Annotated in this window: 49 protein-coding genes, 4 tRNA genes and 1 riboswitch (1 of these 54 cut by a window edge); of the genes, 31 read left to right on the plus strand and 22 right to left on the minus strand. The window is 73.2% G+C overall.

Features of this window, described 5'->3' with window-relative positions:
- Positions 1 to 543 precede the first annotated feature (543 nt).
- Both DDQ41_RS07640 and DDQ41_RS07645 read left to right on the plus strand, forming a co-directional pair.
- On the plus strand, positions 544 to 1212 hold the full coding sequence (locus DDQ41_RS07640) for a bifunctional DNA primase/polymerase (RefSeq protein WP_109293801.1): 669 nt from the start codon (positions 544 to 546) through the stop codon (positions 1210 to 1212).
- Positions 1203 to 1276: transfer RNA gene (locus DDQ41_RS07645), tRNA-Lys, on the plus strand. The genes DDQ41_RS07640 and DDQ41_RS07645 overlap by 10 nt, the downstream gene beginning before the upstream one ends.
- A gap of 71 nt (positions 1277 to 1347) precedes the next feature.
- Here DDQ41_RS07645 and DDQ41_RS07650 read toward each other — a convergent pair.
- Positions 1348 to 2634 (minus strand): M6 family metalloprotease domain-containing protein, encoded by a 1287-nt coding sequence (locus DDQ41_RS07650; protein ID WP_172607607.1) that lies wholly within the window; start codon positions 2632 to 2634, stop codon positions 1348 to 1350.
- A gap of 285 nt (positions 2635 to 2919) precedes the next feature.
- Here DDQ41_RS07650 and DDQ41_RS07655 point away from each other — a divergent pair, with 285 nt between their 5' ends.
- Positions 2920 to 4806: a putative bifunctional diguanylate cyclase/phosphodiesterase gene (locus DDQ41_RS07655; RefSeq protein ID WP_109293803.1), complete on the plus strand. Its 1887-nt coding sequence runs from the start codon at positions 2920 to 2922 to the stop codon at positions 4804 to 4806.
- A gap of 614 nt (positions 4807 to 5420) precedes the next feature.
- On the opposite strand, the gene DDQ41_RS07660 is transcribed toward DDQ41_RS07655, so the two are convergent.
- From DDQ41_RS07660 to DDQ41_RS07670, 3 genes are read right to left on the minus strand one after another with little or no spacing between them, the layout of a single operon-like run.
- Positions 5421 to 6581: an LLM class flavin-dependent oxidoreductase gene (locus tag DDQ41_RS07660; RefSeq protein ID WP_394342130.1), complete on the minus strand. Its 1161-nt coding sequence runs from the start codon at positions 6579 to 6581 to the stop codon at positions 5421 to 5423.
- 59 nt (positions 6582 to 6640) lie between these two features.
- Entirely contained in the window at positions 6641 to 7408 is a 768-nt protein-coding gene (locus tag DDQ41_RS07665) for a maleate cis-trans isomerase family protein (RefSeq protein ID WP_167450308.1), read from the minus strand.
- Positions 7405 to 8247 (minus strand): maleate cis-trans isomerase family protein, encoded by an 843-nt coding sequence (locus tag DDQ41_RS07670; protein ID WP_109293805.1) that lies wholly within the window; start codon positions 8245 to 8247, stop codon positions 7405 to 7407. Before DDQ41_RS07670 ends, DDQ41_RS07665 begins: the two co-directional genes overlap by 4 nt.
- A 99-nt stretch (positions 8248 to 8346) precedes the next feature.
- Here DDQ41_RS07670 and DDQ41_RS07675 point away from each other — a divergent pair, with 99 nt between their 5' ends.
- Together DDQ41_RS07675 and DDQ41_RS07680 are read left to right on the plus strand one after the other, a co-directional pair.
- Positions 8347 to 9300 carry a D-2-hydroxyacid dehydrogenase gene (locus DDQ41_RS07675; RefSeq protein ID WP_109293806.1) on the plus strand — a complete coding sequence of 318 codons (954 nt, stop codon included), beginning with the start codon at positions 8347 to 8349 and terminating at the stop codon, positions 9298 to 9300.
- On the plus strand, positions 9290 to 10705 hold the full coding sequence (locus tag DDQ41_RS07680; RefSeq protein WP_109293807.1) for an amidase: 1416 nt from the start codon (positions 9290 to 9292) through the stop codon (positions 10703 to 10705). The genes DDQ41_RS07675 and DDQ41_RS07680 overlap by 11 nt, the downstream gene beginning before the upstream one ends.
- A 253-nt stretch (positions 10706 to 10958) precedes the next feature.
- Here DDQ41_RS07680 and DDQ41_RS07685 read toward each other — a convergent pair whose 3' ends face one another.
- Complete coding sequence (locus tag DDQ41_RS07685; RefSeq protein ID WP_109293808.1) at positions 10959 to 11450, minus strand: DUF3830 family protein; 492 nt, start codon at positions 11448 to 11450, stop codon at positions 10959 to 10961.
- A 42-nt stretch (positions 11451 to 11492) separates the two neighbouring features.
- On the opposite strand from DDQ41_RS07685, the gene ehuB reads away from it, so the two are divergent.
- The 6 genes from ehuB to DDQ41_RS07715 all read left to right on the plus strand — a co-directional run bounded on the left by ehuB (position 11493) and on the right by DDQ41_RS07715 (position 15748).
- Complete coding sequence (gene ehuB, locus DDQ41_RS07690; protein WP_162602634.1) at positions 11493 to 12386, plus strand: ectoine/hydroxyectoine ABC transporter substrate-binding protein EhuB; 894 nt, start codon at positions 11493 to 11495, stop codon at positions 12384 to 12386.
- A complete protein-coding gene (gene ehuC / locus DDQ41_RS07695; RefSeq protein WP_109293809.1) occupies positions 12383 to 13042 on the plus strand; it encodes an ectoine/hydroxyectoine ABC transporter permease subunit EhuC in 660 nt (219 codons plus the stop codon). The genes ehuB and ehuC overlap by 4 nt, the downstream gene beginning before the upstream one ends.
- Positions 13039 to 13689: an ectoine/hydroxyectoine ABC transporter permease subunit EhuD gene (ehuD, locus tag DDQ41_RS07700; protein ID WP_109293810.1), complete on the plus strand. Its 651-nt coding sequence runs from the start codon at positions 13039 to 13041 to the stop codon at positions 13687 to 13689. The genes ehuC and ehuD overlap by 4 nt, the downstream gene beginning before the upstream one ends.
- On the plus strand, positions 13679 to 14446 hold the full coding sequence (locus DDQ41_RS07705; protein ID WP_109293811.1) for an amino acid ABC transporter ATP-binding protein: 768 nt from the start codon (positions 13679 to 13681) through the stop codon (positions 14444 to 14446). The genes ehuD and DDQ41_RS07705 overlap by 11 nt, the downstream gene beginning before the upstream one ends.
- A gap of 167 nt (positions 14447 to 14613) precedes the next feature.
- Entirely contained in the window at positions 14614 to 15372 is a 759-nt protein-coding gene (locus tag DDQ41_RS07710; protein ID WP_109293812.1) for an IclR family transcriptional regulator, read from the plus strand.
- A gap of 302 nt (positions 15373 to 15674) precedes the next feature.
- Positions 15675 to 15748, plus strand: a tRNA-Lys gene (locus DDQ41_RS07715).
- Between the two features lie 174 nt (positions 15749 to 15922).
- On the opposite strand, the gene DDQ41_RS07720 is transcribed toward DDQ41_RS07715, so the two are convergent.
- Together DDQ41_RS07720 and DDQ41_RS07725 are read right to left on the minus strand one after the other, a co-directional pair.
- On the minus strand, positions 15923 to 18223 hold the full coding sequence (locus tag DDQ41_RS07720) for an SPFH domain-containing protein (RefSeq protein ID WP_109293813.1): 2301 nt from the start codon (positions 18221 to 18223) through the stop codon (positions 15923 to 15925).
- A complete protein-coding gene (locus DDQ41_RS07725; RefSeq protein WP_262508384.1) occupies positions 18220 to 19551 on the minus strand; it encodes a peptidoglycan-binding protein in 1332 nt (443 codons plus the stop codon). Before DDQ41_RS07725 ends, DDQ41_RS07720 begins: the two co-directional genes overlap by 4 nt.
- Before the next feature lie 648 nt (positions 19552 to 20199).
- Here DDQ41_RS07725 and DDQ41_RS07730 point away from each other — a divergent pair.
- The 3 genes from DDQ41_RS07730 (at position 20200) to DDQ41_RS07745 (ending at position 24852) form a co-directional block, all read left to right on the plus strand.
- Positions 20200 to 20276, plus strand: a tRNA-Lys gene (locus DDQ41_RS07730).
- Positions 20277 to 20959: 683 nt separating this feature from the next.
- Positions 20960 to 22903, plus strand: a complete 1944-nt coding sequence (locus DDQ41_RS07740) for a glycosyltransferase family 2 protein (RefSeq protein ID WP_109293815.1) — start codon at positions 20960 to 20962, stop codon at positions 22901 to 22903.
- Complete coding sequence (locus DDQ41_RS07745) at positions 22900 to 24852, plus strand: radical copper oxidase GlxA (protein WP_109293816.1); 1953 nt, start codon at positions 22900 to 22902, stop codon at positions 24850 to 24852. The genes DDQ41_RS07740 and DDQ41_RS07745 overlap by 4 nt, the downstream gene beginning before the upstream one ends.
- 253 nt (positions 24853 to 25105) lie before the next feature.
- Here the strand turns inward: DDQ41_RS07745 and DDQ41_RS07750 are convergent, their stop codons facing one another.
- The 3 genes from DDQ41_RS07750 to DDQ41_RS07760 all read right to left on the minus strand — a co-directional run bounded on the left by DDQ41_RS07750 (position 25106) and on the right by DDQ41_RS07760 (position 27675).
- A complete protein-coding gene (locus tag DDQ41_RS07750) occupies positions 25106 to 26110 on the minus strand; it encodes a glycoside hydrolase family 6 protein (RefSeq protein WP_109293817.1) in 1005 nt (334 codons plus the stop codon).
- Positions 26111 to 26248: 138 nt separating this feature from the next.
- Positions 26249 to 26926 (minus strand): class F sortase, encoded by a 678-nt coding sequence (locus DDQ41_RS07755; RefSeq protein WP_109293818.1) that lies wholly within the window; start codon positions 26924 to 26926, stop codon positions 26249 to 26251.
- Positions 26927 to 26931: 5 nt separating this feature from the next.
- Positions 26932 to 27675, minus strand: coding sequence for a hypothetical protein (locus DDQ41_RS07760; protein WP_262508385.1), 744 nt, complete (start codon positions 27673 to 27675; stop codon positions 26932 to 26934).
- A gap of 532 nt (positions 27676 to 28207) precedes the next feature.
- On the opposite strand from DDQ41_RS07760, the gene DDQ41_RS07765 reads away from it, so the two are divergent.
- On the plus strand, positions 28208 to 28987 hold the full coding sequence (locus DDQ41_RS07765) for an HAD-IIA family hydrolase (protein ID WP_109293820.1): 780 nt from the start codon (positions 28208 to 28210) through the stop codon (positions 28985 to 28987).
- 323 nt (positions 28988 to 29310) lie between these two features.
- Here DDQ41_RS07765 and DDQ41_RS32315 read toward each other — a convergent pair whose 3' ends face one another.
- Complete coding sequence (locus tag DDQ41_RS32315) at positions 29311 to 30450, minus strand: hypothetical protein (protein WP_262508386.1); 1140 nt, start codon at positions 30448 to 30450, stop codon at positions 29311 to 29313.
- Positions 30451 to 30558: 108 nt separating this feature from the next.
- On the minus strand, positions 30559 to 31806 hold the full coding sequence (locus DDQ41_RS07775; RefSeq protein ID WP_245990926.1) for an ROK family protein: 1248 nt from the start codon (positions 31804 to 31806) through the stop codon (positions 30559 to 30561).
- 55 nt (positions 31807 to 31861) lie between these two features.
- Between DDQ41_RS07775 and DDQ41_RS07780 the strand changes: the two genes are divergently transcribed.
- Together DDQ41_RS07780 and DDQ41_RS07785 are read left to right on the plus strand one after the other, a co-directional pair.
- Complete coding sequence (locus DDQ41_RS07780) at positions 31862 to 32986, plus strand: Gfo/Idh/MocA family oxidoreductase (protein ID WP_109293822.1); 1125 nt, start codon at positions 31862 to 31864, stop codon at positions 32984 to 32986.
- Entirely contained in the window at positions 32983 to 33468 is a 486-nt protein-coding gene (locus DDQ41_RS07785; RefSeq protein WP_109293823.1) for a heme-degrading domain-containing protein, read from the plus strand. The genes DDQ41_RS07780 and DDQ41_RS07785 overlap by 4 nt, the downstream gene beginning before the upstream one ends.
- Positions 33469 to 33771: 303 nt before the next feature.
- Here DDQ41_RS07785 and DDQ41_RS07790 read toward each other — a convergent pair whose 3' ends face one another.
- From DDQ41_RS07790 to DDQ41_RS07800, 3 genes are all read right to left on the minus strand, one after another.
- A complete protein-coding gene (locus DDQ41_RS07790) occupies positions 33772 to 34632 on the minus strand; it encodes a fumarylacetoacetate hydrolase family protein (RefSeq protein ID WP_109293824.1) in 861 nt (286 codons plus the stop codon).
- Between the two features lie 147 nt (positions 34633 to 34779).
- Entirely contained in the window at positions 34780 to 35535 is a 756-nt protein-coding gene (locus tag DDQ41_RS07795; protein ID WP_109293825.1) for a YidC/Oxa1 family membrane protein insertase, read from the minus strand.
- A 117-nt stretch (positions 35536 to 35652) separates the two neighbouring features.
- Positions 35653 to 35964 carry a DUF6412 domain-containing protein gene (locus DDQ41_RS07800; RefSeq protein ID WP_109293826.1) on the minus strand — a complete coding sequence of 104 codons (312 nt, stop codon included), beginning with the start codon at positions 35962 to 35964 and terminating at the stop codon, positions 35653 to 35655.
- Positions 35965 to 36745: 781 nt separating this feature from the next.
- Between DDQ41_RS07800 and DDQ41_RS07810 the strand changes: the two genes are divergently transcribed.
- The 3 genes from DDQ41_RS07810 (at position 36746) to DDQ41_RS07820 (ending at position 38998) form a co-directional block, all read left to right on the plus strand.
- Positions 36746 to 37750 (plus strand): SEC-C metal-binding domain-containing protein, encoded by a 1005-nt coding sequence (locus DDQ41_RS07810; protein ID WP_109293828.1) that lies wholly within the window; start codon positions 36746 to 36748, stop codon positions 37748 to 37750.
- Positions 37751 to 38089: 339 nt separating this feature from the next.
- The gene (locus tag DDQ41_RS07815) at positions 38090 to 38542 is read left to right on the plus strand and encodes a hypothetical protein (RefSeq protein WP_262508387.1); all 453 of its coding nucleotides are present in this window, start codon (positions 38090 to 38092) and stop codon (positions 38540 to 38542) included.
- A gap of 174 nt (positions 38543 to 38716) precedes the next feature.
- Positions 38717 to 38998 (plus strand): acylphosphatase, encoded by a 282-nt coding sequence (locus tag DDQ41_RS07820; RefSeq protein WP_174720268.1) that lies wholly within the window; start codon positions 38717 to 38719, stop codon positions 38996 to 38998.
- A 393-nt stretch (positions 38999 to 39391) separates the two neighbouring features.
- Here DDQ41_RS07820 and DDQ41_RS07825 read toward each other — a convergent pair whose 3' ends face one another.
- The 3 genes from DDQ41_RS07825 to DDQ41_RS07840 all read right to left on the minus strand — a co-directional run bounded on the left by DDQ41_RS07825 (position 39392) and on the right by DDQ41_RS07840 (position 42268).
- Complete coding sequence (locus DDQ41_RS07825) at positions 39392 to 39658, minus strand: DUF1876 domain-containing protein (RefSeq protein ID WP_109293830.1); 267 nt, start codon at positions 39656 to 39658, stop codon at positions 39392 to 39394.
- 59 nt (positions 39659 to 39717) lie between these two features.
- On the minus strand, positions 39718 to 40161 hold the full coding sequence (locus DDQ41_RS07830; protein WP_109293831.1) for an SRPBCC family protein: 444 nt from the start codon (positions 40159 to 40161) through the stop codon (positions 39718 to 39720).
- 499 nt (positions 40162 to 40660) lie between these two features.
- Positions 40661 to 42268 carry a DUF445 domain-containing protein gene (locus DDQ41_RS07840; RefSeq protein ID WP_394342131.1) on the minus strand — a complete coding sequence of 536 codons (1608 nt, stop codon included), beginning with the start codon at positions 42266 to 42268 and terminating at the stop codon, positions 40661 to 40663.
- Between the two features lie 118 nt (positions 42269 to 42386).
- On the opposite strand from DDQ41_RS07840, the gene DDQ41_RS07845 reads away from it, so the two are divergent.
- A complete protein-coding gene (locus tag DDQ41_RS07845; protein ID WP_109293832.1) occupies positions 42387 to 43691 on the plus strand; it encodes an SGNH/GDSL hydrolase family protein in 1305 nt (434 codons plus the stop codon).
- A gap of 402 nt (positions 43692 to 44093) precedes the next feature.
- On the opposite strand, the gene bcp is transcribed toward DDQ41_RS07845, so the two are convergent.
- Positions 44094 to 44561, minus strand: coding sequence for a thioredoxin-dependent thiol peroxidase (gene bcp / locus DDQ41_RS07850; RefSeq protein ID WP_109293833.1), 468 nt, complete (start codon positions 44559 to 44561; stop codon positions 44094 to 44096).
- 129 nt (positions 44562 to 44690) lie between these two features.
- Between bcp and DDQ41_RS07855 the strand changes: the two genes are divergently transcribed.
- The 3 genes from DDQ41_RS07855 (at position 44691) to DDQ41_RS07865 (ending at position 46015) form a co-directional block, all read left to right on the plus strand.
- Positions 44691 to 45011: a DUF3618 domain-containing protein gene (locus DDQ41_RS07855; protein ID WP_109293834.1), complete on the plus strand. Its 321-nt coding sequence runs from the start codon at positions 44691 to 44693 to the stop codon at positions 45009 to 45011.
- Between the two features lie 100 nt (positions 45012 to 45111).
- Positions 45112 to 45414, plus strand: a complete 303-nt coding sequence (locus DDQ41_RS07860; protein ID WP_212765466.1) for a GroES family chaperonin — start codon at positions 45112 to 45114, stop codon at positions 45412 to 45414.
- Between the two features lie 183 nt (positions 45415 to 45597).
- Positions 45598 to 45662, plus strand: a riboswitch (guanidine-III (ykkC-III) riboswitch).
- Between the two features lie 32 nt (positions 45663 to 45694).
- Positions 45695 to 46015 carry a DMT family transporter gene (locus tag DDQ41_RS07865; protein ID WP_018891623.1) on the plus strand — a complete coding sequence of 107 codons (321 nt, stop codon included), beginning with the start codon at positions 45695 to 45697 and terminating at the stop codon, positions 46013 to 46015.
- 22 nt (positions 46016 to 46037) lie between these two features.
- On the opposite strand, the gene DDQ41_RS07870 is transcribed toward DDQ41_RS07865, so the two are convergent.
- On the minus strand, positions 46038 to 48482 hold the full coding sequence (locus DDQ41_RS07870; RefSeq protein ID WP_109297607.1) for a transglycosylase domain-containing protein: 2445 nt from the start codon (positions 48480 to 48482) through the stop codon (positions 46038 to 46040).
- Positions 48483 to 49186: 704 nt separating this feature from the next.
- Here DDQ41_RS07870 and DDQ41_RS07875 point away from each other — a divergent pair.
- From DDQ41_RS07875 to DDQ41_RS07905, 7 genes are all read left to right on the plus strand, one after another.
- Positions 49187 to 49987, plus strand: coding sequence for an ABC transporter permease (locus tag DDQ41_RS07875; protein WP_109297608.1), 801 nt, complete (start codon positions 49187 to 49189; stop codon positions 49985 to 49987).
- 313 nt (positions 49988 to 50300) lie between these two features.
- Positions 50301 to 51113, plus strand: coding sequence for an ABC transporter permease (locus DDQ41_RS07880; RefSeq protein ID WP_245991000.1), 813 nt, complete (start codon positions 50301 to 50303; stop codon positions 51111 to 51113).
- 3 nt (positions 51114 to 51116) lie between these two features.
- Entirely contained in the window at positions 51117 to 52121 is a 1005-nt protein-coding gene (locus tag DDQ41_RS07885) for an ABC transporter ATP-binding protein (protein ID WP_109293836.1), read from the plus strand.
- Between the two features lie 461 nt (positions 52122 to 52582).
- Entirely contained in the window at positions 52583 to 53284 is a 702-nt protein-coding gene (locus DDQ41_RS07890) for a DUF1707 SHOCT-like domain-containing protein (protein ID WP_109293837.1), read from the plus strand.
- A 110-nt stretch (positions 53285 to 53394) separates the two neighbouring features.
- Positions 53395 to 54057, plus strand: coding sequence for an HNH endonuclease signature motif containing protein (locus tag DDQ41_RS07895; protein WP_109293838.1), 663 nt, complete (start codon positions 53395 to 53397; stop codon positions 54055 to 54057).
- Positions 54054 to 54563 carry an HNH endonuclease gene (locus DDQ41_RS07900; RefSeq protein WP_262508388.1) on the plus strand — a complete coding sequence of 170 codons (510 nt, stop codon included), beginning with the start codon at positions 54054 to 54056 and terminating at the stop codon, positions 54561 to 54563. Before DDQ41_RS07895 ends, DDQ41_RS07900 begins: the two co-directional genes overlap by 4 nt.
- 61 nt (positions 54564 to 54624) lie before the next feature.
- Positions 54625 to 54708: transfer RNA gene (locus DDQ41_RS07905), tRNA-Leu, on the plus strand.
- Between the two features lie 61 nt (positions 54709 to 54769).
- On the opposite strand, the gene rdgB is transcribed toward DDQ41_RS07905, so the two are convergent.
- Together rdgB and DDQ41_RS07915 are read right to left on the minus strand one after the other, a co-directional pair.
- Positions 54770 to 55372, minus strand: coding sequence for an RdgB/HAM1 family non-canonical purine NTP pyrophosphatase (gene rdgB, locus DDQ41_RS07910; RefSeq protein ID WP_109293839.1), 603 nt, complete (start codon positions 55370 to 55372; stop codon positions 54770 to 54772).
- Positions 55373 to 55518: 146 nt separating this feature from the next.
- Positions 55519 to 55851, minus strand: the 3' portion of a protein-coding gene (locus DDQ41_RS07915) for a hypothetical protein (protein ID WP_109293840.1). It continues 45 nt past the right edge of the window; the window shows 333 of its 378 coding nt (coding positions 46-378); its start codon lies off the right edge, out of view; its stop codon occupies positions 55519 to 55521.

Consider the following 55851-nt stretch of genomic DNA (forward strand, 5'->3'; position numbering starts at 1 on the left):
CTTCGCGGCCGGGAGGGACTCTCACCACACGCCCCGCCCCAGCGCCACACGGCGGCGGCAGGCGCGGGGCGCGAGTCCTCGATCGGACCGGTGCGGGACTCTCACACGGGAGGACGCGCGCCTCGGCACCATGCCCCTGCACCGGGACACCAGACCTCCGAAACCGCGGAACTACGGGACCCGGCCCCCGGACTCCCGGGACACCGGAACTGCGGGACACAGCACCCCCGCCGGAACACCGGGACGCAGGGACACAGCACCCCCGGGGGGACACCGGGACACAGCACCCCCGCCGGGACACCGGGACACCGGAACTGCGGGACGCCGGAACCGCGGGCATCCTCCGGTGCCGCGGGGGCGCGCCGGCGGTGCCGTGAGGTCCGCCATGGGAGGTGGGGGAAGGTGGGGGCCGACGACCCCTCCGTCATGCCGCTCGCATATGACCGGGGGAAGCCGGGGCAAGATACCCCTCCAGCGGCCCGCTGTCCCCGATTTCGACAACTCACGGAAACCGGCCCATAACTACGCGTACACGTAGTCGTCATGAGCAATCGGCCGCGAGACGACATCAGCGCCGCACCGTGCAGTCCCGACCGCCACGACGAGCGGCGGCGGGAGATCTTCGCCTTCCTGAGGGAGGACGAACGGCACCGCACCGCCCGGATCACCGCGCCCGGTGCGGACTGGCTGGCGTCCGCCACCGCACATCCGCGGTCCGTGCTGGCCCTGTGGGAGTCGCGGCCGTCCGCACCGTTGGCCGTGCCCTGCGGCGGGGGCGTCTTCGACGTGGTGAACGTACCCGCGATGTTCGGGCGCCGGATGCTGGACCGGCTGTGGTCGGAGGGGCCGGGGTCGGGGCCGGCCGCCTACCACCGGGGCCGGATGCTGCTGTTCGCGGCCCCCGGCACGGCCCAGCGGCTGCCGAGCCTGCTGGAGTGGGAGGAGTGGGGCAGTGCCGTACCGCCCCTGCTCTGTCACGGCACCGGCGACGCGATCACCGTTCCGCCGCTCGCCCCCGCCCCCGCGGGCGGCGCCGGCCCGCGGTGGATCGTCGCGCCCGACACCCGGCACCCGTGGCTCCCGGGGCCCGAGATCCTGCTCTGGGCCTGCGTGCGGGCGGCCCGCGGCACCTCCGCCGCGACGGTCCGGATATCGATTTTTCCTCCCGCCGATCAGGATGCTAAGGTCTACGACGTCAGCAGGCGCCGCTAGCTCAGTTGGTTAGAGCAGCTGACTCTTAATCAGCGGGTCCGGGGTTCGAGTCCCTGGCGGCGCACAGACGGAGAAGGCCTCTCGCGCAAGCGGGGGGCCTTCTCGCCGTCCGTCGACAGGTCCGCGCGTCGCCGTTCACGGCACTGTCGTGATCTTGACCGTCCATGCTCCCGCCCGGGTGCGGTCCGCCACCTCGACTCGCACCCGGTCACCCGGGACGGTGAAGGACTCCCCCACGCCGAGCGGGGCGTCCGCCAGCTGCGGGTAGACCGAGCGGTCCCAGCAGGCCCCGCTCCCGGGATGGGTGTCGATCACCTCGACGGGGCCGGCGCCGGACGCCTCCTCGTTCCTCACCCGGTAGAGCAGCACGCCCTCCCTGCAGGTGTCCCGGTCGTTGCCCGTGGCGCCGCGCGCCTCGATGGCCAGCGCGCTGTTCCGCCCGGTCCTGACGACCGCGAGTCTGGTGCCCTCGGGGCGCCCCGGGGCCCGGGCGGCCGCCAGCGGCTCCAGTTCGAGCACCCGGTCGGCGGGGCCGGTGACGCACCGGACCTGGCTCTCGTCCAGCCATCCCAGCTTCCACTTGTGCCAGCCGAGGAGTTCCGGGGCGAGCCCGAACTGGCTGCCCATCACGTCCCAGTCCCCCACATGGGTGTCCCAGTCGCCCTTGCCGTCGGTGGGCCGGTGGTAGAGGTCCGGCAGGTCGAAGACGTGCCCGGTCTCGTGTGCCAGGACATGGCGGTCGGGTGGGTGGCGTTCGAAGACCGTGACGGCGCGCTTCAGCTCGACACCGTCCGCCTTCGTCTCCTGCTCGAAATTGACCACCTTCGTCGCGTCGGAGTCCACCCCGGGGGCGTCCGGGTCGGCGACCAGATAGACGACGTCGTAGCGGGAGAAGTCCACGGCGGGGTCGGCGACGGAGACCGCGTCCCGCAGGTACGCGGCCCGGCGCCCGGCGTCCCAGTCCCGCTTTATGCGGTACTCGGTCGACGCCCTCGGCATCCGGATCCACCGGCGCACGGGGTGCGGGCGGAGCAGGAACCTCCCGTACGAGGCGTTGCGGAAGAAGTCGCTGGTCGCGGGGAAGTGGTCGGCGAACAGGTCGTCCGGCGCCGTCAGGGGGGCGGAGTCCGGGAAGGACAGGAAGACCATGACGGCGTCGACGGCCCGGTCGGGCCGCGGGTAGGCGGAGTTCCAGCTGTCCAGCCCCAGCGAGTGGTGCGCCTCGGTCCGGGGCAGTGCGCAGCCGCGGGGTGAGGGGTCGGCGGAGGCGGGGCCCGCGGCGAGGGTGGTCGCGGCCAGGGCCACCAGGGAGGTGAACACCGCTGCGCCGGCGCGCAGGCTCGGCCGCTCCACTCCTTTGGGTGAATCCTCCAGCGTCTGCTGACCCTCCACGTGGACCTCCGGCTGCGGAATGCGGGGCATCCAACCCAGCTTGTGCGTTTTTATGATGATTCGCACTGTTCCGCTGCACCGGTCGGGTGAGCAGCCTCCGACACCCCGGTGATCGGCAGAAAGTCACAACCGGTCACGAGAGTCCCGGCCCGGTCTCCGCCCGCGCAGAAACGATCGGGCTGGACCTTCCGGCACCTCTGACCGCCGCCCGGACGCTGGAACGGCCACCCGGCCAGCCTCTATGATCGGCACACTTTCCCGGATTTCCGGCCCTGGACCGGGCCGAACGACACGACTGCACTGCGGGAGCGAGCGGTGAGCGCACACACGGAAGGACGGGGCCCCGCGACCGTCGCGGCACCCGGGGGCGCCCATCCACCGGTCACGGACAGTCAGCAACCGGCGGCCCCGTCCGGCCCCGCGGAGTCCGGCCGATCCCACCGCCGGGCCGACCGGACTCCGCGGGGCCGGACGGCCGGGAAGCAACTCGCCGACTACCGCGCCGCGTTCAACGCCTCGCAACTCGCCATGGCCCTCGTCGACCACGAGGGCCTCGTCGTATCCGCGAACGACGCTCTCGCCGCACTCCTCGGCGCCGAACCGGACGCCCTCCGCTCGCGGCCCGCCGCCGACCTCGTCGACCTCGCCGCGGACGGCCGCTCCCTGCTCGCCTACGGCGAGGTGCTGAACGGGCGGAGTCCGCGCCTCAGCTGCACCCGGCGCCTCGAACACGCGGACGGGCACCCCGTCTGGGCCGAGGTGACGGTCGCTCCCGTCCCCGGTGGCCGCCGGCTGCTGCTCTCGGTCGCCGACATCACCGACCGCCGCGAACTCCAGGCGGGACTGCGGCATCTCCAGATGCACGACCCGGTGACCCGCCTGCCCAACCGGGCCCTGTTCTTCGAACGGCTCAGCGGCGCGCTCGAATCCTCCTCGTACGAGCACGGCGGCACGGGCCGCATCGGCTTGTGCTACCTCGACCTCGACGGCTTCAAGGCGGTCAACGACACCCTCGGCCACCGCATGGGCGACCGGCTGCTCACCGCGGTGGCCTCCCGGCTGACCGAGTGCGCGGACCGGGACGGCCGGGCCCGCGGCGGCACCCGTCTGGTGGCCCGGCTCGGCGGTGACGAGTTCGCCGTCCTGGTCGAGGACTCCACCGGCACTGAGCAACTCGCCGATCTGGCCCGGTCCCTGCTGGCCGCGCTCCAGCAGCCGTTCGACCTGTCGGGGCAGCGGTTGTCCGTCTCCGCGTCGATCGGAGTGGTGGAGCGCGCGGCGGACGGCACCACCGCGACCGGGCTCATGCAGGACGCGGACACGACGCTGTACTGGGCGAAGGCGGACGGCAAGGCCCGCTGGACGTTCTTCGACCCGGAGCGCAACGCCCACCGGATGACCCGTCAGGCCCTCTCGTCCACACTCAGACCGGCGGTGGACCGCGAGGAGTTCACGCTCGAGTACCAGCCTCTGGTGTGCATGGCGGACGGCGCGGTCCGGGGCGTGGAGGCGCTGGTGCGCTGGCAGCACCCCCAGTTCGGCGCACTCGCGCCGAATCGGTTCATCGGCATCGCCGAGGAGGACGGGTCGATCGTCCAGCTCGGCCGCTGGATCCTGCGCACCGCCTGCCGGCAGGCCCGCACATGGGAACTCGGGCACCCGGCGGACGAGCCCCTCTTCGTCAGCGTCAACGTCGCCGTGCGCCAGCTGTGGGACTCCGACCTGGTCGCCGACGTGGCCGGGATCCTCCACGAGACCGGCCTCGCACCGCACCTGCTGCAACTGGAACTCACCGAGTCCGCGGTGATGGGCTCGGCGGGACGCCCGCTGCGGGTGCTCCAGGCGCTGAGCGACATGGGCGTACGGATCGCGATCGACGACTTCGGGACGGGCTACTCCAACCTCGCCTATCTCAGCCGCCTACCGGTGTCCGTGCTGAAGCTCGACGGATCGTTCGTCCGCGGCTTCCGCTACGACGACGGGACGCACCCGAACCCCGCCGACGAGACGATCGTCGAGGCCATGGTCGAGCTGGCCCACCGGCTCGGCCTGACGGTCACCGCCGAGTGCGTCGAGACCTCGGGCCAGGCGGAACGGCTGCGCCGCATCGGCTGCGACACGGGCCAGGGCTGGCTCTACTCGCGCGCGGTGGCGCCGGACCGGATCGCCGGGATGATCGGGACCAGTCCGCTCGCCATCTGACGCCCGGCGCGGTGCGGGGGGCGCGGCGGCCGCGCCCCGCGCACCGGGTCCGCCGCGAACCGCGCCCCTTCGGCTCCCGTTCGGCGCTCCCGCTCGACCACCCGCCCCGCCCCGGCCCCGCCTGCCGAGTGGCCGCGGACGCGGGAGGGCCGATGAGGGGCGCCTGGTGTGCGAACACCGGGCGCGGCGCGCGAGGCCGCACGCCGAGGAGGCCGCACGCCGAGGCGGTGGCCGCCGGACCGGTCCACCCGATGGACGAACCCACCCGATGGACGAACCCACCGGGGAGCGGCACGGCAGGCACGCCCCGCCTCCCTCCGGGCAGGGGGCACCTCACCACCCGTGGTCCGCCGTGCCGACCAGGCGGCACCACGAGGACCATGGCACCAGCCGGGCAGCACCACCGGCGGTCCGCCGTGCCGACCAGGCGGCACCACCCGCGGGCCGCGGCCTTGGCCCCATCCTCCGCACATGGGGGAAGAGGTCGATTGCCGACTGGCGGCGAGGACGATATCTCACGATGTGGACGCCATGCCGGAGGGTGAAACCAGCCCATAGTTGGGCGAATGGTGCATTCGATCTTCACTCGTCCGAGTTACGTGCGGAGGACGGGCCTAGCCGGGCAGCCCGTACGCGTCCGCGATCAGCTCGTAGGAGCGCAGCCGGGCCCCGCCGCCGTGTGCGCTGGCCGTGATCATCAACTCGTCGGCCCCGGTGCGCTTCTGCAGTTCGTCGAGGCCGGCGCGCACCTCGTCGGGCGTGCCGTGGACGATGTCGGCCAGCCGGCCTGCCACGAACTCCCGCTCCATCGGGCCCAAGTCGTACGCCTCGGCCTCCTCGGGCGTCGGGATCAGCCCCGGCCGCCCCGTGGTCAGCAGCAGCATCGCCAGGGCGCCGGTCATCACCTGGCGGCGTGCCTCGCGGGCGTCGTCCGAGGCGAGCGCGGCGACCCCGATCAGGGCGTAGGGCGCGTCCAGGACCGGCGAGGGGCGGAAGGAGTCCCGGTACAGGTCGAGCGCGGGAACGGTGTTGCGTGCCGCGAAGTGGTGGGCGAAGGCGAACGGCAGACCGAGCGTCCCGGCGAGCCGCGCGCTGAAGCCGGAGGAGCCGAGCAGCCAGACGGGGGGCCGGGCGGCGGACTGGACCCCGCCGGGAGCGGTGGCCTGCACCGGGCCGGGGACGGCGTGGATCCGCGCGTACGGGTGCCCGTCCGGGAAGTCGTCGTCGAGGAAGCGGGTCAGTTCGGCGAGCTGCTCGGGGAAGTCGTCGGCGCCGGCTCCCCCGGCCACGGGGGACCCCGGCCGGTCGGTGCGGCGCAGCGCGGCCGCGGTGGCGCCGTCGGTCCCGGGGGCGCGTCCGAGGCCCAGGTCGACCCGCCCCGGCGCCAGGGCCTCCAGGGTGCCGAACTGCTCGGCGATCACGAGCGGGGCGTGGTTGGGCAGCATGACGCCGCCGGAGCCGAGGCGGATGCGCTCGGTGTGGGCGGCGAGATGGGCGAGGATCACGGCCGGGGACGACGAGGCGACACCGGGCATCGAGTGGTGCTCGGCGACCCAGTGCCGGTGGTAGCCGCGCCGCTCGGCGAGCCGGGCGAGTTCCACGCTGGTACGCAGCGCCCGGCCGGCGGTGCTGCCGCTGCCGACGGTGACCAGGTCCAGTACCGACAGCGGCACGGGCGCGGCGCCCCGCGCCACTCCCCGGATCCCGTCGGCCGGGCGCGCTGCTTCCGGTGTGTTCGCGGCGTCCGGGGCCTGCGGTGCGTCCGGTGTGTCCACGAGAGGTGCCTCCTGCGTTGCGGTACGGGTCACCGCCACCAACAGGAGGCAGTCTCCGGTTATTCCGGGGCGGCGCCGGACCGGGGTGTCCGCCCGCCCTCCGGGGCCCGTCCGGGGCGGGCGAACAGGGCCCCCAGGCCGTCCGCCCACGCCCGCCGCCCGGCCAGCCGCAGCCCCTCCCACACGGTCACCTGGTTGGCCGTGAGGACGGGCTTGCCGAGGGTCTCCTCCAGCTCCCGGAGATGGGCGGCCGTGTGCAGCGCGGTGTCCGGCAGGAGCACCGCCTCCGCTCGCGGGTCGTCCCCCGCCGCGGCGAGTTCCAGCACCCGCTCGCGCTCCCAGGTGCCGACCTCGGCGGCCGTGATGATCCCGCTCGCCCTGGCCGCGACGACCTCGACGCCCGCGGACTCCAGGAACTTCTCGAAGAACACGGTCACGTCGCCGGGGTAGGTGGCCGCGACCGCCACCCGGCTCACGCCCAGCGCCTCGGCGGCGTGGACGAAGGCGAAGGAGGTGCTGGACGCCGGCAGCCCGGCGGCCCGCGCCAGCTCGCGGACCTGCCGCCGGGCACCGTCCCGGCCCCGGACGAAGCTGCCGCTCGTACAGGCCCACACGACGGACTCCGCCCCGGCCAGCCGCAGTTCCTCCACGCCCGCCGCCAGCCGCTCCGCGGCCCCCATCTCGACCAGCGCGTCCTCCCGGTGCGCGTCCTCGCCGATGTCGGTGTGGAAGACCGGGAGCCTGATGTCGCTGTCGAGCAGGAACCCGATCCTCGGGTAGTCGTCCTCGGCCGAGTGCCCCGGGTAGAGGAGTCCGACGGTCGTCATGTCCATCCTTCCTGTTCCTCCGGCTGGGCGATGGGCGGCACGGCCGGCGGCACGGGCGGGGCCGGCGGGGGCGGCGGCTCCTCGTGCGGACCGGCGGTCCGGATCAGCAGGGCCTGGTACGGACCGACGGCGTACACGCCGATCCTGCGCAGCGCCGCCCACATCGTGACCTGGTTCGCGGAGAGCACCGGCATGCGCAGCTCCGCCTCCAGCTGGGGTATCGCGTCGTACGTCGGCAGGTTGGTGCAGCTGATGAAGAGGGCGTCCGCCGCGCCCACCACGGCCCGGCGGGCCATGTCCACCACCGACCGGTACGGCACCTTCCAGATGTGCCGGGTCAGTCCGAGGAAGGCGCGGCCCGTGACCGCTACCCCGGCCTCGGCGAGGTACTCCTCCAGCGACCTGGTGACCGACTCCGTGTACGGCGTGACGATCGCGACCCTGCGGACGCCCAGCTCCTCCAGGGCCTCCAGCAGGGCGCCCGAGGTGGTCACCGAGGCGACCTCCCCCGCCGTCGTCATCGCCTCGCACATCGCCCGCTCACCCGCCACACCGCCGACGAAGCTGCCGCTGGTGCAGGCGTAGGCGACGACCTCCGGCTCGGAGGCGGCCAGCGCGCGGACCGCCTCGCCGAGGGTCTCGTGCTCGCTGACCAGCCGGGCCAGGTCGAGCGAGACCTCGACGGGCACGAACGGGGTCCGGGTCAGGCGCAGCGAGACGCCGTCGGGCACCCATCGCCACAGCTCGCGGTCGAGTGCGAAGTCGAACGGGGCGACCACCCCGATCCCGCGCTGCGGGTCGGGACCGCCCAGAAGCGAAACCTCGAGGGACACGTCCATCACAGGCCCCCTCATTTACGTCTTGTTGACGACGGTAGGTTCGGGTGCGAGCGTGGGTCAATCCGTACATGTCAGACGTTCAGAAACGGTTTCCGCACGATGCCCCTACCGGTTCTCCTCGTACTGGAAGCAGACCCTCCGCCGCGGCTCGGCAGCCTCACCGGACGCGCCGATGTCCGGTACGCCGACGTCGGCTCGCTCGCCGCCGCACTTCCCGGGGCGGACGCCCTGCTGGTGTGGGACTTCACCTCCGACGCGGTGCGTCTGGCCTGGCCGGGGGGTGGCCCCCGGCCCCGCTGGGTGCACACCCCGAGCGCGGGCGTCGACCGGCTGCTCTGCCCGGAGTTCTCGGCCTCCGACACGGTGCTGACCAACGCCCGGGGCATCTTCGAGCAGCCCATCGCCGAGTACGTGGCCGCCCTGGTCCTCACGATGGCCAAGGACCTGCCGGGCACCCTGGAACTCCAGCGGCAGCGGCGATGGCGGCACCGCGAGTCCCTTCCGGTGGCGGGCGGCCGGGCGGTCGTGGCCGGCGCCGGGCCGATCGGGCTGGCGATCGCCCGCACGCTGCGGGCGCTGGGCCTGGAGGTCGCCGTCACCGGGCGCACGGCCCGCCCCGGGGTGCACGGCTCCGACGAGCTGGACGGGCTGCTCGCCCGCGCCGACTGGGTCGTGTGCGCGGCCCCGCTGACGGACGCCACGCGGGGCATGTTCGGCGCCCGGAGGTTCTCCCTGATGCGCCCGTCGGCCCACTTCGTCAACGTGGGGCGGGGCGCGCTGGTGGTCGAGGAGGAGCTGGTCCCGGCGCTCGCCGAACGGCGGATCGCGGGGGCCGCCCTGGACGTCTTCGAGTGGGAGCCGCTGGGGCCGAACAGCCCGCTGTGGGACGTTCCCGGCCTGATCGTCTCGCCGCACATGAGCGGGGACACCGTCGGCTGGCGCGATCGGCTGGGCGAGCAGTTCGTCGAACTGTTCGACCTGTGGTCGGCCGGAAAGCCGCTGCCGAACGTGGTCGACAAGAAACGTGGGTACGTCCCCTCCCATGACTCCTGAGCCGAACGACCTGAGCGCACTCACCGCACGCCGCCTCATCGCCGGCTACCGGCGCGGCGACTTCTCCCCGCTGGAGGCGGTCCGCGCGGTCCTCGACCGGGCCGAGGCGGCGCAGCGCCTGGCCAACGCGTTCGTCCGGATCGACGGCGAGCAGGCGCTCGATCAGGCGGAGGAGGCCACCGAGCGGCACCGCAGAAGGGAGCCGCTGGGGCCGCTCGACGGCGTACCGGTCACGGTCAAGGACATCTTCCTGCAGGCCGGAGGGCCGACGCTGCGGGGCTCACGGGCGGTCCGTCCGGACGCCTCCGCCTGGGACGAGGACGCCCCGGCCGTGGCGCGGCTGCGGGAGCAGGGCGCGGTCCTCGTCGGCAAGACGACGACCCCGGAGTTCGGCTGGAAGGGCGTCACGGACTCCCCGCTGACCGGGGTGACCCGCAATCCGTACGACCCCTCCCGCACGGCCGGCGGGTCCAGCGGCGGGAGCGCCGCGGCGGTGGCCCTGGGTGCGGCCCCGCTGTCGATCGGGACCGACGGCGGCGGGTCGGTGCGCATCCCCGCGTCGTTCTGCGGGATCTTCGGGCTGAAGCCGACGTACGGCCGGATCCCGCTCTATCCGTCGAGCCCGTTCGGCACGCTGGCCCACGCCGGGCCGATGGCCCGGGACGCCGCCGACGCGGCCCTGCTGCTGGACGCGGTCAGCGGCCCGGACTGGCGGGACTGGTCGCAGGCGGCGCCCGCACCGCCCGCGGTCGAGGGCCTGACCGAGGGGGTCAAGGGGCTGCGGATCGCGTTCTCCGCGTCCTTCGGCGGCCAGGTGGCGGTCCGTCCGGCGGTGGCGTCGGCGGTGCGCGGCGCGGTGGGCCGGCTGGCCGAGCTGGGCGCGTACATCGAGGAGGCAGATCCGGACATCGCCGACCCGGTGGACACGTTCCACACCCTGTGGTTCACCGGGGCGGCGCGCCTGGTGCAGCACTTCGGCAGGGAGCAGCGGGAGCTGCTCGACCCGGGGCTGCGGGAGGTCTGCGCCGAGGGGGAGCGCGCCTCGGCGCTCGGCTACCTCGCCGCCGTCGACGCCCGGATGGACCTCGGACGCCGGCTCGGCCGGTTCCACACCGGGTACGACCTGCTGGTCACACCGACCCTGCCGGTCACCGCCTTCGAGGCGGGCACCGAGGTGCCGAAGGGCTCGGCACACCGCCGCTGGACGGGCTGGACCCCGTTCACCTACCCGTTCAACCTCACCCAGCAGCCGGCGGCGACGGTGCCGTGCGGGGTGGACGAGGACGGGCTGCCGGTGGGGGTCCAGCTGGTCGGCCCCCGGCACGCGGACGCCCTGGTCCTGCGCGCGGCGCACGCGCTCTACGCGTCGGGCGCGGCGGCGGTTCCGCCGCCGGCCACCGGGTGACGAGCCGCGGGGACGGCAGGCGGCCCCGGCGCCGGAGCCGGCATCAGGACCGACACCGGGGCGGGGGCGGGACCAGGGGCGGGGGCGGGGGCGGGGCGGGACCGGCCGCCGGGTGACGACCGGCCCCGGCGCCGGCAGCGGGGACGAGGCCGGGGGCGATGTCCGGGGCCGTCGAACGGCCGACAGCCCCGCCAACCCGAACAGACACTCGAACAGCCGGCCGGAGCCAGCGACCGGCCCGGGCCCCGCCAGGTCACACCCGGCGGAACGACAGCGCCTCACCGAGCGCCCCGGCGCGCCACAGGTCCTGGCAGGCGTCGGCCATCCGGTCGAGGCCGTCGACCACCTGGCCCCACACGATGCCCGGCACCCAGCCCGTGTCGCCGTTGAGCAGCAGGTTGTTGCGTTCGTAGAAGAGCGCGAGATCCACGGTCACCGGCCGGGACAGGTCCCGGTCGTAGCCGTACGCCGCCGTCCCCAGTTCGGTGCCGCTGAAGGTGAAGTAGCAGAGGTCGCCCGGGATCGGGGTCACCGTCGGGTTCTCCAGCGGTGGCTCACGGTCGGCGAACGCGGGGAACAGGGCGTAGATCTCGTTGCGCGCGTACTTCGCGTGGTACACGTCGCCGGCGAGCGGCAGCGCGTCCCACACGGCCTGGCAGGTCAGGGGCGCCCGGTCGTCCAGGAGCCGGGCGGTGCAGCGCACTTCGCGCCTGGTGAGCGAGACTTCGATGAATCGATCGGCCATTGCCCAGGCATACCCCGCCCGAGCCCGGGTAGCCGCGCCGCCATGGCTCCAGACACGGCACCAGATACCAGACACACGGTACGCAGACGAAGTCTGCTGCTGGGGACGGCCGGCGCACTCGGTGCGGCCGGCGTCGCCGGAGCGGCGGGCTGCGCACGGGTCCCCTCCGGCGACAGCCTGGCCCGGCTGAGATCCCAGGGCACGGTTCGGCTCGGCATCGCGGGCGAGGTGCCGTACGGCTACATCGACGAGCAGGGCGAGTTCACCGGCGAGGCCCCGGAGCTGGCCAAGGTGGTCTTCAGGCGGCTCGGGATGGCGAACGTGCAGCCCGTGGCGACCGACTTCGCGTCCCTGATACCCGGTCTCAACTCGCAGCAGTTCGACGTCGTCTCCGCCGGAATGTACATCAACAGGGAACGCTGCGCGCAGGTCCTCTTCTCCGACCCCGAGTACCAGATGCTCGACGCCTTCATCGTGGCCAAGGGCAACCCGAAGGAGCTGCACGACTACCGGGACGTGGTGCGGACCGGGGCGAGGTTCGCCACGGGAACGGGTTACGCCGAGATCGGCTACGCCGTGGCGGCCGGATACCCCGAGAAGGACATCGTCATCCTCCAGGACCAGGTGGCCGGACTCAACGCCGTCGAGTCCGGGCGCGTGGACGTCTTCGCCGGGACCGCGCTCACCACCCGGGAGGTGGTGCGCAAGAGCAGGAAGGCCGAGGCCACGGAGCCGTTCGCGGCGATCGTCGACGGCAGGGAGAAGATCGACGGCGGCGGGTTCGCCTTCCGGAAGACGGACGCCGAACTGCGGGACGCCTTCAACGCCGAGATCCACAAGATGAAGAGGAGCGGCGAACTCTTCCGCATCCTGAGCCGGTTCGGCTTCACCGAGTCCGAGATGACCGAGCTCACGGCGAAGGAGCTGTGCCGATGACGTCCGGACTCTGGCAGAACTGGGTACTCCCGGGCATCTGGATCACCGTCCAGCTCACCCTCTACAGCGCCGCGCTGGCCACCGCCGTGGCGTTCGGCGTCGGCATGGCCAGAACACACCGCTCCAAGGCCGTCCGCTTCCTCGCGGCCTTCTACACCGAGGTGTTCCGGGGGACGTCGGCGCTGGTGCTGATGTTCTGGCTGTTCTTCGTCCTGCCGCCGCTGCTGGGCTGGCAGCTGGTGCCCATGTGGGCGGCGGTGCTCGCGCTCGGCCTGTCCTACGGCGCGTACGGCGCGGAGATCGTGCGCGGCGCGCTGAACGCCGTCGCGCCGGCCCAGCGGGAGGCCGGCGTCGCACTCAGCTTCACCCCCTGGCAGCGGATGCGGCTGATCCTGCTGCCGCAGGCCGTGCCCGAGATGATCCCGTCCTTCGGCAACCTGGCGGTCGAACTGCTCAAGGGCACGGCGCTGGTGTCGCTGCTCGGTGTGGGCGACGTGTCGTTCGCGGCCTACCTGGTGCGGCTGGCGACCCAGGAGAGCGCCCAGATCTACACCGTCACGCTGGTGATCTACTTCGTGCTCGCGTTCGCCATCACCCGCTCGATGAAGGCCCTGGAACGGAAGACCAAGGCGAACCTGGGGGTGGTGGTCAAGTGACCTGGGACTGGTCCGCGGTCGCGGACTTCATGCCGCGCTTCTGGGACGGCGTGCTCGTCACGCTGCAGATCCTGGTACTCGGCTCGCTGCTGTCCTTCACACTCGGCCTGGTCTGGGCGCTGGGGCTGCGCTCCGAGTCGCGCTTCGTGCGCTGGCCCGTGGGGGTCGTCACCGAGTTCGTCCGGAACACCCCGCTGCTGGTGCAGCTGTTCTTCCTGTTCTTCGTCCTGCCGGAGTGGGGGGTGCAGTTCTCCGCCCTCACCACCGGCACCATCGCGATCGGACTGCACTACTCGACCTACACCGCGCAGGTCTACCGGGCCGGTATCGACGCCGTGCCGGCCGGGCAGTGGGAGGCGGCGACGGCGCTGAGCCTGCCCGCCCACCGGACCTGGACCGCCGTGATCCTGCCGCAGGCGGTCCGACGGATCGCGCCCGCACTCGGCAACTACGTCATAGCGATGCTCAAGGACACCCCGCTGCTGGCCGGTATCGGCGTGCTGGAGATGCTCCAGCAGTCCCGGCTGGAGAGCGCGGCGACCTTCCAGTACACGGAGCCGCTGACGGTCGTCGGCATCGCCTTCATCCTCATCGCCTACCCGGCATCCCTGCTCGTACGGACCCTGGAGCGCCGCCTTGCCCGCTGACACCGACACCGCCGCGCGGAACGACGAAATCATCCGGTTCACGAACGTCACCAAGCGCTTCGGGGACAACACCGTCCTGGACGACCTGTGCTTCTCGGTCCGCCCGGGCAGGCACGTCACGCTGATCGGGCCCTCCGGGTCCGGGAAGACGACCATCCTGCGCCTGCTGATGACGCTGACGAGGCCGGACTCGGGCACGATCGACGTCAACGGAAGCCGGCTGTTCCCGGCCGACGAGAGGCAGCGCAGAGAGGTCCGCAAGAAGATCGGAATGGTCTTCCAGCAGTTCAACCTCTTCCCCAACATGACCGTGCTGCGCAACATCACCGAGGCCCCGGTGCGGGTCCTCGGCCTCTCCGGGGACGAGGCGGAGGAGCGCGCCCGCGGGCTGCTCGACCTGGTGGGTCTCGCCGACCGCGCCGGCGCGCGGCCCTCCCAGCTGTCGGGCGGCCAGCAGCAGCGGGTGGCCATCGCCCGGGCGCTGGCGATGCGGCCGCAGGTGCTGCTGCTGGACGAGGTGACCTCGGCGCTCGACCCGGAGCTGGTCGCCGGAGTGCTCGACGTCCTCCGGGACATCGCCCGCACCACCGACATCACGATGCTCTGTGTGACGCACGAGATGAACTTCGCCCGGGACATCTCCGACGAGGTCCTGATGTTCGACGCCGGGAAGGTCATCGAGTCCGGGTCCCCGGAGAAGATGTTCTCCGAGCCCGAGCAGGCCCGTACCCGCGAGTTCCTCGGTGCGGTGCTCTGACCTCTCACCGCGAACGCCAGGCCATGCCCCTGGCATATACCGATGCGGTGCGCCCCGGGACGCGGGTCCGGGGCGCACGCATTTCTCGCCAACGGCCGCCCACCGGACGGTTCTTGGCGGCTATCGTGGTACGGAAGCTTGCGGTAACAACCTGGTAGGGGGAAACCGTGGCGCTGAAGCCCGAGCCGACCGCGCCGTTCCACTCGGTGCAGTACGCCCTGCGTGTTCTGGAGACGGTCTCCCGGCACGGCAGAGGGGTGACCGACGTCCAGATCGCCCGCGAGACCGGACTGCCCACCGGCCACCTCACCGCCCTGCTGCTGATGCTCCGCCGCGAGGGCTATGTGGAGCAGACGGCGGACGGGGCGTATGTGACCGGCGACTCCCTGGTCCTGCTGGGTTCCGGCGCCACCCGGCGCGAGGCCCTGGAGCGCAAGCTCCAGGACACGCTCGGCGAGCTGCGCGACTCGGTCGGCGCGGCCGTCTACATCAGCCGCTACATCGACGGCGAGGTCAAGATCACCCAGTTCGCGGACGGCCCCCGCACCCCCAAGGTCAACGAGTGGGTCGACTTCCGCTCGGCGGCGCACGCCAGCGCGGTCGGCAAGTGCCTGTTGACCCAGCTCGACCAGAACGGCCGCCGCGACCACCTCGCCCGCCACAGGATCGCCCGGCTCACCTCCCGGACGATCACCAACGAGAAGATCCTCTTCTCGAAGCTGGACGCCCAGCCACCCACGGTCCCGGTGCTGGACCTCCAGGAGTACGCGGTGGGCACGGTCTGCGCGGCGGTGCCGCTGACGGCCGGCTCCGCCGTGGGCTGCCTGGCACTCTCGCTCCCCATCGAGCACGCCCACCGGCTGCGGGCCGCGGCCGACACCCTCAACCGGCGGGCGGCTCCGGTGGTGCTGTCACTGGCCCTCTGACCGGCCGGGCCGGGAGGGAGCCCCAGGGGCGCCGAGGCGGCAGGCCGGTCAGACGGCAGGCCGGTCAGATGGCGGACCTGCAAGGTGGCAGACCGGCGAGATGACTGACCGGCGAGATGACTGACCGGCGAGATGACTGACCGGCGAGGCGGCAGGACAGCGAGACGGCTGACCGGCGAGCTGACCGGCCGGCGAGCTGACGCGAGCGCCCGCTGCGGGCGCCGGGCGGTCCGGAGCACCCCCCGGGACCAGGTAGTATTAACTCCGTCGTCAGCCGCCGAGAGCGGTGTGAACGGCAGCCCGCGCCGCTAGCTCAGTTGGTTAGAGCAGCTGACTCTTAATCAGCGGGTCCGGGGTTCGAGTCCCTGGCGGCGCACAACCCCGAGGGGCCCTCGCAACTGCGAGGGCCCCTCGGACCGTTCCCGGACCGTGCCCGCCCTCCCCCTCAGCCTTCCGCCCAGCCCCAGCCCCCGGCGCCCTCCCCGGCCTCAGCCTCAGCGGCCCGTCGCGGCGTCCGCTCATGCACGCAGGATGAACACGCCCAGACCGCTCAGGGGGTCTCCGCACCACTCGTCCTCGCCGTGCAGAACGCCACGGTCAGATCCCGGACGAGGGCCTTGCGCTCGTAGTCGTCGAATTCCACCAGGCCGCGCAGGGTGAGCCGCTGCACCGTGTCGTCCACCGCGTCGACCACCGAGCCGAGCACGGTGTCGCGGCGCTCGGCCTCCAGGACCGCGACCCGGCAGCGCCGCATGGCCGCGGCCACCTCGGGCGCGTACTCGATCCGCGTCGGCTGCACCGAGAAGACGTCGATGCCGACCGGGGCGCACTCCGCCGCGAGCGTCTTGGTCAGGGCGTCGCCCACGGCCTCGGCGTTGCGGAGCGTCGGACGCAGTTCGAGCGCGGGACCCCCGCCGGCCGGAGGGGCGGAGGCGTCGGCCGGAAGCCGGGAGAACACCCGGGGCAGGGCCGCCTCCACCTGCTCCCGGAGATACGACTCGTGGTCCGCGAGCCCGAGTACGGCCCTGGCCGTGTCCCTGACCCGCCACACCACGAGGACGACCGCCTCGAGTGCGGTCCCGTCCGCGTCGACCGACGGCATGGGTTCGCTGCGCCAGTGCCGGAGCCGTACGTCCACCCGCCTGCGGAGCAGCAGCGGGCTCACCCACAGAAGACCGCTGCGGCGGACGGTACCGCGGTACTCCCCGTACAGCGTCAGCACCCAGGCGTGGCCCACCTTGCCGCGGGCGAGCCCGCCGAGCGTGAACAGCGCGACGGTGAGGGACACGGCGAGCAGGACCCAGTGCGCGAACCCGAGTCCGGCGTAGGGCCGTTCGCCCAGTCCGAAGAACGTCGTCACCTCGGGCGGGAAGGCCCCCGCCCAGTGCAGCACGGCCACGCAGCCGACGAGGGAGAGGGCCCCGGCGAGCAGGGCCGCCCAGCCGGGCAGAACCGGGCCGGGCCGCTCCGTCAGCCTGGGGTCGGGCGGGGGAACGGCCCGCCTGCCGGACCGCCCGGCGTTCGGCGCGGAGCGGCGCCCGGCGGGAAGTGCCACCGCGGGCATGGCGATGGTGTCCGGCCCACCGTCGCCGTCGGCATCCCGCCTCGGCCCGTCGGCACCCGGGCCGCTCCGGTCCTCCTTGAGCCACCCGGCGGCCGCGGGGTCGGTCGTCCCGTCGTGCGGGCGGGCGGCGGCCGCGCCGTCGGCCACATCCTTCCGCCCGCCCGGATCGGTCTTCTCCGCCGCGCCCCGGGCGCCCGCCCCGGCGGACGCGACGGCGTCCCGGTAGAGCAGATGGACGGGAATGGCGCCGGTGGTCTCGGTGCCGATGACGACCGTCCGGCGACCGCCCGCGCCGCTGAACTGCCGCTCGAAGCGCTGGGTCGCGGGCGCGGTGCCGGGCACACCGCCCGCCGTCGCCCCACCGGCATCGGACGGGACGTCCGGGTGGGTGCCGTCGGCGGTGGGACCGGGCGACGTGGGACCGAGAGAGGTGGGACCGGGCGACGTGGGACCGAGAGAGGTGGGACCGGGCGACGTGGGACCGAGAGAGGTGGGGCCGAGAGAGGTGGGACCGGGCGTCGCGGGGGCTGCCGGCGTGGAGGCCGCCGCCGTTGCACCGGGCGAGGTGAGACCGGCGGTGGTCGCACCGGCCACGGTCGCAGCAGACACGATCGCACCGGCCGCGGTCGCAGCAGAGCCGGTGAGAGCGGGCCCGGCGGTATCGACCGCCGCGGGGTCCGCCCCGGACCAGCCACCCCCCGACGCCTCCTGAGCGGGGGCGGGCAGTCCGCCACCAGCGGACGCGCCGTGCCCGGCGCCGCCGTACGCGCCCGAGAGGGCGTACGCGTCAGGGGCACCGGACGAGTCGAGGCCGGCGAGGCGGTCGGGAGCTGCGTGTCCGTCAGGGACACCGAGCACGTCGAAGGTACCGAGCGGGGTGAGCGGGGTGAGCGCTCGGTGCACATCGCGAGCGCTCGGCGCGCCGGACGTGCCCGGCGAGTCGGGGGCGCCCGGGGCCGCCCCCGGCGGACTCGAGATACCGGCCCGGGCGGGCGTGCTGAACGGCTTGAGAACGCCATGCGCGCAGACGGCGCCGAGTGCGTCGGCGGCGGCGCCGGACGCGCCCGGCGAGTCGGACGCCCGCTGGCCCGAGTGGGCCCCGGGCAGGTGCGCGCCGGGGGCCGTGAAGCCCGCGGCGGGGAGCCCCGCGCTGCGGACGGCGGCCGGGGCGGCGGTCAGCCGGCCGAGTGTGAGGGAAGAACCCGGTGGGTCCTCGGAGTAGGGGGTTGTCGGGGTCACCGCGGTCGCCTCCTCGCGGGGTCGGTGCACATCGGACTTGTTGATCATGAGAAGAGCCGTCGCCAGGTCTCGGGGCCGGGGTAGCCGTCCGCCGCCGCGCCCCGCCAGCCCTGGGCGCGCTGGAACGCCTCGGTGCTGCGGCGGTCGGCGTCGCCCCAGCGCGGCCCGGGGCGGGGGGAGTGGTGCCGGTCGAAGCCCCGCTTCACCAACTGCCCGCGCAGGGCGTCCACATGGCCGCTGGAGCTACCGGGGCGGAAGTGGCGGTGGCCGGGGAAGGCCGGTGGGGCGGTATCGGTGGCACCGGCACCGGCACCGGCACCGGCGGTGGCCCTGGCAGTGGCCCCGGCACCGACCGGGGGCGCGGTGGCCGGGGGTGCGGCCCTGTGCGGAGCTGCCGCTGCCGCCGGTGCGGTAGCGGACCGGGCGGGAGCGCCCGCCGCGGACACTGCGGCTCGGGGCCCGGCCGGCGCCGATCCCGCCGCGTGCCCGGGCCCGGCCGGAGGAGCCGCGGTGCGACCGGACGCTGCGGCTCGGGGCCGGACCGCCGGGGTCGGCGCCGCCCTACTGCCCGTGCCGTTCACCAGAAGGCTCCAGGTGCCCGGTCCGGGCAACCCGTCCGCCTCGGCGCCCGTCCAGCCCTGGGCGCGTTGGAACGCCTGGATGGCCTGCCGGTGCGCCTCTCCCCAGCGCGACCCCGGACCGGCGGCGCCGCCGACGTCGAAGCCGTACTCCGCCAGCAGTCTGCCGAGCAGGGCGATGTACGAGTTGTCCTCGCCGGGACCGAAGTGCCCCGGGCCGGGGAACACGGTCCCCCCGCCTACGGTCCCCCCGCCTCCCGCGAGCTGCCCGTCCGCGGGTGCCTCGCCCTTCAGGGCCTTGTAGCGGTAGGCCTCGTAGCGGTCGGAGTTGCTCCAGTAGGCCATGGGCGTGACCTGCCGGCGGGTGTGCGGCTTGGCCTGCTCGTAGGCGACGTACCCGGTCTGCGCGTCGTCCGCCCAGCCCCCGAAGATCGTCACATGGGAGCCCTGGGACGGATCGCCCTCGTTGTGGAAGAGCAGGATGTCGCCGGGTCGCAGGTCCTTGCGTTCGATGAGTGTCCCGAACTCGGCGAGGCTGCCCGTCCATTCGTTGCCCGGCAGGTGCCAGGCCATGGAGACGTAACCCGAGCAGTCCTGCCGGTAGCCGTCCGCCCAGTACCCGCTCATGGAGTACGGGACCTTGGCGTTCACCCAGCGCTTCGCCCGGCTCATGATGTCGGCGCGGGTCATCGTGCGCAGGCCGGCGGTTCCGGCGGGACCGGCGGCCGGCCCGCCGTGCAGCGGCTCCTGGCCGCCCTGCGGAGTGTCCGGGCCGTGGCCCGGCTCTCGCCCGGTCACGGCCGGGCCCCCGGTCCGGAGAGGGTCCGCGGCAGCGCGGTCCGCCCCGGCGGGGCCCACTCGTACGCGGTCCGCCCCCGCGCGGTCCATCCCGTCCGCCCCCGCGCGGTCCATCCCGGCACGGTCCGCCCGCGGCCGCGGCCGGGCGGATGCCCGGGCCGACTGCGGCCGGTCCTGCTCCGCACGGGGGTGCGCCCCGCCCGGCCGTGACACGGACGGCCGGGGCGCGGGCGGCGCGGTCCGGGGTGCCGCCGCCTCCGGGCCCGGTGGCGGGGAAGGCCGCGCTCCGGCGTCGGCGAACGCCCCCGAGCCCCCGCCGCCCAGTACCGCTCCCGCCGCGGTGACCAGGACGAGAGCGCGGCGGGCGCCGTGCGCGGCCGGACGGCCCCCGGCGCCTGCCGGCAGGGTGCGGGCCCGTTCCCTCCGCTGCCGGGCACAGCCAGGGCAGACGCAGTCGCCGGCCGGCTCGTACTCCTCGAACACCGGAACGGTCATCCCTTACCCCTCCAGATCCACCGCTCTCTCCCGTCATGACAAACTGCATTTTGACTGAACAAAGCGAAAAAACGACCATCCGACAGGCCGGAAGGCGCAAGGAAATGGTCGGGAGCATCGCCGGGGGTCCGGTAGGGTTCTGCGGGTCGGCAGGCGCCGCTAGCTCAGTTGGTTAGAGCAGCTGACTCTTAATCAGCGGGTCCGGGGTTCGAGTCCCTGGCGGCGCACCAGCGAGCAGTTCGCCGACCCGGGCGTCCTCGGTTTCCGAGGACGCCCTTTCGCATGGGCGCCGCATCCCGCGCGGCGCCGGGGCGACGGGTGTCGCGCAGGAGCGGTACGACGAGTGCGGTGGCATCCGAAGACCGGCGGGCGCCGGCGGCGGGGCGGCGACGGGGGCGGGGCGGGCGCCTCGGATCACGCCGGACCGGCACGTCCGCCCCGCCTGCCGTGCCTGCCCCGCCCGTCCCGCCTGCCGTGCCTGCCCCGCCCGTCCCGCCTGCCCTGCCCGCCTGCCACAGCTACCGTGCCCGCCACGTCCGCCACGTCCGCCACAGCTACCGCGCCCGGAGCGACGCGGCGGAGCGGCGGAGCGGCCGCGAACGCCCTTGCGATCACGCCCCCGCTCCGGGACCCTGTCCTCTGAGTCCGCGGCCCCAAGGGGGCAGCGGGCTCAGACAGTTGCGACTTGCGGTGATTCGAGCAGTTTCTCCGGCCGCGGCCGGCCCGTGACGGGGGTCCCGTTCGTCGTCGGACGCGGAGACGGGCATCATGCAACCGGAAGACCATCGTCTTCTGTCTACGGATACGGTGGTCAGCCGATGATGCGTCCGGTACCGGCTGGCCATGGGGAGCCGCGGTCCGGACCCGACCGAACGATCACGCAGCCAGCAGGCGTGCGGGGGGAATGAAACGTATGACGTCGACGCCGACCGGCGCACGGCCGCAGGACGACGATCCTTCCCGGACCACGCAGCTTCGGGTTCCCCCGCAGCTCAGGACCGGGAGCCACCGGTCGCGCCCCAAGAAGGCGCTGCCGAGGTACGACTACGAGCACTACAGCCGGCTGGCCGGTCCCCTGACCCAGCCGGACCCGTCGAAGCCGTACCGGGTGCAGTACCGGTCGCTGCTGTCGCAGGAGCAGCACCGCGTCCGGGCCGCCCTGCTCCTCGGCGCCGCACCGCTGGTCTCGCTGGGCCTGTTCGTCTGGCTGATGCAGCCGCAGCACTGGACCGAGCGGGACCCCAACCTCGACAACGAGCTGCTGCTCTGGCTCGACGTGGTCATGCTGGTGTCGATCGGCCTGATCGAGCTCTTCCGCACGATGAACGTCCTGTCGAACGCGCATGCCACCCTCGTCGCGCGTGACCCGGTACCCGTCGTACCGGAGTCGGGCACCCGCGTCGCCTTCCTCACCTCCTTCGTGCCGGGCAAGGAGCCCCTGGAGATGGTGACGAAGACGCTCGAGGCGGCCGTGAGGATCCGGCACCGCGGACTGATGCACGTGTGGCTGCTCGACGAGGGCGACGACCCGGCCGTCAAGGAGGTCTGCGCACGGCTCGGCGTCCACCACTTCTCCCGCAAGGGCGTGGCCAAGTGGAACCAGGAGAAGGGCGCCCACCGGGCCAAGACCAAGCACGGCAACTACAACGCCTGGCTCGAGGCGCACGGCGGCGACTACGACTTCTTCGCGTCCGTCGACACCGACCACGTGCCGCTGCCGAACTACCTGGAGCGGATGCTCGGGTACTTCCGCGACCCGGACGTCGGGTTCGTGATCGGCCCCCAGGTCTACGGCAACTACGACACTTTCGTCACCAAGGCGGCCGAGTCCCAGCAGTTCCTCTTCCACGCCCTGATCCAGCGTGCCGGCAACCGCTACGGCGCCCCCATGTTCGTCGGCACCTCCAACGCCGTGCGCATCAGCGCCATCAAGCAGATCGGCGGCCTGTACGACTCGATCACCGAGGACATGGCCACCGGCTTCGAGATGCACCGGGCCAGGAACCCGGCCACCGGCAACAAGTGGCGGTCCGTCTACACCCCGGACGTGCTGGCCGTCGGTGAGGGCCCGTCCGCCTGGACCGACTTCTTCACCCAGCAGCTGCGCTGGTCCCGCGGCACCTACGAGACGATCCTCAAGCAGTACTGGAGGGGCTTCGGCAGCCTGCCGGCCGGGAAGCTCTTCAACTACACCATGATGATCATCTTCTACCCGATGTCGGCCCTCAACTGGATTCTGGCGGCGCTCAGCTGCGCGCTGTTCCTGGGCATGGGCGCCTCGGGTGTGCAGATCGACCCGGCCGTCTGGATGATGCTGTACGGCAACGCCTCCGCCCTGCAGATCGGCCTCTACATCTGGAACCGCCGCCACAACGTCTCGCCCCACGAACCCGAGGGCTCCGGCGGTCTGGCCGGTATGGTGATGTCCGCGCTCTCCGCACCGATCTACGCACGCTCCCTGATGGACGCCGCACTGCGCCGCAAGAGCAAGTTCGTGGTGACGCCCAAGGGCGACTCCTCCAGCCCGGACACGCTCTTCGGCACGTTCCGCATCCATCTCTTCTTCATCATGATCTTCGGCGGCTCGCTCGCCTCCTCGTTCTGGTTCGGGCACGACCACCCGGCGATGATCACCTGGGCCGGTCTGGCCCTGCTGATCACGGCGGCACCCGTCTTCGCCTGGCGGTACGGCATCCGCGAGGAGCGGAAGAAGCGGCGGGGTCGGCGCCGTGCGAAGCCGGGGACGGGCGGCGGTGCCTCCGAGGCCGAGCCGCCGGCAGCCCCTGAGCAGCAGCCGCGCCAGTGGGCCCCCGCGGACCAGACCATGCAGATCGCCCTTGGGGGACGAAAGAAATGAGTGCACTTCCCGTCCGGCCGAACCACCGCAAGAACCGGGCCCGGCGGATCCTGATCGGCGCGGCGGTCGTGGCGGCGATCGCCGGGTTCAACGGACCCGCGATGTACCGGTACGGCTCGGAGCGGTACCACGAGTACAAGATCGACCAGCCCGAGTACAAGGCGGCGAACGGCCGGTGGGACCTCCTCGACGTCCCCGCCGAGTACAAGATCAACACGATCCACGCGGCCCTGCTGCACACCGGCAAGGTGCTGCTGATCGCGGGCTCCGGCAACAACCAGAAGAACTTCGACGCCAAGAAGTTCGAGTCGGTGCTGTGGGACCCGGAGACGAACGAGTTCAAGCACATACACACGCCCAAGGACATGTTCTGCGCCGGGCACACCCAGCTGCCCGACGGCAAGCTGCTGGTCGCGGGCGGCACCAAGCGGTACGAGAAGCTCGAGGGCGACGTCACCAAGGCCGGCGGCCTGATGATCGTCCACAACGAGGACCCCGACAAGCCGATCACCCTGCCCGCGGGCACCAGGTTCACCGGCAAGGAGAACGGCAAGACCTTCGTCTCCAAGGACCCGGTCCTCGTCGAGAAGGCGAAGAAGATCTTCGACAAGGAGACGGGCCGCTTCCTGCGGACCGAGGCGGGCCTCGGCCGGATCTACGTCGAGGCCCAGAAGTCCGGCAAGCGCTACGAGACCGGCACCGAGGACAACTACCGGGTGCACGGCCTCAAGGGCTCTGACAACCGGAACGTCTACGGCATCGCGCAGAAGCTCGCCCTCGACAAGAAGGACTTCCAGGGCATCAAGGAGGCCTACGAGTTCGACCCGGTCGCGGAGAAGTACATCACCGTCGACCCGATGAACGAGGCCCGCTGGTATCCCACCCTCACCACGCTGGCGGACGGCAGGGTGCTGTCCCTGTCCGGACTGGACGAGATCGGCCAGATCGTCCCCGGCAAGGACGAGATCTACGACCCCGAGACGAAGAAGTGGGAGTACACCGGCTTCGAGCGGCGCTTCCCGACCTATCCCGCGATCTTCCTGATGGACAACGGGAAGCTCTTCTACTCCGGCTCCAACGCCGGATACGGCCCGGCGGACGTGGGCCGCGACCCCGGGGTCTGGGACCTGGACGGCAACAAGTTCACCAAGGTCCCCGGACTGAGCGACCCGGACCTGATGGAGACCTCGGCGACCGTGATGCTGCCGCCCGCCCAGGACCAGCGGTTCATGGTGATCGGAGGCGGCGGGGTCGGCGAGTCCGAGAAGTCCAGTGAGAAGTCGCGGCTGGTCGACCTCAAGGACCCGAACCCCCGCTTCGAGGACGGCGCCTCGCTCGACAAGGGCACGCGCTACCCGAGCGCCTCGCTCCTGCCGGACGACAGCGTGCTGGTCACCGGCGGCTCCGAGGACTACCGGGGCCGCAGCGGTTCCAACGTTTTGGAGGCGCGCACCTACGACCCCGGGACCGGGAAGTACACGAGGGTCGCCGACCCCCGGGTCGGCCGCAACTACCACTCGGGATCCGTGCTGCTGCCCGACGGCCGCGTGATGATCTTCGGCTCGGACTCCCTCTTCGGCGACGACGCCAACACCAAGCCCGGGGTCTTCGAGCAGCGGATCGAGATCTACACCCCGCCCTACCTCTACCGGGACTCGCGGCCCGAGATCGGTGCCGGACCCGAGAAGATCGAACGCGGCGGTTCGGCGACGTTCAAGAGCCCCGGCGCGGCGAAGCCGGCGTCGGCGAAGCTGATGCGGCCCAGCGCCGTGACGCACGTGACCGACGTCGACCAGCGCTCCATCGCGCTGGAGATGACGAAGACGGCGGACGGTTTCAGGGTCACCGTGCCGAAGAACCGGTCCCTGGTCCCGTCCGGCTGGTACATGCTGTTCGTGACGGACGACAAGGGCACCCCGTCGGAGGCGGTCTGGGTCGAGGTCCCGTAGACCGTACGGCGAACGGCAGGGCGGCGGGGCGGCAGGAAGTCAGACCGAAGGGGGCTCCCGCGGCGGGAGCCCCCTTCGCGGCGAACACCCCTTCGCGGCGAACACCCCTTCGCGGCGAACACCCCTTCGCGGCGAACACCCCTTCGCGGCGAACACCCCTTCGCGGCGAACACCCCTTCGCGGCGAACACCCCTTCGCGGCGAACACCCCTTCGCGGCGAACACCGCTGCGCGGCGCCTCGGCCGGTCGAGCGCTACCCGGTGTTGCGGGCCAGTTCGAGCGCGTACTCCGGGTACCAGTCGCCGGCCTTGGGACCGCCCTTGCAGTCGCCGTCGGACTCGCCCGGCCGCTTCACCCACAGATAGGCGTCGACGAGGGGGTCGCCGGTCTTCGTCGTGGGCTCCTCACCCAGGGCACGGCCGGGCGGGTTGCACCAGTTCTCCCGGGGATCGCCGTCGGTGTACGGCCCGTTGCCGTTGCGGCTGGTGTCGATCACATAGTGCTTCCCGCCGACCCCGGCCGAGAGCGCGTGGCCGAACTCCCTGCTGGCCTCGGTCGTCTGGAAGTTGGAGACGTTGACCGCGAAGCCGTCGGCCCCCTCGATGCCGGCCCGGCGCAGCGGGCCGGGAAGGGAGCCGGGGTCCGCCCAGCCCGCGTTGCCCGCGTCCAGGTAGACCCTGGTGGCCGGCAGCCGCTTCAGCCGCTCGATGGCGCCCTTCAGCAGGTCGTACCGCTCCTGGTGGTACTCCTGCGGGGTGCAGCCGTCGACCAGGTGCAGCACGGCGTCGGGTTCCAGCACGACCGTGGCCCGGCGGCCGCCGATCCCCTCGGCCACCTTCTCGACCCAGGCGCGGTAGGCGTCGCCGTCGGACGCGCCGCCCCTGGAGAACTGCCCGCAGTCCCGGTGCGGGATGTTGTAGAGGACCAGCAGCGCGTCGCGGCCGGCCTTCGCCGCGGCCTCCGTGTAGCGCTTCGCATCGCCCTCGGGGTCCTCGGTGCCGATCCACTCGCCCACCGGCTGGGCCGCGATCTTCCCGATCAGTTCGGCTCTGGCGTCGTCGCCGTCGTCGAGGTACGAGGCAACCTGCTTCGCGGCGTTGCCCTCGGGATTGACCCAGTACGGGGCCGTCGCCTCGGGCTGCCGCCGGGCCTCGGGCCCGTCCCCTCCGCCGTCCGGGGAGGAACACCCCGCGACCAGCAGGACGGCCCCCGTCGCGGCCGCCGCCCATCGGGCGCGCCCGACTCGACTGCCGTACATCCACTCCCCCTTGGTGCACCGTGGTACGTGCCGGGCCGCCCCCCGGGCGCCCCCGCTGCCGGACCGGGCCCGGCCGGACCCATCCTGACACACGGCGTCCGCCGCCCACGAGGCAACGAGACTTCGGCCGCCAGGCCCTCAGACGCCGCGCGCGTCCGTGAGGTAGGCGGACACCACGACGTTCGCCGTATAGGAGCCGGCCTTCTTGTCGTAGGTGCCGCCGCAGGTGATGAGCCGGAGCTCGGCCCGGCCCGGCCGGTGCACCCCGTACACCTTCCGGGCGTCGAACCGGTCCCGGCTGACCACCTGGACGTCGTCGATGGTGAAGACGGCGACCGAGCCGTCGGCCCGGGTCACCCTGACCGTCTCGCCCGGCCGGACCGCGCTCAGGCCGTAGAAGACCGCGGGCTCGGTCCTGGTGTCGACATGGCCGACGAACAGCGCCGCACCCGCGGCACCGGGGCGGGTGCCGGTGCCGGTGCCGAACCAGCCGACGGCGCCCGGCGTCGCGAACGGCGGCGGTTCGACCGCCCCCGTCGGGTCCAGACCGCGGGCGACGACCGGGGCCGAGACACCGATCGAGGGGACCTCCACCCTGGTGGGTCCCACCGGTGCCAGCGGCTCGCGGGCCGGCGGCAGCGGTACCCCGAGCGGACGGCCCACCGCGGCCACGTCCCCGGTCGTGGGGGCCGAAACACCCCCGGCGCCGTCGCCCGCCCCACGACCCCAGAGCCACAGACTCATCAGCAGGACCGCCCAGGCCACTCCCGTGAGCAGCCGGCCGCTGCCGGAGGACTTCTCCCCTGCACCGGACACGGCGGTCAGTCCCGGTCCGGCGAACCGGCCCGACGGCGGCGGGCACTGCGGAAGGCGACGGCGACGGCCGCCGCTCCGGCGAGGAGCAGCCCGATCACGGTGTGCGGGGTGCCGGGGCCCTGGGTGTCGGCGGACTTGGCCTCCGGCGAGGCCAGCCGGTCGGCAGCGCCGCCGCCACCGGCGCTGACGGGCGCCACGGGGGTCTCCGCCGGATCGGGGGCCTCGACGTCCTCCTCGTCGGAACCGTGCTCGTCGGAACCGTCGTCGTCAGAACCGTCGTCGTCGTCGCGATCCCCGTCGCGGCCTCCGTCGTGATCTGCGTCGTGGCCCCCGTCGTGATCCCCGTCGGAGCCGCCCCCGTGGTCCCGTCCTTCGCCGTCCTTCTCGCCTTCACCGCCGTCGCGTTCCCACTTCCCGTCCTTGGACCCGTCGTCCTTCCTGCCGTCCTGGGACCCGTCGTCCTTCTTCCCGTCGTGCCCTTCGCGCTCCCGCTCGGCGTTCTCCTCCTCGCCCTGCTTGCCCTCGGCCTCGGACTCGGCCCCGGAGCGCGACGGCGGCATGAGCGTGACGATCTGAAGCCGCTCCACGGCGCCACTCCGGTCGCCGTCGCCCAGATCACTCCCGGGTTCCGCCCCGAGAGCGTGGACCGTGTCGGTGAGCCGGGCTTTCTCCTCTGCGAACGCGGTCCCGGGGACGGGGGCCAGAATCAGGAAACCGGTAGCCGCCCCTACGACACGGAGAGCAATCATCGCTGAACGCATTGTGAACCTCCTGGTGTAACGAGATTCACGCGTTCCGCCCAGTTCCGCATCTCCGGCTGACCCGTACGGGTCAGCGCCCCGGGCCGGTCCAGGCCTCCGGGCAGAGCCCGGCCTTCTCGCACGCCCCCGCGCACGCCCACCGCGCACGCCCCCCGCGACGACAGACCGGGGCGCCGGCACGGAACGGCGCGTCGCCGGCGGGGAGCAGGTCGGCTTCGCCGCCGGACGGGCCCCGGGCGGTGCCCGGAGCCCTGACGAAACCCTCACTGGAGACCCCGCCGTTCGAACGCGGGGACGGGAGGCGGGCGTACGCCGGCCGGCGAAGGCCGGTGACCGCCGGCGGGGCCACGTGACACAGGGACAGCCCGTAACGCAGGGACAGCCCGTGTCGCCCGGACGGACCGGGCTCACCGCGTATCGGACACGTTCCCCCGCACGGGAATCGAACACACGCCGAAGGTAGGGTCTACGTCGAGCGCAAGCCGCCTCGTACAACTGCGTCCGGCAGGAGAAACACCCCATGGGAGAGCGCAAGCCGATCGAATCATGGCTCACCGACATGGACGGAGTGCTGATCCACGAGGGCATCCCGATCCCCGGCGCCCAGGAGTTCCTCAAGCGGCTCAAGGAGTCCGGGAAGCCCTTCCTGGTCCTGACGAACAACTCGATCTACACCCCGCGTGACCTGCATGCGCGGCTGGCCCGGATGGGCCTCGACGTGCCGATCGAGAACATCTGGACCTCGGCCCTGGCCACCGCGCAGTTCCTCGACGACCAGCGGCCGAACGGCACCGCCTACGTGATCGGCGAGGCGGGCCTGACGACCGCTCTGCACGAGATCGGGTACGTCCTCACCGACTCCGATCCCGACTTCGTCATCCTGGGGGAGACCCGGACGTACTCCTTCGAGGCCATGACGAAGGCGGTCCGGCTGATCAACAACGGCGCCCGGTTCATCGCGACGAACCCCGACGAGACGGGCCCCTCCGCCGAGGGCGCACTCCCCGCAACGGGCGCCGTCGCGGCGCTGATCACCGCTGCCACCGGCAAGAAGCCGTACTTCGTGGGAAAGCCGAACCCGCTGATGATGCGCGCCGGACTGAACGCCATCGGAGCGCACTCCGAGACGTCGGCCATGATCGGCGACCGGATGGACACGGACGTGCTCGCCGGCCTCGAGGCGGGAATGCGGACGTTCCTCGTCCTGACGGGCGTCACCCGGCCGAACGAGGTGGACAGCTTCCCGTACGGCCCCTCGAAGGTCGTGGACTCGATCGCAGACGTGATCGACCACGTCTGATCTCGGCGGGTCCGCGGGGTCGTTGGCGCCCTGCCGTGTACGCGGGCCGCGGAACGCGTGGAAGGGGCGCCGGGGCGCTTCCCGGCCCCGGGGAAGACGCTGCGGGCGAGGAGCGAGGTGCCCCGTGCACCTGCCCGGGACGGCGTGCCGTGCGACGGTGCGGGGGCCGTCGGGGCCCCGGGCGGCGGGGACGTTGTCCGGAGCCGGGAGGCGCGGGCGTTGTCCGGAGCCGGGCGGCGCGGGCGTTGTCCGGAGCCGGGCGGCGCGGGCGTTGTCCGGAGCCGGGCGGCGCGGGCGTTGTCCGGAGCCGGGCGGCGGGGACGCTATCTGACCCGGCGCCTCATCAGGAGCAGCACCACCGCTCCGGCGAGGAGCACACCGCCTGCGGTGGCGAGTCCCACCGAGTGCCAGGGGCGGGCGCCGGTCGCGGCGAGTTCGTGCGCGTCCTCCAGGGCGACGCCGTCGTTGACCGTCCCGTCGCCGGGGACCGCGGGCCCGCTGGCCTGCGGCTCGCCGACGGGCCCCGAGGGCCGGCCGGCGGGCTCGGGGGCGAGGACGTCGAAGCGGTAGTCGTCGGACTCCCCCACCCAGTCCCCGTCCGCGCCGCGGCGCTGGACGACCGCGGCGTTGGCGACGACGGTGTCGGGGGCCGTGGTGCGGTCGGGGAAGGCGAGCCGGACCCGCACGGAGAAGGTGCCGCCTGCCGGCAGCGAGAGACCCGCGAACCCGCCCGAGCCCGCGCCGAACGCTCCGACGGCCTCCCCCCGGTCCGTCTTCTCGATGGTGACGTGCCGCCAGATCCGCGCGGCTCCGTCGAAGAACTCCAGCCGGACCCGGTCCGGCTGGAGCGCCCGGGCCTGTCCGGTGAGCACGACCACGGGGTGGATGTTCAGACACGGCCGGGCCGTGGTGTTCGACAGTTCGACGGAGAACTCGTGGGCGTCCCCGCCGGCCCGGTACTCACCGGGGCCCTTGGCGATGTGGGTGACGATCGGGAACTCGACCGCGTTCGGATCGCCGCAGGCCGGCTGCTGTGAGACGGGTGCCGCACCGGGCGCCGGGGGCGATGCGGCACCCGGCCGGGCGGGCTGCGGCGCCGGCGGCTGCGGGACGGTGGGGGGAACGGCCGGCGCCGGGGCCGCGGGCAGCGGCGCCGTGGGGTGCGGCGCGAGGGGGTGGAGCGCGGTGGGGTGGGGCGCGGTGGGCGCGGGCGGAACGGGCGGGGCGGGGAGGCGCCGGGGCGGGGTCTGCCGGGCGGCGGGAGCGGGATCCGGACCGGCCATCCGGGCCGGGGCGGGCTGGGGAGCGTCCGTGCGGGGCGGCGCGGGCCGCTCAGGGGGTGGACCCGGCGTCGCGGGCACGGGCTGCGGGTCCGGGCTCCGTGCGGGGGCCGGCCCCGCCAGGAGGACGGGGGCGAGGGCGGCCGTGACGGCTCCGGCGGCGAGGGCGGTGCGCAGACGCATGGGGAACCTCAGCAGATCGCGGGCGTGGGCGGCGTCGGCAGCGACGCTGCCACGCGTGGGCCTCCCGGTCGTGCACCGACGCCACCACGCGACCTGAAAATCACACCATTAGGCCCGGTTGGCGGAACCCGTCGCCTCCATGCGGCCGAACAGCGGGGCCAGGACGAGCTGGGCCGCGCCCTCCGCGACGGGGTACGCACCGCTCGCCGCCGGCACGACACGCACGGCGCGGTCGCCGACCATCGCGCCGACACCCCGGACGAACGTATCGGCGGCGGCGAGGACCGTGCGCCCGCCGAGCAGCACCTGATCGATGTCGAGCAGCCGTACCAGGTTGGCCGCGCCGGTACCCAGCACCCTGGCCGCTTCCCCCAGGTCACCGCGGGCGACGGCAGCGAGGCACAGCGCCTCGATGCAGCCGCGGTTGCCACAGGGGCAGACAGGGCCGTCGAGTTGCACGACCTGGTGCCCGAACTCCCCCGCGCCGGTGCGCGGCCCCCGGTGCAGCACTCCGCCGATCACCAGCCCGGCTCCCAGTCCGGTGCCGAGGTGGAGGTACGCGAACGACCCGGGGGCGGGAGCGGCGGTGGGGGCGGAAGCGGTCGCGGCGGGAGGCGAGGCGGGAGCGACGGCACCACCGCCACCGGCGGTCGCGGCGGGAGGCTCGGCGGGCACGACGGCACCACCGCCACCGGCGCGCCCGGCCTCGTCCGCCGCGCCGGGTCCCGTCCGGGGCAGCCCGCGCAGCGCGAGCCCCAGTGCCGCCGCGTTGGTGTCCTTGTCCAGGACGACCGGCACGCCGAGCCGCTCCGCGAGCTCGTCGCGGAGCGGGACTCCCGCCCAGCCCGGCGCGCCGGTCACCCGGCCCGGGACGCCGGTCCGGTGGTCCAGCGGTCCGGGCATGCCGACCCCGACGCCGAGCACCCGTTCCGGTCCGCCTGCCAGCAGCGCCCGCACCTCGCCGGCCGCGGCGGAGATGGCGTGCGGTACCGGGCCGCCGAGGTCCAGCCCCCGGGTGCGGGTCGCGACGACGGTGCCGGCGAGGTCCACGAGGACGGCCGTCAGCTCGTCGCGGTCCAGGTGGAGCCCCACGGCGTGCGCGGCGTACGGGACGAGGCGCAGGACCGTGCGGGGCTTGCCGCCGGTGGACGCGCGGCGACCCGCCTCGGTCGCCATCCCGTCCTCCCGCAGCCTCCCGGTGATCTTGCTGACGGCCTGGGGCGTGAGCCCGGTGTGCTCGGCCAGCTCCAGCCGGCTGATGCCGTCGTCGCCCGCCGCCCTCAGCAGATCCAGCACCAGAGCCGCGTTGTGGCTGCGCAGCACAGGAAGGTTGGCACCCGCGTTACTCCACTTCACCCGCCCATTGTGCGGGCGCTTGACGCTTTGGCAACACTGTTGCTTAAGTGGGCCCATGAATGGCAGCACCGGCACCGGCACCGCGTCCGGGGTCCCCGCCCCGGCCGGCCCCCCCTTCCGCGTCGGACTCGTCGGCTACGGCCTCGCGGGCTCCGTCTTCCACGCCCCGCTCATCGCGGCCACCGAGGGCCTCGCCCTCGACACGATCGTGACCTCCAGCGAGGAGCGCCGGGAGCAGGCGCGGGGCGAGTTCCCGGACGTCCGTTTCGCGGCCACGGCCGGCGAGCTGTGGGAGCGCGCGGACGCACTCGACCTCGTCGTCATCGCCTCGCCGAACAGGACCCACGTCCCGGTCGCCACCGCAGCCCTCGAGGCCGGACTGCCCGTCGTCGTCGACAAGCCGATCGCCGGGACCGCCGCCGAGGCCCGCGCGCTCGCCGGCCTCGCCGAGCAGCGGGGCCTACTGCTCTCCGTCTTCCAGAACCGCCGCTGGGACAGCGACTTCCTCACCCTCCGCCGTCTGCTCGAGGACGGCGAACTCGGCGAGGTGCAGCGCTTCGAGTCCCGCTTCGAGCGCTGGCGCCCCCAGCTCAAGGGCGGCTGGCGCGAGTCGGGCGCCCCGGAGGAGATCGGCGGTCTCCTGTACGACCTGGGCAGCCATGTCGTCGACCAGGCCCTGGCCCTCTTCGGGCCCGCGGTGCGGGTGTACGCGGAGTCCGATGTGCGCAGGCCGGGTGCCGAGGCCGACGACGACACCTTCATCGCCGTCACGCACGCCGGCGGGGTGCGCTCACACCTGTACATGAGCGCGACGGCCGCCCAGCTCGGCCCGCGCTTCCGGGTCCTGGGCTCCGCCGCGGGCTACGTCAAGTACGGCCTCGACCCGCAGGAGGCCGCACTGCGCGAGGGGAAGCGGCCGGAGCCGGGGCGGCCGTGGGGTGAGGAGCCGCGGGAGCTGCGGGGCCGCATGGGATCCGGCGAGTCACCGCTGACGGGCGGCGGACACCCCGTCGAGACCCGGCCCGGCGACTACCCGGCCTACTACGCCCAGGTGGCCGACGCCCTGCGCGACGGCACCGCGCCGCCGGTCAGCGCGTACGAGGCAGCCGACGCCCTCGACGTACTGGAGGCGGCCCGCCGCTCCGCCCGCGAGGGCGTCACCGTGGAACTCGGCGCATGAGCGGCGGAGGCACGGCGCCCGGATTCCCCGGCACAGCCCTGCTGGAGGCGCAGGAGGAGCGCCTGACGCTCAGCCGGTTCACCCACGAGGACGCCTGGGCACTCGGCTCGGCACTGGTCGGGCTGGCGCGCGAACGGCGGGCCCCGGTCGCGATCGGCATCCGGCGCGGAAGGCAGCAGCTCTTCCACTGCGCGCTCGCCGGGTCGTCGGCGGACAACGACGCCTGGATCGACCGCAAACGGCGGGTCGTCGAACGCTACGGCGAGAGCTCGCTCCTCGTCGGCAGCCGGTTCCGCGCCAGGGGGACGACGTTCGAGGAGTCGTCCCGGCTCGACCCCGACCGGTACGCGGCACACGGCGGGTCGTTCCCGATCCGCGTCGACGGCGCCGGAGTGATCGGCACGGTCACGGTCTCCGGCCTCCCGCAGACCGAGGACCACGCGCTGGCGGTGGAGGCACTGGAGCACCTCCTCGCCACCTGAAGGGCCCGGACCCGCGGAGGGGTGAATCCCCCGCACCCCTCCGCGGCTCTTCCGGGGCTCTTCCTCTTCTCCTCGCCTCCTCCTCGCCTCCTCCTCGCCTCCTCCTCGCCTCCACTTCCCCTCGCCTCCACTTCCCCTCGCCTCCACTTCCCCTCGCCTCCACTTCGCCTTCCCCTTCCGCGCCCTCGCTCGCGCGGCGCCGGCCGCTCGGCCGCGCCGTCGGCCCCCCTCCCGACGGCGCGGCCCACGCCCCGCGGCGGCCCGTACCCTACGGCGGCCGCAACGGGGCCCGGCGGTTCGGTTCTACGCGCCCTTGAGCACCTGGCGCTGGCGTCCGAGCCCTTCGATCTCCAGCTCGACCACGTCACCGGCCCGCAGATACGGCTTCGGCTCCGGCTGCCCCAGCGCCACCCCCGCGGGCGTCCCGGTGTTGACGACGTCCCCCGGATAGAGGGTCATGAAGTGGCTGACGTACCGGACCACTTCGGCGACCGGGAAGATCTGGTCGGCGGTCGAACCGTTCTGCTTCAGCTCGCCGTTGACCCAGAGCCGCAGGGAGAGCGCCTGCGGGTCCGGCACCTCGTCGCGGGTCACCAGCCAGGGCCCCAGGGGGTTGAACGTCTCGCAGTTCTTTCCCTTGTCCCAGGTACCGCCGCGCTCGATCTGGAACTCCCGCTCCGACACGTCGTGCGCGACCGCGTAGCCGGCGATGTGCGCCAGGGCCTCCTCCGCGGACTCCAGACAGCGCGCCGTGCGCCCGATGACCAACGCGAGTTCGACCTCCCAGTCCGTCTTCTCGCTCCCCCGGGGCACGAGGACGGTGTCATCGGGTCCGACGACCGTGTCCGCGGCCTTGAGGAAGACGACGGGCTCGGCCGGGGCGGCGGCACCGGTCTCCGCCGCGTGATCGTGGTAGTTCAGCCCGATGCACACGACCTTGCCGATACGGGCGACCGGCGCGCCGATCCGCTCGCCGGCCGCGGCGAGCACCGGGAGCCCGCCCGCCTCGGCCGCCGAGCGGATCCGCCCGAGGGCGTCCTCGTCCGCGAGCAGCGCTCCGTCGATGTCCGGCACCAGCCCGGACAGGTCCCGGAGGGTCGTCCCGTCCCGGTCGAGCAGCGCAGGACGCTCCGAACCCGGCGTACCGACACGCAGCAGCTTCATCTCAGTTCTCCCTGTGGTCACTGTCGAGGTGGCCCCGCTTGAGGAGTCCCCGCGTGCGGCGGAGGGGAGCGTGCGGCTCATCGGAGGTTCGGCTGATCCTCCAAGGGATCAGGACGGCCCACAAGACCGTGTTCACCACCTGGACCCTTACCCGGCGGTAGTCGGCGGGCCGGCGCCCGGGGTGTCCCGGTACAGGAAAACCCTCTCCACCGCGCTCCATGTCGTGCTGGTCACGACGTAGAGCGCGGCCGCCAGCGGCACCACGGCGACGGTGACCAGCGTCGCGAAGGGCATCAGCGGCAGCACCCTCGCCATCGCACCCGCCCCCGGCGGCATCTGCTCCGGCTCGGCCGGACCCGCAGCCGCGAACTGCCGCCGCGCGCGCACGAAGGTGAACGCGGCCACGACGGTGACGACCCCGAACAGCGCGAGGTACACCAACCCGGCGGGCCCGAACACCCCACCTTCACCCAGCGCGTCGGCCCACCGCCCGCCAAGCCCGGCGGCGAACAGGCGGTGCCCCAGCAGCTCGTTGGCCTCCCCGCCGATCCGGGAGCCGGAGAACAGGTGGTACATCAGGAAGAAGGCGGGCAACTGCAGCAGGCCGGGCAGGCAGCCCGCGAGCGGCGGCACCTTCTCCTTCGCGTGCAGTTCCAGGACGGCCCGCCGCAACCGCTCCGGATCCCCGCCGTGCCTGCCGCGCAGCTCGGCCGGCTGCGGCGCGAGCCGGGCCCGCGCCTGCTGCCCCCGAGCCGCCGCCCGCGACAGCGGATGCACCGCCAGCCGAACCAGCGCGGTGAACAGGACGATCGCCGCCGCGGTGGCGGAGGTGCGGCACAGGGGGTGCAGCAGATCGGCGAGTTGACCGACCAGGGAAGCGAACAGGGACATCACTGGGGACATCGAGGCCCTCCGGGACTCGTCGTGCCGGGAAGAACGGATCTGTCGGCATGACGGCCCGCGAGGGGCGTACGGCCCCGGGAGGGGACACACGAGAAGGGACGGGGGGAGTCGGCGCCCCTACGCGGCCGTCGTCGAGGGACGGCCCGGGGCCCTGGGGCGGCAGCGGCCCGCCGCGTCGGGATCACGCTGCGGCAGGAACGCCGTGCGCTGCTCGCGGTCGCGCAGCGCGGTGCGTATATGCGCGGGAGGCACCCGCGGCACCGACCGCGAGAGGATCAGCGCACAGGCGACGAGGGCGGCACCGGCAGCCGCGGTGGCGGCGAGCGCCACGGCCGTCGAGAGGCCGATCCCCCCGGCGACGAAGACTTCGACGAGGATGAAGAGCAGAAGCGCGAGCGGCCGCAGCACGCGCCAGGTCTGACCGGTCATGCGCACCCCTTCCCTTGCCTCCGCGCCCCACCCTCCGCGCATGGCGGGGGTGCGGCCCCGTACAGGTGAAACGACCCGTCATCGAAACGACCCGTCATCGGTTATACACGAGTGCGGTGCCCTCCGGGTTCCCTGTGGACAACCTCCGCGACGCACCTCCCGGCCGACGGGTGGTGAACCGCGCGCCCGCGTCCGGGCCCGCGCAGCCCGCCCGTTCCGGGCGGTCACCCGGTCCCGCGCGGCGCCCCGGGGATCATCGCGGCCGTGACAGTGCGCCTCCCCGCACCGCGGTCCGGCTCGGGGACACGGACGGCGCACGAACCTGTACGTGGACCTGTTACGCGGACATGGACCTGTACGTGGGCGTGGACGTGGACGTGGACCTGTACGTGGGCGTGGACGTGGGCGTGGGCAGCGCACACGCGTGAGCGGAACACGGACCCGGACTCTGCCGCGCACCGACGTGAACGGCGCACGGACCCGCACTCGGCCGCGCACGCCGGCGGCGTCGCACCGTCCCCGGCGCACCGCCGTTGCACGCCGATCGGTGCCCCCGGCTCCCCCGCCGCGACCAGTCCCCGACCGAGTCCCCGTGCGCGGCGTCCCGGCGCACGGGGCCTCTCGCACGCGGCGTCCCAGCGCACGGGCGACTCCCGCACGGGGCCTCTCCCGCACGGCTCCCGGTCCCGCACGGGCCGCCCGGCGGGCGCGGCCGGGGCGGCTCCCCCCTTCACCTGACCGGGCCCCCTGCGTAGCCCCGTACAGCAGTACGGTGTGCTGCATGCGCCCCGACACGTCTGCCGACCACACCGCCGAAGCCGAGCGTCTGCTGCGCACCGCGGAGCAGTACCCGGAGGACCGCGAACCGCTGCTGCTCCAGGCCGCGGCCCATCTGGAGCTCTCGGGAGACCGGGCCCGCGCGAGCGGCCTCTACGACAGCCTCCTCGCCGGCGATCCGGACAACACCCCCCTGATCAAGGCACTTCAGGCCGCCAACCTGTGGGAGTACGGCCACGAGGCGGAGGCCCGTGCGCTCATCGACGGCATCCGCGCGGCGGCACCGGACGACGCGGCGCCGTGGGAGATCGCCGCCGAGACCCTGGAGGCCCACGACGAACTCGACGCGGCCCACTCCACCTTCACCGAGGCCGCCACCCGCCTCGTCTCCCCCGGCGAGGAGACGTCCTACGCGACCCAGTCGCTCCTCACCGGCCGCCACCGTGTGCGCCGGCTGCTGGCGCTGCCGCACGACGACTGGGACACCCTCGCGGACCGCCTCCACACCGCGGCCGTCCCGCTGGACGAACTCCACGACCCCAAGCGCCTATGGGCCCTCGGCTCCTCGGACCCGGCCGAACTCCGCGCCGAGATCGACCGGCTCCGCTCCGAACTGGGCACCTACCGCGCGGCCCTGTCCCGCCCCTTCCCGGTCGCGGTGCTCCACTGGCCGGCGTCCGAACTCACCGAACTCACCGGCACGTACCCGCCGCTGGCCGCCGAGTACCCGACCCACGACGCCCATCTCACCGCCATCGAGTCCGCCCTGCGCGACCTGTCGGCGACCGGCACGGGCAACCTCGGCATCGTCACGGGCACGGTCCCCTCGTACGAGGCCTTCGCCGCCTCGGAGGCCGCCTCCCCCGCGGACGCCGCCCTCCTCCCCCAGTACGCCACGACGCTCGCCGCCCGCGGCAGGGCGACGCCGTGGCCCCCGACGAAGGGGGCGCTCTGCTGGTGCGGGTCGAGAGTGGCGTACGGGGAGTGCCACGGGGTGGGACGGAACTGATCCCGCCACGGCCGCCGGCGCCCGAGGGAGGGGGCCGACGGGGAGGAGGCGCGGGGAGGAGGCGCGGGGAGGAGGCGCGGGGAGGGGCCGCGGGGAGGGGCGGTCGCCGGACTCCACGAGCAGCTGATCACCTTGCGGCCGGGGATTGCGCCCTGCCCCCGCCTCTGTAAGTGGTGGGTCCCCCGGTGCGGCCGTAGCGTCGATACAGGAGCAACCGTTGGAGGAGGGAGGGAGCGCCTGCCGGGACGCGCTGCGGGTGCCGGGCCGCACGGCGGCCGGCAGGGGCGCGTGGGCACGGTGCGGGCCGGGTGGCTCGGGGAGAGACTGCTGGGAGCAGACATGCAGAGACACAAGCTGAGGACCGGGGCCGTGGTCTTTGCCGCGGCGGTGCTCGCGGCGGGCCTTGTGCCGGCGACCGCGTCCGCGTCCCCCTCCTTGCCGGCCCGGCCCGATGACCAGGTGGTCGTCGTGGACTGCTTCATGGAGGCGCAGGTGAGGCCGAGCAAGTTCCTGATCGCCTGCGGTGACGGCAACAGCGGGCTGACCGAACTCGAGTGGTCGTCGTGGGGTCCGAGATCCGCCGTGGCCTCCGGGCTGAACGTGGTCAACGACTGCAAGCCCTACTGCGCCGCCGGCACGTTCCGCTCGTACCCCGTGAACGTCCGGCTCGAGCGTCCGGAGACGTGGGAGAAGGACCCGGGCCAGCAGCGGTACGGGCAGCTCCACCTCAGCTTCCCCGGCAGCAGGCCCGAGCACCTGCCGCCCGAGGTGACGTACAAGCTCTGGGGCTGACGGGCAGCGCGGTGCTCATCGCCGACTGCGTACTGCCGGCCTACCGCCGACTGCGTACTGCCGGGCTACCGGGCTACCGGGCTACCGGGCTACCGGGCTACCGGCAAGGGTGCAGGCGGACGCGCGACGCGTCGCAGCCGAGCCGGGCCCAATCGGCTCGTACGATCCGGAGGCATGGTGCGAAAGCGCGTAGTGGTCTCCGGGACGGTCCAGGGCGTGTTCTACCGGGACACCTGCCGGAGGGTCGCCGAGGAGCACGGGGTGTCCGGGTGGGTGCGGAACCTGGCCGACGGCCGGGTCGAAGCGGTGTTCGAGGGTCATCCCGACGGAGTCGAGACCCTTGTGCGGTGGGCCCGGCTGGGGCCGCCGCACGCCGATGTACGCACCGCGGAGGTGCGGGACGAGCAGCCCGAGGGGCTCATGGGATTCGAGGTACGGCACGGTTCCGGCGCCTGACCGCCAGGCGGGGCCCTGACGGGGCCCCGTGCCGCGACCGGCAGCAGCGGACCCGGCGGGCCGGGACTGCACACCGCCTGCCCGAACCGCTTCCCCGGACCGCCTGCCCGGAGCGCCTGCCCGGACCGCAGGCGGGCGTCCGCCCGGCGGCTGTCAGAGGTCGCGCAGCGCGGTTGGCCGGCCACCGGGTCGCGGTCTCCCCGGCCGCCGATTCGCCGGTGCTGGCGCGGTACCGGTCCCTGGTGCGGTCCCGGTCGTCCGTGCGCTGCCGGTCGCTGGCGCGGTACCGGTCCCTGGCTCCGGTCCCTGGCTCCGGTCCCTGGTGCCGGTCCCTGGTGCGGTCCCGGTCGCTGGTGCGGTCCCGGTCGCTGGTGCGGTTGTGCTTGGTGCTCTTCACATCCCGATGTTCGCCGGCCGGTGGGTGTGGCTCTCGACGTCGGCCGCCGCGCGGCCGACGAGTTCATGGGCCAGTTCGGAGCAGGCGCGGGCGGCTGCCAGCTCCTCGCCGATCCTCGCGTCCGGGGTGTCGTCCGGATTGCGCCGGGCCACGCCCCTGCCCTCGACACCGGGGGCGTTGGGGCCGCTGAGTGAGGCCTTGCAGGCCGTCCGCGTCCCGTCCTCCTCGAACGACAAGTCGATGTTCCAGTGCTGCGTCGTCATGACGGGTCACCTTCGCCGTACGGTTCCGTCGGCCCCGTCCACCGCGGGGCACTGCGTGGTCAGGTACGGGGGTGTGCCCGTTCCACCAGGTCCCTGAACTGGTGGAGGTCCGCCCGGACGGTCCTCTCGATCGCGGACGACTGGGCAAATCCCCTGGGGCCTCCGAAGGCGTCGTGCGCCTCCGCGGGGTCGTACTCCATGCGTAGCTGCATCCTCGTGTGGGTCGCGTCGATCGGGAGGAGCGAGACGGAGCCGCTGAGGTGCGGGGTCTCCGTGGTCCTCCAGGTCATCGACCGGTGGGGACGGACGTCGTCCGTGGCGGCGTCGAGTTCGAAGGCCCGCCCCGCCGCGGTCTCCACGTCCATGTGGACGCCGGAGGCTCCCTCGCGACGGGCCTCCCGTACGCCCCCGACGAACTGCGGATAGTTCTCGACCTGGTGCAGATGGTCCCAGACCACGTCACCGGGTGCCGTGATGTCGATCTGTTCCTCGAGAGTGGGCATGACGGTCTCCCTGCCTCTCCCTCCAGGGTGCGGTCCGCGGCGCCTCACCGCAACGGATCCGCCTCACCGCAACGGCATGCCGGCGCACACGGCCGGCCGCGAGAGCCAGCGGCCGGGCCCGGGCCGTGACGGCCGACCGGCCGGTGTCGAGGGGGGCTTCGGCACCATCGGCGCGCCCGGCCCGCCCGGCCGGCCGAAGCACATCCCGCCGGGCCGACGCCCGCTCCGGCGCCCGCTCCCCGGTCCGCCGCCCGCTCGACGGGTCGGCCGAAAGTGGTCCGGGGACGGTTGAACGGGAACGGCGGCCCGTCCGTATTCAAAGGCAACTCCCCCATGGTGGCTGGGTGCGCGGCCGGAGGAAGGGATCCTGTCGCGCACCCAGCGCTTTACCGCGTCGGCGCCACCGGCGCTCACCACTGTCACAGCCGTCACCAGCGCTCGCCGCGTTCGGCTCCCCGCTGCCCGATCGCCGCGTTCGGCTCACGGTCCACCGTCGGCCTCATCCGCCGAGTGCGTGCACCACCGTGTAGATGACGAGCCCGGCGAGCGCTCCGACCACCGTGCCGTTGATCCGGATGAACTGCAGGTCGCGCCCGATGTGCGCCTCGATCTTCCGTGAGGTCTGCTCGGCGTCCCAGCCCGCGACCGTGTCGCTGATCAGGGACGTGATCTCCTCGCGGTACGTCGTCACCACGTACACCGCGGCGTTCTCGATCCAGCCCTCCAGCTTCTGCTGGAGCCTGCCGTCCGTCGCAAGCCGCGCACCGAGGGACATCAGCGAGGCACGGGCCCGCAGCCGCAGTTCGCTGCGCTCGTCCTCCGCCGCGGAGATGATCATGGCGCGTACGGAAGACCATGCCGACGCGATGATGTCCTGCACCTCGGGACGGGAGAGCATGTCGGACTTCATCCGCTCCACCCGCGCCCGGGTGTCCGTGTCGGCCTGGAGGTCGGAGGCGAAGTCGGCGAGGAAGCGGTCGATCGCACCGCGCGCCGGGTGGTCGGGGGCGTCGCGCATCTCGGTCACGAACCGGACCAGTTCCTTGTAGACCCGCTCGCCGACCTTCCGGTCGACGAAGCGCGGCGTCCAGCCCGGCGCTCCGCCCTGGACGGCGTCCATCACGGAGTCACCGTGTGTGACCAGCCAGTCATGGGCGCGGGCGCAGACCAGGTCGACGGCACGGCGGTGGGCACCGTCGGTGACGATCTTGTCGAGGGTCTTGCCGATGCCCGGCGCGATCTCGACGGTCTCCGCACGGCGGGTGATGGCCTCGCCGACGACGGCCTGGACATCGGAGTCCCGCAGGACGGCCAGCGCACCGCGCAGGGCGGTGGACAGTTCCGCGGTGACGCGGTCGGCGTGCGCGGGCTCGGCGAGCCATGCGCCGAGCCGGCCGCCGAGGGAGAGTCCGCGCAGCCGGGCCCGTACCACGTCCTCGGAGAGGAAGTTCTCCCCCACGAAGTGCCCGAGGGAGGCGCCGAGCTGGTCCTTCTTGTTGGGGATGATCGCGGTGTGCGGGATGGGGATGCCGAGGGGGTGCCGGAAGAGCGCGGTGACCGCGAACCAGTCGGCCAGGGCGCCCACCATCCCGGCCTCGGCGGCCGCGGCGACATAGCCGGGCCAGCCCTCGATTCCGGAGTTCCTGGCCCAGGTGGCGAGCGTGAAGACCACCGCCACCAGGACGAGCAGACCGGTGGCCGTCGCCTTCATCCGCCGCACACCGCGGCGCTTCTCCTCGTCCGCGGCGGTGTACCCGAACGAGGAGAGCGGCGCCGGACGCGTACGAGGAGATCCGGCCGCGCCCCCGCCGCCACCCGCTCGGCCCAACGCCCCCTCACGTCCCGTTCCACCACCCGCCGAGCGGACGGGGCGGGGCCCGGCGCGGCCCTCGCCGCCGTCAGGGCCGCTGACAGGGCCGCCGTCAGGGCCGCTGTCAGGGCCGCCGTTCGCGGCCGGGGCGGCCGACCGGTCCGCGGAGCCCACCGCCCCCGCCGGCGGCAGCGCGGAGCCGCCGGCGACCTGCCCGTTCTCCTCCGGCGCACCCGCGGCGCGTCCGGGGCGGCCGGCCGCCGGATCCTCGCGCTCGGTTCCCTCTGTTCGCTTCATCGACTCCACCCGTCCGCGCACACGACCCTCCTACCCCGGGGCCGTACGCCTTCTCCCTACCTCTGGTACTCCCGGGGCGCACCTCGAGTTCCCCACGGCCATATCGGATGATGTGCTCATGAAAACCCAGCGGGCCGGGTACGGCCTGTTCGCCGCACTCGTCGCCCTCATCCTGCTGATCAGCGGCGCGATCATCACCAGCCTCACCACCCTCGGGGCCGACGACCGGCGGCAGACCGCCTCCGGGGCCGGAACCGGCGGCCGCTCCGGCAAGACGACGGCACGGACCGTGGGTACCCGGGGCTGGGCCGGGTCCTGGTCGGCCGCACCCGGGAAGGCCGGGGTCGCGCCCGCAGGCGGACACTCCGTACGGAACGTCGTCCACACCAGCATCGGCGGCAGCGAGGCCAGGATCACCCTGTCCAACCTCTTCGGCACCGAGCCGCTGCGGATAGGCAGCGCGTCCATAGCGGTGGCGGCCCGGGGCGCCGCCGCCTCACCCGGCAGCCTGCGGCGGGTGCTCTTCGGCGGGCGGCCCACCGCGACGGTTCCGGCGGGCGGGCACGTACTCGGCGACCCCGTCCGGCTCGCCGTGCCCGCGGACGGGCATCTACTCGTCTCGCTGTTCGTCCCGCCGCCCGGCGGGGGCACGGTCACCCTGCACCCGCGGGCGCGGCAGACCTCGTACCTGGCCGCGGGCGACCACACCCACGAGGCGGCCGCCTCCGCCTACACCCGTCGCATCTCCTCCTGGCACCATCTGACGGCCGTGGACGTCCGCAACCCGGCCACGCGCGGCACGGTGGTCGCCCTCGGCGACTCGCTCACCGACGGGGCGGGCTCCACTCCCGACGCCGACCACCGGTGGACGGACCATCTCGCCGACCGGCTGCGCTCGGGCCGCTGGAGCTACGGCGTCGTCAACCAGGGCATCAGCGGCAACCGGCTGCTCAGGGACGGCGTCGGCCCGAGCGGCCTCTCCCGCCTCGACCGAGACGTGGCGGGCCGGCCGGGCGCCCGGGTCGTCGTGATCGCCCTCGGCGTCAACGACCTCCTCCGCCCCGCGGGCAGGGCGAACCCGGCCGAGGTCACGGCCGGGCTCCGGAGCCTCGCGAAGCGTGCGAGGGCTCGTGGGCTGAGGGCGGTCGGCGCGACGCTCATGCCGTTCAGGGGGCACCCCCGCTACAGCCCGGAGCTGGACGCCGCCCGCGAGGAGATCAACACGGCCATCCGCGCGGGAGGGGTCTTCGACGCCGTCGTCGACTTCGACCGCGCCCTGCGCGATCCCTACGCCCCTGAGCGGCTCCACCCGGCGTACGACTCCGGGGACCATCTGCACCCCAACGACGCGGGGTACGAGCGGATGGCGCGCGGTGTGGACCTCTCCGTGCTGACCGGGGAAGGGGAGGCGGCCCGCCTCTGAGGCGCGGTCGGCACGGCGGGGGCGGCGGGCACGGCCGACGACGGGCACCGCTGACGACGGACGGGGGAAGGGCTGACGGTGGGAAGGGCGGGCGCGGGGCGGGCGCGGGGTGGACGCGAGGCGAGGCGGGCGCGGGGCCCGGCGGACGTTACCACCGCTTACCTCCGCTTACTGCCGCATACTGCCGCGGCTGAGCCCGCCTGCCGCGCCGGCCACGACCGCGCCGGAGCCCCGACCGCGCCGGAGCCCGGAGCGTGCAGGGTCCCGGCCGTGACCATGCCCGGAGCGTGCCGGAGCCCGGAGCGCGGCGGAGCCCGGAGCGCGGCGGAGCCCGGAGCGCGGCGGAGCCCGGAGCGCGGCGGAGCCCGGAGCGCGGCGGTCCCGGCCGGCCGCGAGGTTCAGTCAGATACCCAGGTCCTTGATGATCTTCGCGACGTGGCCGGTGGCCCTCACGTTGTACAGCGCCCGCTCGACCCTGCCGTCCTCGTCCACGACGACCGTCGAGCGGATGACGCCGGTCACCGTCTTCCCGTAGAGCTTCTTCTCGCCGAACGCGCCGTACGCCTCCAGGACCGCCTTCGACGGGTCGCCGAGGAGTGTGACCTTCAGATTCTCCTTCTGGCGGAACTTCGCCAGCTTTTCGGGCTTGTCCGGGGACACCCCGATCACGTCGTACCCGGCCCCCGCCAGCAGGTCCAGGTTGTCGGTGAAGTCGCAGGCCTGCTTGGTGCAGCCCGGGGTGAGGGCCGCCGGGTAGAAGTACACGATGACCTTGCGGCCCTTGCGGTCGGCGAGCGAGACCTCGTTGCCGTCCGCGTCGGGCAGGGTGAAGTCCGGGGCGGTGTCGCCGGGCTGGAGTCGCTCGCTCATTCTCGGTTCTCCTCGGGGGAAGTGGGCGTACGGGACCGAGCGTAGTAGGGGGTGCCGCGGGGTGCGGTCGGCGCCGAGCTGACAGACTGTCCGGAAAGGACTACCGGATACGACGACGGAGGCGGCGCGGTGTCGGACGCCAGGACCCCTGCGCAGATCGAGGCGGACATCGTCCGCCGGCGCGAGCAGCTCGCCGAGACGCTCGACGAGATCGGGACGCGGATGCACCCGAAGACGATCATCGGGGACGCGAAGGCCAAGGTCGCCTCGGCCGTGGACCACACCGCGGGGCGGGCGTTCGTGGCCGCCAATCGCCTGGTGACCGATGTGAAGAACCGCTTCGTGGACCCGGACGGCGCGCCGCGGCTGGAGCGCGCGGTACCGGTGGCGCTCGCCGTGGTGGGCGTGGTGGGTCTGCTCGCCCTGGCCGCCAGGAAGCGGAGGGCGTGACTCACCCCCACCCCGACGACGCCCGGACACGCGTTCGGCAGGTAGGTTCGATGTCGTGAGCGACAACTCCCTCGGCAAGCACGACAAGCTGCCCATCAAGATGCTGCACGACCGGGTGCTGGTCCGGTCGGACGCCCCCGAGGGCGAGCGGCGGTCGGGCGGCGGCATCCTCATTCCGGCGACCGCGGCGGTCGGCCGGCGTCTGGCCTGGGCGGAGGTGGTCGCCGTCGGGCAGAACGTCCGCACCGTCGAGGCCGGGGACCGCGTGCTGTACGACCCGGAGGACCGCGCCGAGGTCGAGGTGCGCGGCGTCGCGTACGTACTGATGCGGGAGCGCGATCTGCACGCCGTCGCGGCGGACCGCTTCGAGGGCGCCGAGGATTCGACGGGGCTCTACCTGTAGCGGCCCGCCCCACCCGCGGGAACCGGCCCCCACCCGCGGGAACCGGTCGCCCGGCCCGGCCGGCACCGGGGGCGACGCGGGACGGAGACGGAAAGCGGAAACGGCAGAGGCGGCAGCAGCGGAACCCGCCGCAAACTGCGGTGAGACGGCCCGGTGGCACTGTTCACCCGCCCGTTCTCATGCCCTTTGCTACGGTGGTAGGCGACCCGACGAGACGCGCCGTACCGGGCAGGAAAAGACGACGCACCCGCCCGAAGCCCGCGTCCCGGAGGTGCCTGTCATGGCCTGGGTCCTGCTCGTTCTCGCCGGCCTGCTCGAAGTCGGCTGGTCGATCGGCATGAAGTTCACCGAAGGGTTCACCCGCCTGTGGCCGAGTGTGTTCACCGCCGCCGGGATCGTCGCCAGCATGCTGCTGCTGTCCCAGGCCGCCAGGACACTGCCCATCGGTACCGCCTACGGCGTCTGGGTCGGCATCGGCGCGGCCGGGGCCGCGATCGTGGGCATGGCCGTCCTCGGCGAGCCCGCGACCGCCGCCCGGATCTTCTTCGTGGTGCTGCTCCTGGTCGCCGTGGTGGGCCTGAAGGCGACCTCGGGCCACTGACTCCGCTCCCCTGCCGCCCGGCTCACCTCCGGTCGGCGTGCGCCTGCCATCCCCGCTGGCCGCCCGTCCCCTGCGGCTCGGCGCCGTCGCCCCCGCGGCCGTCGGTAGTGCCGGCACCGTCGGTAGTACCGGCACCGTCGATACCGTCCGGTGCCCGGCCCTCCCAACCGTCCAAGCCGTCCAAGCCGTCCAAGCCGTCCCGGCCGCCGTCCGGCCCGCCGTCCACCGGCCGTCCGCCGGTCCGACCCGGCGTGGACGGGCGGCCGTCCGTCGTTCCGCCCCCTGTCCGAACACCTCCGTCCACCGGAACTCCGCCCTCCGCCACGCTGCCGGTGCCGCTGCCGGTGCCGGTGCCCACCACGTTCGGCGGCGAAGCGACACCCGCCGAGCGGCCGTCGCCGGTGGGTTCCTCGCTCGCACCGGGTACCGACGGGTCGTCACCGGCGCGGCGCGGGGCACCGGACGGGCCGGCGGACAGATCGTCATAGGCATCGCCGGACGCACCGCCGGACGCACCGCCGGACGTATCAGCGGACGAATCAGCGGACGAATCGCCAGAAGAATAGAACGACTCGTCCCCGCCCTCGGCGACCGTCAGCTCGAAGTCCCGTGCCTGCCTGCCGGCCAGTGCGGCCGCCGTGAACTCGCCCCAGATCGCCGCGGGAGCCCCTCCTCCGTTGATCCTCGGCAGACCCAGTGCCCCGTAGAGCGACCTCTGCGCACCGGTGTCGGGATCCTGGCCCATGACGGCGACGACGGTCGCCAGTTCGGGCGTGTAGCCGGCGAACCAGGCCGCCCTGTCGCCCTCCGCCGTGCCCGTCTTGCCCGCCGCGGGCCGCCCGGCGGACAGCGCCGCCGTGCCCGAACCCCGCCGCACCACCCCCATCAGCACGGACGTGGTGGTGTCCGCCGCCTCACGGCTCACGGCCTGCCGGACCGGCACGACCGGCAGTTCGAGTTCCACACCGTCCCTGCTGACGCGCTCGACGAGCGAGTACGTGCCGCGCCGGCCGTGGTTGGCGAGGGTCGCGTACGCCTCGGCCATGTCCAGGACACTCGCGGTCGCCACGCCCAGGGCGATGGACGGAGTCGCGGTCAGGTCCGGAGTGCTCTCCGGTACTCCGAGGGCGACGGCGGTCTCCCGCACCCTGCGCGGTCCGACGTCCTGGGCGAGCTGCGCGTACACCGAGTTGACCGAATGGTCCGTGGCCAGGCGCAGACTCAGCGGGCCGTAGGAGACGTTGTCCTCGTTCTCCGGTGCGTAGCCGGTCGGGCCGTGGCTGCCCAGCACCTGGCGCCGGTCCGTGCCGTCGTAGAGCGTGTCGGGGGTGATCCTGCGGCCGTCCCGGGTCACGGAGCCGTGCTCGACGGCGGCGGCGAGGACGAACGGCTTGAACGTCGAGCCGACCTGGTAGTCGCGGCGGGTGGCGTTGTTCACGTACTGCCGGGTGTAGTCGATGCCGCCGTACATCGCGACGACCCTGCCGCTCGCCGGGTCGATCGACGCTCCGCCGACTCGGACGTTCCGGTCGGCCGCGCGGCCGGAATCGCGCCTGGACATCACATGCCGGTCGACGGCGGCGGCGAAGGCGTGCTGTTTCCCGCGCTCCAGGGTGGTCGTGATCCGGTAGCCGCCGCGCGCCAGGGTCCTCTCGTCGACGACCCCGTGGCCGGTGAGCCAGTCCTCGACGGCCTGGACGACGTAGCCGCGCTGTCCGGACAGCCCCGTCGCCGGACCCGCCGACTGCGGCATGGGGAAGATCATGGCGGCCCGGTCGGAGAGCGTCAGCCAGTTCTCCGTCACCATTCCGTCGAGCGTGTAGTTCCACCGGGCGAGCGCCCTGGGCCGGTTCTCGGGATGCGCGGCGACGTCGTACGCGCTGGGCGCGTTGAGCAGCGAGGCGAGGTAGGCGCCCTCCGCGGTGTCGAGCGCGCTGATGTCCTTGCCGTAGTAGGCGTGCGCCGCGGCCTGTACTCCGTACGCGTTGCGTCCGAAGTAGCTGGTGTTGAGATAGCCCTCCAGGATGTCGGCCTTGCTCTGCTCCCGGTCGAGCTTGATCGCGATGAAGAACTCCCTCACCTTGCGGGTGACCGTCCGCTCCTGGCCCAGGTAGTAGTTCTTCACGTACTGCTGGGTGATGGTGGAGCCGGACTGCCTGCCCTTGCCGGTGACGGTGTTCCACGCGGCACGGACCATCGCCTTGGGGTCGACGGCCCGCTCGGAGTGGAAGTCGCGGTCCTCGGCGGCGAGCACCGCGTGCCGGACGGGCAGCGGGATCCGGGAGAGCCGGACGTTCTGCCGGTTGACCTCGCCGTCCCGGGCGATCTGCGTGCCGTCCCGGTAGAGGTACACGTTCGACTGGGCCGTGGCCGCGGAGTTGGCCGGCGGGATGTCGACCAGCAGATATCCGGCGGCGAAGCCGCCGAGCAGCAGGAGCGCGAACAGCAGGGACGCACCGAGCACCATCCGCCAGGTGGGGACGACACGCCTCAGGCCGGTGCGCCGGGTACGGGTGCGGGTGCGGCGGGTACGGGTACGGGTACGGCTGCGGGAGGGACGAGGCTCCCCGGCAGGCGCCGCCCCGCTGCCCTCGCGGTCCCCGTACTCCTCCTCACCTTCCCCGCCGACCCCGCCGGACCCGCCGAACCTCCCGGACCTACCGGACCCGCCGTCTCCGTACTCCCCGTACTCCCCGTACTCCCCGTGTTCCCCGCGTTCCCCGTACGCCTGTCGCGGCGTGCCGGGCACCGGGCGGCCGGCGTCCTCCGGAAGCCCCTCCCGGCCAGGGCGGCCAAGGCGGCCCGGACGGCCAGGGCGGGCCTCACGCCCGGGATGCACTGGATGTTGCGGATGCTGCGGATGCCTCGCAGCCCTCGGATCCCGGCGCGGCTGCTCTGGATCGTGGCTCATGTCCCTGGAGACTCCTCGGCCCCTGCCCGGAGGAGCACCCTGCCCGCAGGAGCACCCCGACTCGGAGGAGCACCCCGGCTCAGTGCCGACAATTCGGGCGATTCGCTTGGTGTGCTCATACTGCACTTCACACCGCCCGGACCTCCGGACCCCGCCGGGAATACAGTCGCGACAGCCACGCCCCTGGGCTAGGGTCATGCGCTTCGGCGCGCGCCCGTCCCGGACGCGCCCGGCGACGACCACCGCTGAGGGAGATCATGGTGCGGCTCTATGCGGTCGTCGCGGCAGGCAGCTTCCGGCGCTATGCGACGTACCGGGTGGCAACAGCGGCCGGCGTCTTCACCAACACCGTCTTCGGCTTCATCCTGGCGTACACCTATATCGCCCTCTGGGACGAACGCCCGCGGCTCGGCGGCTACGACCTGTCCCAGGCCGTCACCTATGTGTGGTTGTGTCAGGCCCTTCTGATGACCTGCGCCATGATGGGCGGCGGCTTCGAGGACGAACTCGTCGAACGCATCCGCACCGGCGACATCGCCATCGACCTCCACCGCCCCGCCGACCTGCAACTCTGGTGGCTCTCCAGGGACCTGGGGCGTGCCGCCTTCCACCTGCTCGGCCGCGGCACGGTCCCGCTGCTGCTCGGCGCGGTCGCCTTCGACCTCGCGCTGCCCGCGTCCCCGCTCCGCTGGCTCACCTTCCTCGCCGCCGTCGCGCTGGGGGTCACCGTCAGCTTCGCCCTCCGGTACCTCGCGGCCCTGTCGGCGTTCTGGCTGATGGACGGCGCGGGGGTCCTCCACTTCAGCTGGCTGGCCGGGATGTTCTTCTCCGGCATGCTGCTGCCCCTCACCCTCTTCCCCGGCACCCTCGGCGAAGTCGCCCGGATCCTGCCCTGGTCCTCACTGCTCCAGATCCCCGTCGACGTCCTGCTCGGCAAACGCACCGGCTGGGCACTCGTCCAGGCCTACGCCTTCCAACTGGGCTGGGCTGCCGCCCTCCTGGGCGCCGGCCGGCTCCTGCAGTCGGCCGCGACCCGCAGGGTGGTGGTCCAGGGTGGCTGAACCACTCCGGGCCGACCGAAACCCCGGCCCCGCCACACCACCGCCCACCGACGGCACCCCGCGGCACCCCGGCGCCCCTCCAACACACCCCGACGGCACCGGACCGGCCGTACGGTACCGCCGCGACGCGCTCCCCGGGGCGGACGCACGCACCCGGCCCACGGCACCCGCCCGGCCCACGGCACCCGCCCGCCCCGCAGCACACACCTCCTCCACAGCACGCACCTCCCCCGCAGCGCACACCCGGCCCAAAGCGCACCCCGGCCCCAAGGCACACCCCCGACCCGCGGCACCCACCCGGCCCGCGGCACGCCTGCACACGCTGCGGTCCGGACTGCGCGTCTACGGACTCGTCGCCACCATGTGGATGCGCTCCACCATGACCTACCGAGCGTCCTTCGCCATGACCGCGCTCGCGAACCTCGCCGCCACATCCTTCGACTTCGTCGTCATCCTGCTGATGTTCACGCACGTCGACAGCCTCGCCGGATACCGACTGCCGGAGGTCGCCCTCCTCTACGGAACGGCCGCGACCGCCTTCGGGCTCGCCGACCTCGCGATGGGATCCATGGACCGGCTCGGACGACGCGTACGCGACGGCACGCTCGACACGCTCCTCGTACGGCCCGCCCCCGTACTCGCCCAGGTCGCAGCCGACCGCTTCGCCCTCCGCCGTCTCGGCCGCATCACCCAGGGCCTGCTGGTCCTCGGCTACGCGCTCCTCACCCTCGACCTCGCCTGGACCCCGCTCAAAGCCGCCATGGTGGCGATGATGCCGCTCAGCGGCGCCGTGATCTTCGCAGCCCTGTTCGTGGCCGGCGCGGCCTTCCAGTTCGTCGCCCAGGACGCCGCCGAAGTACAGAACTCCTTCACCTACGGCGGCAACACCCTCCTCCAGTACCCGCCCACCGTCTTCGCGAAGGACCTCGTACGGGGCGTCACCTTCGTCGTGCCGCTCGCCTTCGTCAACTGGCTGCCCGCGCTCTACGTCCTCGGGCAGCCCTACCCGCTCGACCTGCCCCGCTGGCTCGCCTTCACACCACCGCTCGTCGCGGCCGGGTGCTGCGCACTCGCCGGAGCCGCATGGCGGGCGGGTCTCCGCACCTACCGCAGCACCGGGAGCTGAACCGTGGCCGAGGAAGCCGTCCGCACCGCAGACCACCTCCGGACCGGAGACCTGATCGAACTGGACGGACTGGAGAAGGTCTTCGACGTACGCCGCAGAACGGGACCGCTGCGCCGCGAGAAGACACGGGTGCGGGCAGTCGACGGCATCAGCTTCACCGTCTCGCGCGGCGAGATGGTCGGCTACATCGGCCCCAACGGCGCCGGGAAGTCCACCACCATCAAGATGCTGACGGGCATCCTGACCCCCAGCGGAGGGCGGCTGCGCGTCGCCGGGATCGACCCGTCGCGCGAACGCACCCGGCTCGCCCGGCGCATCGGCGTGGTCTTCGGGCAGCGCACGACACTCTGGTGGGACCTGCCGCTGATCGACTCCTACCGGCTGATGCACCGGATGTACCGGATCCCGGACGCCCGCTACCGGCAGAACCTGGAGCGCTGCGTCGAACTGCTCGACCTCGGCGCCCTGCTGGACGTGCCCGTACGGCAGCTCTCCCTCGGCCAGCGCATGCGCGGCGACATCGCCGCCGCCCTGCTGCACGACCCCGAGGTCCTCTACCTCGACGAACCCACCATCGGCCTCGACGTCGTCTCCAAGGCCAAGGTGCGCGAGTTCCTGCGCGACCTCAACGCCGAACGCGCGACGACCGTCCTGCTCACCACCCACGACCTCACCGACATCGAGCACCTGTGCAACCGCGTCATGGTCATCGACCACGGGCGGCTCGTCTACGACGGCACCCTCGCCGGACTCCACGAGATCGCGCCGGGCGAGCGCATCCTCGTCGTGGACCTCGAACACCGCCTCCCGCCCATCGAGGTCGCGGGCGCACGGCCGGTACGGGTGGAGGGCCCGCGCCAGTGGCTGGCGTTCCCGGCCTCCGCCTCCGCGGCGCCGATCGTGGCCGCCATCGCCGACGGCTATCCGCTGGTGGACCTGTCGCTACGGGAACCCGACATCGAGTCGGTGATCGCGAGGATGTACGCGGAGCGTCCGACGGCCCCGTGAGGCCCGGCAGACGGCAGACGGCAGACGGCAGACGGCAGACGGCACAGACCAGTCGACCGACATGCGGACCCGTCGACACGCAGACCAGTCGACGCACAGACCCGTCGGCACGCAGAGCCGTCGGCACACCGACCGGTCGGCACGCAGGCCAGTCGGCCGGCGCCGCGCACGGAAGGGCCCACCGGCCGACGACGTCCTCGACGACACCCGCCGTACCGGCCCTCCCCTCACGGCCGCACCACCCCCCGCCCCGGTCCATCCGGTACGAGAGCGACCACCCGCAACGTCGCGCTCCTCCCGGGTTGTCGGGGCGGGCAAGCCCTCTCCCCGTCCCCGTTCCCGGGCCCCCATGGGTCGGGCAGGCTCCGTATCCGGCCCCTCAGGGTCCGTGCGGTCCCCCGGCACCCGGCCGCCGAGACCTTCCCGGCAGCCCCGTCCGGCCGAGGCACTAGGCTGACCGCATGACGAGCGACCTTCCGGATATGCGGGCCTCCGACGCCGAGCGGGAGCGGATCGCCGAGCTGCTGCGGAACGCCGTCGCCGAGGGCCGCCTCGACATGGACGAGTTCGGGGACCGGCTCGACGCCGCCTACAAGGCACGTACGCGCGGAGAACTGGAGCCCCTCGTGCGGGACCTGCCGACTCCCGGCGGCAGCCCGGCGCCCCCCGCCGCCGCAGCGGCCCCCGGCACCATGGACCACGCCCGGCGTATCGGCGGGCCACCGACGTCCAAGGGCGCGTTCGCGTTCTGGAGCGGCTTCGGCCGCAGGGGCACCTGGACCGTGGCCCGCAGGTTCACCGCCGTCGTACTGCAGGGGGGCGGCGAGATCGACCTGCGGGAGGCCGACTTCGAGGACCGGGACACCGTCATCCGCTGCTTCACCCTGATGGGCGGCATCCATATCACCGCCCCTCCGGACCTGCATGTCGACGTCAGGGGCTTCGGCGTCATGGGCGGCTTCGGCGAGGCGGGTTCCGGCGGCGACCCCGACGACATCGCCCCCGGCTCACCCCGAGTGACCGTCACCGGCTTCGCCCTCATGGGCGGCGTCGGCGTCGAGCGCAAACTCCGCAGGGCCGACAAGCAGCGCCTGAAGGAGGCCCGCAAGCGGGGACGCCTGGAGAAGCGCAAGGACGGCGGGTCGCCGGACGAGCGGGCGTAGCGCTCCCACGCTCCTCGGGCCACGTCCCCGCCGACGTGACCATCCGATCGTCCACTCGTTACTCCGTGCGAGACGACGAACGCACGGACGGCACGGAGGGGGCGCACGCCATGCCGGTGAGCCCGTACACGCGTGAACGCCTGACAGCGGCGGCGAGGACGTCGCGGACGCTGTCGGAGGCGCTGGGGAAACTGGGGGTGGAGGCGAAGGGGGCTTCGAGGTCGTACATCCGCACCCGTATGAAGCGGCTCGGCGTGGACACCTCGCACTTCGAGCGGGAGGGGACGAGGTGGACCCGGGAGATCCTCGAAGCCGCGGTCGCGGAGTCGACCAACCTGTGCGAGGTGCTGCGTCGGCTGGGTGTCGACGTGGTGGGTGGTCAGCACACGCACATCGCTCGCCGCGTCCGAGCGCTGGAGATCGACATCTCGCATTTCACCACACCCCAGCGCACGGAGAAGGCCCGTGGCAACCACCGCCGGCTGACGGCGGAGGACATCCTGGTCGACAACCACACCGGACACGGTGGCCGCACACCCCACCAGAGGCTGCGGAGGGCCCTGCTCGAGTGGGGTATGAGTGAGCGCTGCGCGCTCTGTGGGATGGAGCCAGTGTGGCATGGGCGTCGGCTCCCCCTCGAGATCGACCACATCGACGGCGACTGGCGCAACAACCGCGCCGAGAATCTGCGGTTCCTCTGCCCCAACTGCCACTCGACCACGGACACCTATCGCGGACGGGCCAAGGCTCGGATCAAGCGGGCGCAGTCGTGAGCGTCACGTCCCGCCGCAGGGGCCGCCGACCGACCGCATCCGAGTTGGCCGCGGCCGTCGCCGCTTCGCATTCGCTGGCGGCCGTACTCAAACGACTGGGCCGCCCAGACAACGGCGGCCAACGCGTCCGGCTGAAGCAGTGGATCGCAGAGGCGCGCCTCGACACCGGCCACTTCCTGGGGCAAGCCCACCAGAGAGGCATGCCCGGCACCACCCCTCCCCTCCGCGCCGAGGACGTACTCGTAAAGCACGACGGCAAGCGCCGCCGGAAGGCCGAGCAGCTACGCCGCGCCCTCGCGGAGATCGGGAGAGTCACGAAGTGTGCCGAGTGCGGAACGGGCCCGGAATGGCACGGTCGCGCCATGACCCTTGAGGTCGACCACGTGAGCGGTGACTGGAGCGACGACCGGGCCCAGAATCTCCGACTCCTCTGCCCCAACTGCCACGCCGCAACCAGTACGTGGTGCAGAGGGCAGCAGTACCCGGCACAGGGGCGCCGCCGCTGAACCAGATCCTGAAGCCACCCGCGCCATAGACACTGCGGGACCGCTACGATGGCTGGCGCGAGCGGTCGTTGCTGAATTGGCATAAGCGGGTGTTTTAGGGGCACCTGGGAGCAATCCCATGTGGGTTCGAGTCCCACCGGCCGCACAGCTGCAAAGTAGAAGGCCGGGCTCACGAGCTTGAGAGCCCGGCCTTCGCCGCATGGACCTCAGCCCAGCAGCTCCCGCACCACCGGTAGCAGCGCCCGGAACGCCTTCCCCCGGTGGCTGATCGCGTTCTTCTCCTCGGGGCTCAGCTGAGCGCAGGTCCGCGTCTCGCCGTCCGGCTGGAGGATCGGGTCGTAGCCGAAGCCGTTGGTCCCGGCCGGGACATGGCGCAGGGTGCCGCGCAGACGGCCCTCGACCACGCGCTCCGTGCCGTCGGGAAGGGCCAGGGCGGCCGCGCAGGCGAAGTGGGCGGCGCGGTGTTCCTCGGAGATGTCGGAGAGCTGGGCGAGCAGGAGTTCGAGGTTGGCCGTGTCGTCGCCGTGGGTGCCCGACCAGCGGGCGGAGAAGATGCCCGGGGCGCCGCCGAGGACGTCGACGCACAGGCCGGAGTCGTCGGCGACGGCCGGGAGTCCGGTGGCCCGGGCCAGGGCGTGTGCCTTGAGCAGGGCGTTCTCGGCGAAGGTGACGCCGGTTTCCCTGACGTCGGGGATCTCGGGGTAGGCGTCGGTGCCGACGAGTTCATGGCCGAGTCCGGAGTCGGCGAGGATCGCGCGGAGTTCGGTGATCTTTCCGGGATTGCGGGTGGCGAGGATCAGGCGGGTCATGCGCCCAGTATCTCCGCGCCGGTGGTGGGGCGGGCGCCGCGGGTGGTGCCCACGGCGCCCGGTGGGGTCGGGCGCCCGGTACGGCAGGATCCGGCACCCGGTGGGGTCGGGTCCAGCCGTACGACGGGGTCCGGCGCCCGCTCCGCTCAGGGGGTGCAGACCTTGCCGAGTTCGGCGGCGGCGTCGGTGACCGGCGTGATGTCCGGGGTGGCGTCGCCGTTCTCGACGGACGCGCGGACGTTGTCGACTCCCTTGGAGAGGTCGTCGACGGCCTTGGAGAGGTCGGCGTTGTCGGTGGTGTCCTTGAGGCTTCCGAGTTCCCTGTCGATGTCGTTCAGGGCTTCGGTCAGCTGTGTCGGGTCCCCGGAGGCGGTGGCGACCGCCCGGGAGAGCCCGTCGACGCTGGTGGCTATGGCGTCGGCGGTCTTGACGCAGTCCAGGGCCTTGTCGACGGCGCCGCAGCCGACGGCTCCGGTGAG

The sequence above is a fragment of the Streptomyces spongiicola genome (assembly GCF_003122365.1).
GTDB lineage: Bacteria > Actinomycetota > Actinomycetes > Streptomycetales > Streptomycetaceae > Streptomyces > Streptomyces spongiicola.

Bases quoted from the DNA above. Each gene is read 5' to 3' on its own strand.
- DDQ41_RS07640 (WP_109293801.1), top strand. From the start codon at position 544: ATGAGCAATCGGCCGCGAGACGACATCAGCGCCGCACCGTGCAGTCCC.
- DDQ41_RS07650 (WP_172607607.1), bottom strand. From the start codon at position 2,634: ATGCCCCGCATTCCGCAGCCGGAGGTCCACGTGGAGGGTCAGCAGACG.
- DDQ41_RS07665 (WP_167450308.1), bottom strand. From the start codon at position 7,408: ATGACGACCGTCGGACTCCTCTACCCGGGGCACTCGGCCGAGGACGAC.
- DDQ41_RS07670 (WP_109293805.1), bottom strand. From the start codon at position 8,247: ATGGACGTGTCCCTCGAGGTTTCGCTTCTGGGCGGTCCCGACCCGCAG.
- DDQ41_RS07675 (WP_109293806.1), top strand. From the start codon at position 8,347: ATGCCCCTACCGGTTCTCCTCGTACTGGAAGCAGACCCTCCGCCGCGG.
- DDQ41_RS07680 (WP_109293807.1), top strand. From the start codon at position 9,290: ATGACTCCTGAGCCGAACGACCTGAGCGCACTCACCGCACGCCGCCTC.
- DDQ41_RS07685 (WP_109293808.1), bottom strand. From the start codon at position 11,450: ATGGCCGATCGATTCATCGAAGTCTCGCTCACCAGGCGCGAAGTGCGC.
- ehuB (WP_162602634.1), top strand. From the start codon at position 11,493: ATGGCTCCAGACACGGCACCAGATACCAGACACACGGTACGCAGACGA.
- ehuC (WP_109293809.1), top strand. From the start codon at position 12,383: ATGACGTCCGGACTCTGGCAGAACTGGGTACTCCCGGGCATCTGGATC.
- DDQ41_RS07720 (WP_109293813.1), bottom strand. From the start codon at position 18,223: ATGATCAACAAGTCCGATGTGCACCGACCCCGCGAGGAGGCGACCGCG.
- DDQ41_RS07740 (WP_109293815.1), top strand. From the start codon at position 20,960: ATGACGTCGACGCCGACCGGCGCACGGCCGCAGGACGACGATCCTTCC.
- DDQ41_RS07745 (WP_109293816.1), top strand. From the start codon at position 22,900: ATGAGTGCACTTCCCGTCCGGCCGAACCACCGCAAGAACCGGGCCCGG.
- DDQ41_RS07750 (WP_109293817.1), bottom strand. From the start codon at position 26,110: ATGTACGGCAGTCGAGTCGGGCGCGCCCGATGGGCGGCGGCCGCGACG.
- DDQ41_RS07760 (WP_262508385.1), bottom strand. From the start codon at position 27,675: ATGATTGCTCTCCGTGTCGTAGGGGCGGCTACCGGTTTCCTGATTCTG.
- DDQ41_RS07765 (WP_109293820.1), top strand. From the start codon at position 28,208: ATGGGAGAGCGCAAGCCGATCGAATCATGGCTCACCGACATGGACGGA.
- DDQ41_RS32315 (WP_262508386.1), bottom strand. From the start codon at position 30,450: ATGCGTCTGCGCACCGCCCTCGCCGCCGGAGCCGTCACGGCCGCCCTC.
- DDQ41_RS07780 (WP_109293822.1), top strand. From the start codon at position 31,862: ATGAATGGCAGCACCGGCACCGGCACCGCGTCCGGGGTCCCCGCCCCG.
- DDQ41_RS07785 (WP_109293823.1), top strand. From the start codon at position 32,983: ATGAGCGGCGGAGGCACGGCGCCCGGATTCCCCGGCACAGCCCTGCTG.
- DDQ41_RS07790 (WP_109293824.1), bottom strand. From the start codon at position 34,632: ATGAAGCTGCTGCGTGTCGGTACGCCGGGTTCGGAGCGTCCTGCGCTG.
- DDQ41_RS07795 (WP_109293825.1), bottom strand. From the start codon at position 35,535: ATGTCCCCAGTGATGTCCCTGTTCGCTTCCCTGGTCGGTCAACTCGCC.
- DDQ41_RS07800 (WP_109293826.1), bottom strand. From the start codon at position 35,964: ATGACCGGTCAGACCTGGCGCGTGCTGCGGCCGCTCGCGCTTCTGCTC.
- DDQ41_RS07810 (WP_109293828.1), top strand. From the start codon at position 36,746: ATGCGCCCCGACACGTCTGCCGACCACACCGCCGAAGCCGAGCGTCTG.
- DDQ41_RS07815 (WP_262508387.1), top strand. From the start codon at position 38,090: ATGCAGAGACACAAGCTGAGGACCGGGGCCGTGGTCTTTGCCGCGGCG.
- DDQ41_RS07820 (WP_174720268.1), top strand. From the start codon at position 38,717: ATGGTGCGAAAGCGCGTAGTGGTCTCCGGGACGGTCCAGGGCGTGTTC.
- DDQ41_RS07825 (WP_109293830.1), bottom strand. From the start codon at position 39,658: ATGACGACGCAGCACTGGAACATCGACTTGTCGTTCGAGGAGGACGGG.
- DDQ41_RS07830 (WP_109293831.1), bottom strand. From the start codon at position 40,161: ATGCCCACTCTCGAGGAACAGATCGACATCACGGCACCCGGTGACGTG.
- DDQ41_RS07840 (WP_394342131.1), bottom strand. From the start codon at position 42,268: ATGAAGCGAACAGAGGGAACCGAGCGCGAGGATCCGGCGGCCGGCCGC.
- DDQ41_RS07845 (WP_109293832.1), top strand. From the start codon at position 42,387: ATGAAAACCCAGCGGGCCGGGTACGGCCTGTTCGCCGCACTCGTCGCC.
- bcp (WP_109293833.1), bottom strand. From the start codon at position 44,561: ATGAGCGAGCGACTCCAGCCCGGCGACACCGCCCCGGACTTCACCCTG.
- DDQ41_RS07860 (WP_212765466.1), top strand. From the start codon at position 45,112: ATGCTGCACGACCGGGTGCTGGTCCGGTCGGACGCCCCCGAGGGCGAG.
- DDQ41_RS07865 (WP_018891623.1), top strand. From the start codon at position 45,695: ATGGCCTGGGTCCTGCTCGTTCTCGCCGGCCTGCTCGAAGTCGGCTGG.
- DDQ41_RS07870 (WP_109297607.1), bottom strand. From the start codon at position 48,482: ATGGTGCTCGGTGCGTCCCTGCTGTTCGCGCTCCTGCTGCTCGGCGGC.
- DDQ41_RS07890 (WP_109293837.1), top strand. From the start codon at position 52,583: ATGACGAGCGACCTTCCGGATATGCGGGCCTCCGACGCCGAGCGGGAG.
- DDQ41_RS07895 (WP_109293838.1), top strand. From the start codon at position 53,395: ATGCCGGTGAGCCCGTACACGCGTGAACGCCTGACAGCGGCGGCGAGG.
- rdgB (WP_109293839.1), bottom strand. From the start codon at position 55,372: ATGACCCGCCTGATCCTCGCCACCCGCAATCCCGGAAAGATCACCGAA.